Here is a 57,671-nt window from a genome sequence, read left to right as displayed (position 1 = left end):
CGGCTTGTTCTCTCAAAGTGGTGGCTATTCTATCAAATATTTTGCTAGACGCAAGCCCTTTTTCATTTTTTTTAGCTTTATTTTCATAAAAGCTGTCAAACACTTGATTGTATTGCTATTTTTCCTGATATGAAATTGCAGCTTTTTTCGAAGCTAAATTAACGAGACATCATTTAAAGCATAAACTGCCCGTCTTTATTGCATGGTTTTATAAAAATTGCATAGTTTTTTATGAAATCCATCATCTTTATAAGCGGGCAGCTGCTTTATTTCTTTAAGAATGCCGTTTAGTTTATAAAGATAGAACTCTTACATACTGCCTTTATTAAACAACCATAGCGCGAGGCCAATGATTAAAATAGCAATAAATACCCAGATAAACCAGCCACCACTCGGTTTTTTCTCAGCTTGTTCCGCATTGGCAGGATTATTAAGCGCTTGATCCATGGCATTATTACCTGATGTACCAAGGTCGCGCGGCTGACCCAAATTGGCCGTGCCCGAAAACTGGGCGGTAGCGGCTTGCTTAGCACGTAGGACATCGGGATCCGCCTCTTCTTGCAAGGTGGTCGTCGTAGTCTTATCATGCGCTGCCGCATCGGTGTCATATTGAGCCTGACGAACGGCGCTCGGTGCTGGTTCTTCTACAACCGGTGCGCTAGTTGTAGGTGAAGTTGATGGCTCGCTGGTATCAGCTGCGGATAATACTTCATCAATTCCGGTCTCTTTGTTTACTGTTTCTGTGTTTACCGTTTCTTTAATTGTTGGCTCTTTAACTATTGCTTCTTGAACAATGGGCTCATCAACCCTAGCTTCTTTAATAACTGGCTCTTCGACAACAGTCTTTTTAACATCAGCTTCTTTATCTAGTGCTTCGCTAACGACTGGCGCTACAACGGCAGGTTCGGCGGCGGCTGGTATCGATTCAGTAGACGTATCACTGTTTGCGCTTAATACTGGCTCATCCGACACAGCTGGAGCAGCTTGTTCATTATCCAAGGTCGCAGCAACAGGCGCAATTACCTGAAAGTTAAAGCTTGCAAAGCCTAGCGTATCATTGGCATTAAGGCGCTGAGATTTATTGCCCTCAATCCGCTGCTCATTGATAAAAGTACCATTCGATGACTCTAAGTCCTTAACGTATAGCTCACCATTTAATAGGCTCAAGACCGCGTGATTGCGCGACACTTGCTTGCTACCGAGCACCACGTCATTATCGCTACCGCGTCCAACAGACAGGCTGTCACTGACGCTCAAGGTCAGATCGCCTAGTGCTTCGGTCAGGGCATTAAGTTGCCAAGTTGCACCCTCTGTCGTCACAGGTGTATGTGCAGTTTCTGTATGGTTTGTCATGTTATCACTCCTTATTTTTATAAAATATTCAATGGCTATTTTTAACTAATAACTTTCTATAAATGGCTGTTCTTATACAATTATCTTCATACTGGCTAAAATTATTGTTGATATTATTTAGCTATAAAGCGAGGTTTTATAATACCGCCAAGCTTGTTGTAAGGAATACTCAGTACGGGCATTCCGTATGCGTAAGGGCCGATAGCATAATGTTGATAACGAATATCGATCCCTTTATCAGTCAAGGTTACGTTCTCACTTAAGGTAAATGGCCAGTTTTTTTCATAGCTTGCAGCATCTTCATCGACCGTTTTGACCCAGTCTTTATAAGCATCATAAGCTAAAGCTTTAAATTTTGATTTTTTGTTAGGCTGTAGCATATCTGTTAATTGGATTTGTTTTTTGCTTTGTTGATCAAATATCAGATACTCGCTATATGGCATGCCATGAGCGCCACCAGTGAAGACATAAGAGTTTATTTCAAACAGCTCAAAATCATTCACATGACCCAAGTATTCAGGCGTCACCATTAAGCTATAAACAAAAATACTGTCTTTGGGTAAATCAGCAAACTGCGCGCTAACAAAACCGTCGATGGCAGCTTTGACCTCGGCTGGGCTACTTTGCTTGGTGATGGGCGCGGACTCCGTTGGCTTACTATTTACCACTAAATTATCAATACGCGCATTGGCAAGCTTATTTATCCAAGTATGATTGGTCTTAAGGTATTTCACCTCAATATCTGGACAATTATCACGCGCTGTACATTTTTCCTGTATTTTTTTAGGCAACTCATAGTCCAAATACTCGCTATGACTAATCAAGCTACTCGCCTGAGCTGATAGGCTTAAAGCCCCAAGTAATAAGCCACTACTTAGCAACGTAAGCAGACGTCCCACGCTGCGTAGAGATGGGAGTGGTTGAGTAAATCTTGAGTTATTGTTATGAATGTCAGTTGTAGATTTCATATAGCCTCTTTCACGTACAAATAAGGTTTATTGATATTCTACCGTAACTATTGCGCCCTATTGTAGGCGCACTGTTTGTGTTTTTGAGTACTTAATGCGCTTGTACAAACTCATATTTGATTACAACCAAAAATTTTTTAATAAAAAAGACACGATAGCGTGTCTTTTAAAATGTAAGTATAAAGATTAAAGTTCCGATTTTAATGCTCGCGCGTATTGCTAAAAGTAATCTCAGGATAGCGGTCTTGCATCAGCTGCAAGTTCACCCGAGATGGCGCGAGATAAGTTAAATAACCGCCACCATCTATTGATAATTGGTCGTGGGCTTTTTTCTTAAATTTCGCCAGCGCCACTTCATCATCACAATGAATCCAGCGTACGGTCGCAATCGATACCGGCTCAAAGATACATTGCACTTTATATTCTTCTTTTAGACGGTGGGCGACCACTTCAAACTGTAGGACACCGACTGCACCTAAGATTAAATCGTTATTAATCTGCGGCATAAAGACCTGCGTTGCGCCCTCTTCGCTTAACTGCTGTAAACCTTTTTGCAGCGCTTTTGATTTAAGCGGGTCTTTTAGCACCACACGGCGGAACAATTCAGGAGCAAAGTGCGGAATACCAGTAAAGTTTAATTCTTCGCCTTCGGTAAAGCTGTCGCCAATCGAAATGGTTCCGTGGTTATGTAAGCCAATGATATCACCCGGGTAGGCTTCTTCTAGCGCTTCACGGTCACCTGCTAAAAACGTTAAAGCATCGGCAATACGCACGTCTTTACCCAAGCGCACGTGCTTCATTTTCATGCCTTTTTCGTACTTGCCAGAGCACACGCGCAAAAAAGCAATACGGTCACGGTGACGCGGATCCATATTGGCCTGAATCTTAAACACAAAACCGCTAAATTCGGTTTCGGTTGCGGCGACTTCGCGCTCATTGGTCGGATGCGATTTTGGCGGTGGTGCATATTTAATCAAGGTATCAAGTACCATGTTGACGCCAAAGTTACCCAGTGCCGTCCCGAACAATACAGGCGTCATCTCACCTTTTAAAAACGCATCGACCTCAAAGTCTTCGAGCGCCATTTGTACCAGCTCAAGCGACTCTTCAAAAGAATCAAACATCAGCTTGCCCAAGCGCTCACGGATATCAGGATAATCATAACCTTCGCGCGTCTCAGAGACGGTCATCTCGCCGCCATGACCTTTTTCATATAGGTAAGTTTTATTTTCGGTTAAATGATAAACCCCAACGAAATCTTGCCCCATACCAATCGGCCACGTGACCGGAATACATTTAATCTTTAATACTGCTTCAATTTCACTGAGTAGCTCAAGCGGCTCGCGAATCTGACGGTCAAGTTTATTGACGAATGAGATGATAGGCGTATCACGCATCCGGCAAACTTCCATCAGCTTGATGGTCCGTTCTTCGACACCTTTTGCGCCATCGACCATCATTAGCGCACTGTCTACCGCGGTCAGAGTACGATACGTATCTTCACTAAAGTCGGCGTGACCCGGGGTGTCTAGCAGGTTGACCATATGGTCTTTATAAGGAAACTGCATGACCGAGGTGGTGATAGAGATACCGCGCTCCTGCTCCATACTCATCCAATCAGATGTCGCATGACGGTCAGTTTTGCGGCCTTTTACTTCACCAACCACCTGAATCGCCTGCCCCCATAGCAGCAGCTTTTCGGTCATGGTGGTCTTACCCGCATCGGGATGCGAGATAATGGCAAAGGTGCGGCGTTTGGCGACTTCTTTGCTTAATTTCTTTGGATCTACGCTCATAATTTCGGCTTCAACGGTTGTGTGATTTAGAAATCACGCTAAATAAATAGGATAAATAATGGGCGTATTGTAGCGGATTTAGCGTTTGGTTGCAGAATTAGCGCATAAAAAACACTCTCTATTAACTAAGTAGAGAGTGCGGATATTTTTAAATTTTAAAAACCTTTAAGCGTTAGGCGCTCTTAGCTTTAATAATAACGCTTGATTTCTCGTTCTAAAAAGTCAGCGGCGACATCATTGACAATTGTGCAATCGACCACACCGCGAAAGCTGTTGGTATTTGGATTGCTGTTGCCTTCGGCGATATAATCGGCTTCATAAATATCTTTACTATATTCAACCCCGTTGTACTGATAAGCCGGTTGGTCTTTATACTCAAAAAACATCACTTGCGCCGCTTGTTGCTTGTTATCTACGCCATAACCAACCTTAGTAGTTCTAGGCTTTCTATCATCACTAAAACGCGCCTCGGCTGCTTCAATCCATTTATCAAGCGACGAGTATCCTGTTTTGTCTTTTTCGTTAAAAGCTAAAAATTTACGCTCGCTGCTGACGACGGGAATATAGCAAACCGAGCCTGCTGGAAAGGCTAAATTGGTTGGCAGTTTAGAATAGTGACTTAAGCCCGTCTTAATGCCGCGACTATTGCTTAGCGGAACGCCTGCACGGTAATCATCGGCTTTCACACCTGACAAGTCCAAGGTTTTATAAGTGGTTTGATAATTGAACTTGTTATTGCTGTTTTTTTCATAAATAGGCCGTTTGACCGTGCGGCCACTGACTTCAATATTTTTGTGTTCCAATCGTCCTTCGAACTTATCGGCTAGTACCGTTTTGTCTAAAGTATTTAAACTTTGATTGCTGTAGTTATTGACAAGATTTCTGGTTTTAATCTCATAATTACCGGTACGGTAGGTTTCATCGATGCGCGCAATCGCAGTCGCATTGGCTTTACTGTCATAGCTATCGGCAAATCTGCTCAGCGTTATATTATTGCTACTGCCTACGCCAAAAAACACGTCCTCTTCTTCGCAGCCGCTGAGCGCAAGTGCCATTAGAGAGACGATACTTGGTAATAAAATCCATTTATTTAGCGAGGCATTCATTAAACAATGTCCTTATGATTAAACGCTTTTTAGCTACTTTGGTTACTGTAATATGTTAGTAAAATACTTTTTGTGATTAGTTTACATTAATAGTATCGTTATTTATATATCAAAATCCTACTATTATGGTTTTAGAAAACTCCGATTAGACATTTTAGCAAGTTACCATTTCTAAACTTGCGCGATACGTTCAACGTTGCTCACTGTGCTAATCTAAGGAGTTACTATGTAAAATCGCTTTTTAAGTAAGATCACATGTAAGGAAGGTCACATAGTAGATAAATCATTTAATTATAAAAACCAACAACAAAGGATATGTTATGAAAACATTGTATTCTACACAAGCTACCGTTACTGGCGGCCGTACGGGTAATGCGAGCCTAAAAGATAGTGATTTGACCATTAACATGGTCGCACCGGGTTCTGGTAAAGACGGTAACAATCCAGAGCAGTTATTTGCTATGGGTTATGCTGCTTGTTTTGATGGCGCACTGGCAGCGGTCAAAGGTGAAGAAAAAGCAAAATTTGACTCGACTACCGAAGTATCAGTAGATTTAATGAAAGGCGAAGGTTTGGACTTTAAATTAGCCGTAAAGATTCACGTAATCGGTGAAAATACAGAACTATCGGCCGATGAATTTCAAAAACTGGTCGAAAAAGCCAATAAAGTCTGCCCATATTCGAAAGCCACCCATGGCAATATCGATAGTGAAGTGACGTCAGAAGTAAAATAACTCTTAGAAAGAATATTAATTAGTCAGAAGAAAACTGATAAAAGAACTCAGCTGGTCTGGGTTCTTTTTTTATTGGCTATCGTTTTGAGTCGTACACATCTTAACTCTTAAGCCATTCGGCACGCGACGCTTTTATCGTTATAATGGGTTATCTTTTTTCTCATTTTTGATTATACCTAATAAATAATAAGTGACTTTCTATGACCGACAACGATCACAACTCGCACTCGCCCATTAATCCCAATACGCTACCAAACTTTGCCACCATGCCCAATGTGGCAACGATGGATACCAGCCATGTGAACAAAGAGCAGCCGCCCTTTATCTTGGTCGACGGCTCTTATTATTTATTTCGCACCTATCATGCCTTGCCAAAGACTATGCAAAACTCTCAAGGGCTGGTCACTAACGCCATACGTGGGACGTTAAATGCGTTATTAAAGCTCATGCGTCGTTATCATCCAACCCATATGGCAGTCTGCTTTGACACCAAATCACCGACTTTTCGTCATGCCATGTCAGAAGAATATAAAGCCAATCGACCAAAAATGGATGTCGAGCTTGCCGAGCAGATTCCTTATATTCATAGTTTGGTGGTGGCGCTAGGGATTCCATTATTACGTATCGAAGGCGCGGAAGCCGACGATATTATTGGCACTCTAGCCCATCGCGCCGTTGCCGAAGGTCATCACGTCGTTATCTCGACCGGTGATAAAGATATGATGCAGCTGATTAATGACTGCGTGATATTAGAAGACAGCTTTACCGGTAAAGTCACTGATAGCGCAGGCGTAGTGGAAAAATTTGGCATTAATCCTGAGCAAATGATTGACTTTTTAACGCTGATGGGCGACTCCTCTGATGGCATTAAAGGCGTACCCGGTATCGGTAAAAAAACCGCCAAAGACCTGCTTAACGAATACGGCAACATTGATAACATGCTCAAAAACGTCGCCAATATCAAAGGACGCGCTGGCAAAAATCTGGTCGAATATGCCGACGACATTCCCTTTAATGCGCAATTAGCAACCATCGTCACTGATTTAGAAATTGGTCAAGATTGGCGAGATTTAAAAATCAATACCGACCCGTGCGCCCATATCGATGAGCTACGCGCACTCTATAGCGAGCTTGAATTTAGAAATGAGTTGGCATCACTCGACCATCCCAATCATCCCGCCAATGCTAATGGGAATGGCGCACAAAGCGTTGCCGACAGTCAAGCGGATGCCGAATCGCAAGCGCAAATCGCCAAATCTCTACAATCAAGTGTTATCGATAATATCAAAGATAGTAAAAGTCATGATAAAGCGTGGCACACGGTTTTAGATGCGCCTGCTTTTGATAGCTTGGTTACATTATTAGAATCTGCACCGCATTTTGTCATTGATACCGAAACCACCAGCGTTTATTGGCGTCAGGCTGAATTGGTTGGCTTGTCTTTTGCGGTAAAAGCTCACGAAGCTTATTACGTGCCGCTAGCTCATCTAGAAGGCGATGAGCTGATTACCAAACAGCTTGACCGCGATATGGTGTTGACGCGCTTAAAACCCATCTTAGAAAATCCAAACATTGGTAAAATCGGTCAACATTTAAAATATGATGCCCATATTCTTAGCTTTTATGATATCGATTTATTAGGCAGTATTCATGACAAACCTAATAATTGGGCGATGGATACCATGCTTGCCAGTTATGTAATTAACGCGGCCGCTACTCGCCACGGTATGGATGATTTGGCACGCCATTATTTGCATACGCAAACTATCAGCTTTGAAGACGTTGCTGGTAAAGGCGCTAAGCAAGTGTGTTTTGACCAAGTTACCATTGATTTGGCCAGCGATTATGCCTGTGAAGATGCCGACATTACCTATCAGCTGTTTGATTTATTTAGCGAAAAACTGGCGGCAGATAAAAACAATGCCAAGCTGCTACACGAGTTAGAGATTCCAACTGCGGAAATACTCTGCCAAATGGAAGCAAATGGCATTTTAATCAAGCGCCCATTCTTAAACGAGCTATCGCAACGTTTCGACGAAGAAATCATTGCACTTGAAAAACGCGCTTATGAAGTCGCTGGTGAAGCATTTAATCTTGGCTCACCAAAACAGCTCGGTGAGATGCTGTTTGAAAAGCTAGGCGTTGCGGGCGGTAAAAAAACCAAGTCAGGTCAATACTCGACTGGCGAAGCGGTATTGTCAAAGATTGACCACCCGTTGGTTGAAATCGTCCTTGAATATCGCGGTTTATCGAAGCTTAAAAGCACTTATACCGATGCCCTTGATAATGTCGCAGATGCCAAGACTGACCGCGTGCATACTAGCTACCATCAAGCACTGACCAGTACTGGGCGTTTATCTTCAACCGATCCTAACTTACAAAACATTCCTATTCGTACCGCGACCGGTCGCCTGATTCGCCAAGCGTTTATTGCCCCAGAAGGTCGCGTGATTTTAGCTGCGGATTATTCACAAATCGAGCTACGTCTGATGGCGCATTTCTCAGGCGATGTCAATTTAACGCGCGCCTTCAACGAAGGCTTAGATATTCACACGGCAACCGCTGCTGAAGTCTTAGGCAAAGCCGTTGAAGAGGTCAGCGCCACTGAGCGCCGCAATGCTAAAGCCATTAACTTTGGTCTGCTCTATGGTATGAGCGCTTTTGGTCTGGCCAAGCAGCTACAGATGAGCCGCGGCGAGGCGCAAGATTATATCGATATGTATTTTGAGCGTTATCCAAGCGTCAAAGACTATATGATTAATACCCGTGCCAGCGCTTATGAAAAAGGTTATGTTGAGACAATATTAGGCCGTAAGCTTTATACGCCTGATATCAATCATAGCAATCGTATGGTCAAGCAAGGCGCTGAACGGGCGGCGATTAACGCCCCACTGCAAGGCTCAGCGGCGGATTTAATCAAGCTTGCAATGATAGCGGTCGATAAAGTATTGCCAAAAGAGCACGCAAAAATGCTGCTGCAAGTCCATGATGAGCTGGTGTTTGAAGTCGATAGCGATAAGGTCGATAGCATTCGTCAGCTGATTACCGACGCTATGCAGGATGTGTTGACCACAACGGCTGTTGCAAAAGGCTGGCATGTGAACTTTGCCGTACCGTTATTGGTTGAAACCGATATTGGTAGTAATTGGGACGAAGCGCATTAATGACTTAAATAAAATAAAAGCTTAAACGATAGCGTTTATCATTACTCATAGCCGTAAGCTTTTCTTAGCAGTATAATAAGTCTACGTTAGACGGTTTTTTACCTGTTAATGCTTTAAATATTGGTTTTTACGCGGTAATTTACGATATAAAGTGAGCCTTCGCGCTCGCTTTTTTGTTTTTAAAGCTAGGAGCGTTCCATTTTACATTCAGATAGCATCATCGAAATCCCTGGTAATATTATCCTGTTAGTCTGTATGCTACGTTGCACGCAGTATGTGATACAAAGCCGCAGCAAACCAAGCAGCTACTTTTGGCTAGCCTCTGTGTTGGTGTTCTTTGAAGTGATTCGTCGTGAATTAAACTACTTACCAGAGCTCTTTATTCCTAGTGATTTCTCACTCCTCACCCATTCTTATGATTGGTGGGAAGATAACGTACTTGCCATTATTTTACTTGTCATCATTGGCTTGCTCGCCTATTCATGGCGTTACCTTTGGGCGGTATTAAAAGATATTAATATCAGCCTGTATATTGCAGTCGCTGTATTGGCGGTCTTACAATATATGGGCGAAAATGCCATTGTTATCCCCGAAAGTATCGGAGAAATGGTCGAAGAGGTTTCCGAGACGATCATTTATACGATTGCCTTGATTTACTTGTGGCGGTTTAAACTTGGCGATTTTGAAAATTATATTTTACATCAGCCAAATCAACACGAACCGTGCAATGCCAATTACTAGGTTAATTATTCTAAGTTAACTGTCTAAAATAGTTTTTAGAAAAATAATGAACGCTAAAACCTTTTTATGGCTGCCTACTTAACTCGTACTGGCAGCCATTCTTTATCTATCCTTACATTTTTTGCACATCCTGTGACACCTCACTACTATTAGTTGCAATTATAACGCGGCACACTGATAAGCATAATTTTGATAATTATAAACAACCCGTTTAATCGTAATTATAACTATAATGAGGACATAACCATGGACAATTCAAAAACCCCATTACCAGAAGAGATGGATCATATCGAAGGCGATAGCAGCATTGATGATAATGAAGACGGTAGCCAAGAGATTGATTTAAACAATCCTATGCTACATACGTTTGACGACGACGATGTCATCGATAATAGCGCAGGATTTAATAATTCTGAAGTCGGCACGGATGCCACCCAAGGACTGACCCCGATACATCGCCAAAATATCGATGAAGCTCGGATTGATGAGGTGTTGGTTGAAGACAATTTAGACGATAAAGATTATCCTGACATCGTCGATATTGCTGACAGAGATGCGGCTAAAGTTTCTAATGATGATAATTTTTAGACATTATGTACTGATAAAATGGAAATTCATTTAGAAAAAAATACCGAACATTATGTCCGGTATTTTTTTGACTTAAGAAAACCATTAAACCCAGCCATCGAGTGTACCAGCCCAGCCTTTAACCAACGGCAAACTGAGTGCTTCAAGCAAATCAATATGCGCCTCATCTAGGTTTAATGCTGGAATATAATGATACTCTTGCCCGCCTGCATTTAAGAAATTATCACGGTTTTCGATTGCCAATTCTTCCAGTGTTTCTAAGCAATCAGCAGAGAATGCCGGACTAATCACTTGTACCGAACGCACCCCAGATTTGCCCCAATCTTCTAATACCACATCGGTATACGGCTTGACCCATTCTTGCTTACCAAAGCGTGACTGAAAGCTGATAATCCACTCGTCATCTTGCAGACCAAGTTCGTGCGCCACTTGCGCAGCGGTACATTTACAGCGTTTTGGGTACGGATCGCCTTTATCAGCATAAGGCTGCGGAATCCCGTGAAAGCTAAACATCAGCTTTTCAGGCTTGCCATGCTCGGCTTGAAAGCGGCGAATCGAGTTGGCCAATGCTTGAATATACAGCGGATGCGCAAAGTAATCTTTGACAATGCTATAGTTTGGCAAGTTGCGCTGCTTTAGCGTCCATTTGGTCAAGGCATCATAGACTGCACCGCCAGACGAGGCAGAATACTGCGGAAATAACGGCAAGATAACAAAATGGTCAACCCCCTCGCTTTTTAGTGTATCCATCACGTCAGGCAAACCCGGATTGCCATAGCTCATCGCTGCATGTACAGAAACACGAAATGGCGCCACGCTATTTGCCAAGCGCGGCTCGAGCAGCTCAACTTGGCTGTTTAATATTTTGCGAATGGGCGAATCGCCTTCCCAAATACTGGCATAAGCCTTTGCTACACGTTTTGGGCGACTTGGTAGGACAAACAGATTTAAAATAATCGCCCACAAGAATTGAGGGATTTCAATCACGCGCGGGTCGGACAAAAACTGTTTTAGATAACGACGGACGGCGGGCGCGGTCGGCTCATCTGGCGTACCTAGGTTGACTAGTAAAACGGCAATACGGGGCGGCAATTGAGGTTTCATAAGGGCATTATCTATTCTTGGATTATGTTATTGTGAAGTTATAAGCTTTGATCAGCTAAAAGGAATTTCAAAACTCATATATTTTAGCCATTTATTTAGCAATAGGACTATTAAGCCTTAATTAATCACCCTTGGCAATTATCAAAATATACTAAGCAGACGATAGTCAATCACATACCAAATTATGGTTAAATAAAAAGGCTGATACTTATCATCAGTGTAGCATTTTATCCACCAAAAACGCAGGGCAAAACACATGCGGTTTAGGATTGCGACACCGTTAATACCTCAGCTACTGATACTTTGCCTGAAAGACTGCCTATCAAGGTTGTACTCCTAGGCGCATCGCCATACAATAGACAAGCTTATAATAAGAAAGTAGTTGGACCCCTTATTGTCGCGATTCTAGGTTTGTTTTATTTATAACCGTTTTTTATCCATAACCATTGTTTTATCCATAACTGTAACTGTTGTTTTGTGAGGTAGCTTTGAGCGCACGTTCTGATAGTACCAGTGAACATTCCACCAACCATTCTGCTAATGCGACCGATTCTATCGATTCGGTAGGCTCAGTTGGCCTCGTCACGCCGCAGACTTTTCATTTCGCTGAGCCATTGACCTTGGAGTGCAATCGCACCCTACCTTCATTCGATTTAATATTTGAAACTTATGGCACGCTCAATAGCGACAAATCAAACGCTATCCTTATATGCCACGCCCTATCAGGTAGCCATCATGCGGCAGGCTTCCATAGTGACGACGATAAAAAAGCGGGCTGGTGGGACAATATGATAGGCCCTAATAAAGCCATCGATACCAATCAGTTTTTTGTGGTTTGCGTCAATAATATCGGCAGCTGCTTTGGCTCTACTGGTCCGACCACCATCAATCCAGACAGTGTAAGCGATGAGGGTAAAGCGCAGGTTTATGGCCCCGACTTCCCCCTTGTCACTATCAAAGACTGGGTAAAAACCCAAGCCATGCTCTCAGACCGCTTGGGTATTGAGGTTTGGCATGCCATTGTCGGTGGCTCGATGGGCGGCATGCAGGCTATGCAATGGTCGGTCGATTATCCAGAACGCTTAAAACGCTGCGTGGTCATAGCCAGTACGCCAAAGCTTTCTGCGCAAAACATCGCCTTTAACGAAGTCGCGCGGCAATCCATTCTCTCTGACCCTGATTTTAAAGACGGGCGTTACTTACAGGCGGGTACTTATCCTCGGCGCGGGCTTATTCTTGCTCGCATGGTCGGTCATATCACCTACTTGACCGATGATGCGATGAAGGCAAAGTTTGGTCGTGATTTAAAGTCTGGCAAATTTATGTATGGCTATGATGTCGAATTTCAGGTCGAGAGCTATTTGCGCTATCAAGGCGAACGCTTTAGCGAAAACTTCGATGCCAATACTTATTTGCTGATGACCAAAGCATTAGATTATTTTGACCCGACGCGTGATTATCCGTCAGCGGTAGACTCATCAATACAATCATCGGCAGAGCTAGAAACCTCCCTCGCCGCAGCAGTAAAAGCCGATTCTACTGAGAAAGAGCTTGAGAAAACGGTAAACAGTAGCGCGGATATTGCTACTGCTGACAATGCTGATAACGTTAATGTAGCCAATGCAAAAGAGCTGAACGCGCTAAAAGCTGCCTTTGCTCATACAAAGTGCCAATATTTGGTGGTGTCATTTACCACCGACTGGCGTTTTGCGCCCGAGCGCTCACAAGAGATTGTCGACGCACTGATGGCAACTGGCAAACCAGTCAGCTATATCAATGTCGACGCCCCGCACGGTCATGATTCGTTTTTATTCGATATTCCACGTTATATGGGTGCGGTTAAAGGCTTTTTGACCGCGCCATTTATTGCCAATCGTTTGAAAGCCAAAGGAGCACGCTCATGAGAATGGATCATCAATTGGCTGAGCGTTGGATAGCGCCGCACTCGCATGTGCTGGATTTAGGCTGCGGTAACGGCGAGCTGCTCGCGCATTTACAGCAAAATCTAGGCGTCACCGGTTATGGACTTGAGATTGATGAAGATAAAATCAATGAAGCCATCACTAAAGGCTTATCCATCGTCGAGCAAGACCTCAATGATGGCTTGAATCGTTTTGCCGATAATAGCTTTGATACCGTGGTTATGGCGCGCGCCCTGCAAGCGGTAAAAGCGCCCGATATATTGCTGCTCGATATGCTACGCGTTGCCCGTGAAGCCGTGATTACCTTTCCTAACTTTGCCCATTGGCAAAACCGCCTGCATTTAGGCTTAAAGGGGCTGATGCCGGTTTCAGAAGCGCTCCCTTATGAGTGGTATAACACTCCAAACATTCACTTGTGTACCTTTAAAGACTTTGAGCAGCTGTGCGCGCAGCATGATATTCATATCATTAATCGCTTTGCGGTCAGTGACTCTGAAAAAGGCCATAAGCCGCTGATGACCGCATTAATCAGACAAGCACCCAATCTGCTCGCAGACGTCGCTATTTATCGGGTCACCAAACAAAAACCTGCTTAATAGTGAGGTTTACGCACGGGTTATTAACGAAAATTTAAATAAAAAAGTAATAATGTTAACCTTAATAGAATGTTAATTTATTCTTACGCTTAAGTAACTCTATGATTTTATTGAGGACCGCGAGGTATAAGTAGGCTTTAAATCGTGTAATTAGTATTTGAGTTTCGTAAGTTTGGGTGTTAAGCTAGCGAAATAGTGTCAGTCATACCCCATATACGACCGTTTATCGGATTTTTTAACCGTTTATCGGCTCTATTTGAGGTAACGACCACTAAATATATAAATGTTATTGCTAATGATTAGGTAAGAAGGTAGCGCAAAATTTCACCTAATTGTTATCGCCGCCTAACTGTCTCAAGCGAGACCATTTTAGCGGTGCAACTTTTTCTTTTGCTTATTAACTGCCTAATTTTGGAGCTGCTATGAAATTATTAAAAGCTGCGTTGTTTACTGCCTTGTTTTCTTGTGCGGGCCTTGCCAACGCTGAGTTAATATCAAACGTGCCACTTGATACCTCACGTTTCGAGCTAATGCCTATCAGTGAGCTGTCTGCCAGCGCTGCCCAAGGTAATAACCACGCCCAGTTTTACTTAGCCAAGCGTTTGCAAAAAGGTGAAGGCGTCGCCCAAAACACCCAGCAAGCTATCCAGTGGTATACCAAGGCCGCTCAGCAAGGCGTCGCCCCTGCTCAGTTGAATCTTGCTATCATGTACTTGCGCGGTGAAGGCGTTCAACCTAACTTGCAACAAGCGCGTCTATGGTTAGAAAAAGCCGCGATGCGCGGTGATAACCGTGCCAGCTATACGCTTGCCCTGCTCGATGAAAAGCAAAAAAATCTGGTCGATGCTTATAAATGGTACGACTTGGCTGCCCGTGATGGCATGCTGGATGAAAAAGTCCGCAATAAAGCACGCGGTAAAATCGGTCAATTGGCATTAAACTTATCAAGTGCTGATATCGCTAGCGCGCGTAGCAAAGCCGATACTTGGTTCCAAAGTAAGTAAGTTGTAATTTAGACTTTACACAGTAAATATAAAAAAGCTCAGTATCATACTGGGCTTTTTATTTGCCATTTTTATGATCTGTCATATTTCGATGAAATTATAGGAGGATAAAACCTCCAAAACCTTTTTAAAATTTGTTAAACTACGCCCGCATTAGCCAATTCCACAACCACGCTAGTGTTATGAATCTTACCAATTCATTTTAACAGTGAATTTTAAAAAGCACCTTAAGCCCAATGCACTAGGTTTGCGACCTAGCCAGCAGGAGAAACACATGAGTACCTCACAAACGACTGACGTACAAGCGTCAACTCACGCCAACGAATACGATAGCGTCACCAATAATATTGTCGTTGCCGCCCTCTATAAGTTCACCCGCTTTACCGATTTTGAGCAATATCGTGAGCCCATTTTAAATACCATGTTAGAGAATGACGTCAAAGGCACGTTATTAATCGCGAGCGAAGGTATTAACGGCACGATTTCTGGTAGCCGCCAAGGAATTGATAATGTCTTAGAATATCTGCGCAGTATCGAAGCCATCGGCAGCTTTACTTTTAAAGAGTCGTATACCGATGCCCAGCCTTTTTATCGCACCAAGGTGAAGCTCAAAAAAGAAATCGTCACCATGGGCGTGGAGAATATCGATCCATTACAGTCGGTCGGTCGCTACGTGAAGCCAAGTGAATGGAATGCGCTTATCTCAGACCCTGAGGTTATTTTGATTGATACACGTAACGATTATGAAGTTCAAATCGGTACTTTTCAAAACGCGGTTAATCCAAATACCGAAACCTTCCGCGAGTTCCCAGAGTATGTGGCAAAAGAGCTCGATCCTGCGAAACATAAAAAAGTCGCCATGTTCTGTACCGGCGGCATCCGCTGTGAGAAATCGACAGCCTTTATGCGTGAGCAAGGTTTTGAAGAGGTGTATCATTTAGAAGGTGGGATTTTAAAATATTTAGAAGAAATTCCAGCCAGCGAGTCCATGTGGCAAGGCGATTGCTTCGTCTTTGACAACCGTGTCTCGGTCAATCACAATTTAGAGAAAGGCAACTACGAGCAATGTTTTGCTTGCCGCATGCCAATTACTCAAGATGATATGCAAAGCGCTGCCTATATCAAAGGCGAATCGTGCCCGCACTGTATCGATAAAGCAACCGAAGAGCAAAAAGCGCGTTTTCGTGAGCGCGAGCACCAAATGCAGTTGGCAAAAAAACGTGGTGAAGCGCATATTGGTAGCGATGTGATCGATGTGATTGAAAAGCGCAAAGCAGCTAAGATTGAAGCTCGCCGTCAAGCGGAAACCGCCAATAAAGCCAAAGCTTAATAAGCTAAATCAACCAAAGCTTAACTGCATTAAGGTTTATTAAATAAGTCTTGTTAAATAAGAGCTATAAAAAAGAGGCCAACAGCGTCTCTTTTTTTTATAGCTCTTATTTATATTATACCGCTGGATAAATTACTTGGCCTTGACCCTTTAGCTCAGCCCCGGGTGTTGGCTTGGCAACATCCAAGCGACCAACGCCCATAATATGCTCTACCCTATGGCCTCGCAGCAGTAAATAGTCGGTAATGATACGCCGATGGCAACGCCACCATACTGCTTCAGAACACATAAGGGTAAGGCGCTGTTTTTTCCCGAGTTGAATAAGTTGATCGAGAGCGGCTTGAAAAGTATCACTTAACGCATAATCCGCGTAGTTATGAAAAGCCTGCACATGCCATAGATCATTAATGTGTTCATCGACCTGCTTTTGCTTCGGACGTCGCCCGCCAAGGTCGGCGCAGTGCTGATAACTGATGCCAACTTGACTGAGTGCTTTTGGAAAAGTATCGATATTAAAGACAGGATTGGTACGAGAACGCGGAAAGCTGCGCACATCGATGAGCAGTTCGATATCGGCTGCTTGAAGCATTTTAATCAGCTCTTCAAGACTACGGGTGGAATGTCCAATCGTATAAAATGTGGTGGTCATGGGTTAAGCCGTGATAAAGTTGTCGTTTTACAATTTATTGTTGTCGTCTTATTTTGCATGGTTTTGTCTTAAATGGTTCAATGGTTGTACTCATTCAATATTACCCAGCCTCAACCTGCTCACTCATTAGGACTTTTGTAGGACTATCGTGGTTGAAGGTCGCTAACGCAGCAAAATCAAGCAAAGCAAACCAAATCTCTACTACTTATAACGATACCCAACATAAAAAAATAGCAGACAACCACCAAGGTCATCTGCTATTTCATTTAACTTACTTTAAGACGTTAAACGTATCTTTATACCGTCAGTCTTAAGCGTTATGAATAATCTATTAAAATAAGATACGTACGCGAATGGTTTCTTCGACGTCTTTTAGCTGATCTAGAGCAGCACGTGAATCGTTATAATCCACATCCATCACCAGATAGCCAACGTCACCTTCGGTCATGAGGCTCTGCGCTAAAATATTGATATGCGCTTCAGCAAACAGACGGTTGATCTGTGACAATACGCCTGGGACGTTTTTGTGGATATGCAGCAGACGATGCGTGCCTTCTTTAAACGGTACAGAAACCTCTGGGAAGTTCACCGCAGTTGCGGTATCACCTTGGTCAGAGTAACGAACAAACTTATCGGCAACTTCAAGACCGATATTTGCTTGCGCTTCTTGGGTTGAACCACCGATATGCGGCGTCAAGATAACGTTATCGAATTTACGTAGTGGTGATTCAAACTCTTCATCAGCAGATTTTGGCTCTTTCGGGAACACGTCAATCGCTGCGCCCAAGATTTTACCTGACTCAAGGGCTGCTGCCAAATCATCAATCTCAACACAGGTGCCGCGAGCGGCGTTGATAAAGTAGCTACCATCTTTCATATGCGCAAACTGCTCAGCTTTCATCATGTAGCGCGTGCTTGGCACATCAGGTACATGCAAAGTGACGATATCAGCGGTTGATAATAGCTCTTCTAAGCTACCAACTTGTACAGCGTTACCCAGTGGCAATTTGGTCACAACATCGTGATAGATGACTTTCATACCAAAGCTTTCCGCCAATACCGACAATTGCGAGCCGATAGAGCCGTAACCCACGATACCGATGGTTTTGCCACGCACTTCATGCGAGTTGGTCGCAGACTTGCCCCAACCACCGCGATGGACGGTGGCATTTTTTTCAGGGATACCGCGATATAGCATGATGGCTTCGGCAAGTACCAGCTCAGCGACCGAGCGGGTGTTCGAATATGGCGCGTTAAAGACAGGAATACCCAAATCACGAGCGGCGTCCAAGTCGACTTGGTTGGTACCGATACAAAAACAGCCAATACCGATCAGCTTGTGGGCGTGCTCAAGCACTTCACGCGTCAGCTGCGTGCGCGAGCGAATACCGATAAAGTGAGCATCTTTAATCTTTTCGATCAGCTCATCTTGATCTAGGGCGTGACTGATATTCTCGATGTTATGGTAACCAGCCCCTTCCAATACTTTTAACGCATTGTCATGTAGACCTTCAAGCAATAAAAACCGGATCTTGTCTTTTTGTAGTGATAACGCCATGTGAGAACTGTCCTATAATTGTCTTATAAAAATCATCAGTGGGATAAGTCTGATGGATGAAACGAAAACAGTCTGGATATCTTACACAAAATTTGGCAGCGATGTTAGCAGATTAGATGAATTATTGCTTATCAAGCCTGAAAACTTTTTATGCTATAGTGAATCATGGTATATAAAACTTATAACCAAACCTTATTAAACTGTTTTTTAACGATTTAAGCGAGACAGATGGGCGTATGACAGCATCTCTATCTATCATTGCGCTACGCGCTCGCTTATACTTATCTAAACCTACTTATTTATATAAACACAGTTAGCACCGCTGGGTTATATCCATTTAGCGATATAATAATCCCTTTTATGCATAGCGCTTGCGTTTCTACCGAGATTTGACCATGACTTCTTTAGCTAGCCAAAGCAATACTACCACTCAAAATGATTCTCAAACCACTACCACTGCTATCCAAAATATCTTAAGCAGCTTGCTCGATGTCCATCAGTTTGACCCCAGCCAAATCAAAACTGATAGCGAGAGCCTCGAGCATTGGGGCAAAGACTGGACCAAGCATTTTGCGCCTGCTGCTGCTGCTATCGTCTTTCCGAAGACTACTGAGCAAGTACAAGCGATTGTCCTCCTTGCCAATGAGCACAATGTGGTCTTAACCCCAAGTGGCGGTCGTACCGGTTTGTCAGCTGGTGCCGTCGCCGCCAATGGCGAGATTGTCGTCAGTATGGATAAGATGAATCATATTGGACAGTTTTATCCTGCTGACCGCATGGTTGAGATTGAAGCGGGGGTGGTCACTGAGCAGCTGCAACAATTCGCCGAATCAAAAGAGCTTTACTACCCTGTCGATTTTGCCTCAGCAGGTTCCAGTCAAATTGGCGGTAATATCGGCACCAATGCTGGCGGTATTAAAGTGATTCGTTATGGCATGACCCGTCAATGGATTATGGGATTGACTGTCGTCACTGGAAAAGGTGATATCTTGCAGCTTAATCGCGGTATGGTAAAAAACGCCACCGGTTATGATTTACGCCAATTATTTATCGGTAGCGAAGGTACGCTTGGTCTAGTCACTCATGCCCAAATCAAGCTTGAGCGTCAGCCCCAAGACTTAAACGTCATGGTCTTAGGCATGGACAGCTTTACTGATGTGATGAATGTGCTATCGGCTTTTCAAGCGAAAATTGATTTGACGGCGTTTGAGTTCTTTGACGATGTCGCCATTGATAAGCTTATGGCGCATGGTCAAGTACAAGAGCCTTTTGAATCGCGCACCAAATTTTATACCCTGCTAGAGTTTGAAGCGCCGTATGAGCCTATCATGGACAAAGCCATGGCAATATTCGAGGAGTGCATGGAACAAGGTTGGGTCGTCGATGGGGTGATGAGTCAGAGTCTGGCGCAAGCAGAAGAGCTGTGGAAGCTGCGCGAATATATCTCTGAAACCATCTCAGTATTCACGCCTTATAAGAATGATGTCTCGGTACTTATCAGCTATGTACCTGAATTTATCGCCGAGATTGATCATATCGTCAGTAGCAACTACCCTGACTTTGAGGTCTGTTGGTTCGGTCATATCGGTGATGGTAACTTGCATCTTAATATCTTAAAGCCTGAAAACATGAGTAAAGATGACTTTTTTAGCGAATGTCAAATCGTCAATAAATACGTGTTTGAAACGGTGCAAAAATACGGTGGTTCAGTTTCTGCAGAACATGGCGTTGGTATGACCAAAAAGCCCTATCTGAATTATAGCCGTAGCGAGACTGAGATTGAATATTTACGCGAAGTCAAAAAAGTATTTGATCCCAATAATATTATGAACCGTGGTAAGATTTTTGATATGTAATTGCTTCAATTTATTATTATTGCAATAAGTTTGATGACATAAAAAGTGACGCTAAATATCAAATTTTAGCGTCATTTTTATATTATTGTTTAGCACCATAGCCCAGCTTATAAATATAGCAGCGCCAAACCGATGACCAACAGTACACTTAAAAACCCTTGCACCACTAAAAAAGCTTGATGCGGGGCGGCGATGTGGCGCACCATATTACCAAGCGCGTTATAGGTAATGCCGGCTGCTTTAATATGAGGCGGAGTGTCAAAGGTTTTGATAATTTGCAAAAACTGTTCGGTACGCTCAGCTGACCAACCGTGCGGCGCAAAGGGTAGATACGGCGACAATTGCGCTGCTTGTTTTTTGGTGGCAGGTGACCAAAGCCAACGCTCCAAAAACAGCAAACGCATGCGCCAGTCTGAAAAATCACGCTGTGTAATCACTTGTAATACGAGCACTTGCACGTCTTTATGGCGCTTATCGGCAAAAATGCGCTGCGTCAGCGCCGCCACTTTGGCTTTTTCACCCTCCATACATTGCAAAAAATGCCCATTGCCATAACATAACGTACCTGTGATACCGTGCTGCTCGTTATAATCACGCGCATGAGCTTCTACCTCATCAAATATTGCTGCATTTAACCGTGAAGCAAGCGTCAAGCTACTGACATACACCAACTGTATCAATGCAGTATCTGCTATTTCATCTAATTTGCTAAAGGCATTAGCATGAGTTAGGGGCATAATAAAAATCCTAAAAGGTCACCATTGAAGGCAACCGAAAAAATACGCCATCTAAAATGACGTGTAAAAAAATAAAAATATTACGGATAGTAAAGATGGTGCCTCACGAAAACTGAGCAATAAAATATGGTAATAAGACCTAGTAATAAAATCGGGCAACAAAAACCTAGCAAATAATTACGCCGCTTGTCTGTGATTGTTTATGGGAGTTGCTATCATAACCAGCGCAAAGAGAAACGTGATAATAAGCGTCATTTGCGCCATAAAGGGCTAGGGCATGTCCTCAATTCAATCGATAGTCCTCTAAATGGGCTAAAAATTAAGTTACCCGCAGAGAGTATTTAAAATAAAGACAAAACACAGTGGTAAAATGCACCCTTGCAAACTTGCTAAATCGCCTCATTAAAACAAATAATGACAAAGGCAGAATTTATAACTTTTGCGTATAACTCATTGTAAATGCAAAGATAAATGATTGTAACGTTTAAATAAGCCTATTGATATGCTTTTCTCGACATTATGGTCTAAAAAGTCGTAGAAAAATCTGGGCGCTGGCGTTTACTTTTAGCAATTGCATCTATGCGAAAACACCTTTTACGTGCTTTTCTTACGATTTTTAATAGCCAGTTTTTTATAAAAACCTTATTTATAGCTGCCCTTTTTAGCAAGATTTTTAGCAAAAAAATATTAATATCGATTTATTAAGACCGATTTACAGAGACGACAGACAGGAACATTATGAGCAAAATTGAAAAATTAGATGACTTTCACCTAACCATCGCTGAGATTAAGAAAAAAGACTACCCGCAGCTTAAAGCCTTGATGGATCGCGTTTATGTCAACTTGGGCGGAGCATGGTCAAAAAACACCATTCATGCTTTGATTGATGCCTTTCCCGAAGGGCAGATTGCGCTATTTGACCACGATGAGCTGATTGGCATCGTGCTCTCTATGCGCGTCGATTACAACAAGTTCTCTAACCCGCATACTTATGATGACTTAATCGGTCATAAAGAAATCATCAGAGACAACCCTGAAGGCGACGCGATTTATGGGCTAGATGCATTAATCGACCCTGAATATCGTGGTTACCGCTTAGGTCGTAGGCTCTATGATGCGCGTAAAGAGCTGTGCCGTCAGTTAAACTTCCGCGCTATTTTAGCCGGTGGTCGTATTCCCAATTATCATAATCATCAGGATTTGACCCCGGGCGAGTATATTGAGGCTGTAGAAGCGCGTGAGATTCATGACCCAGCACTGTCGTTTCAGTTATCCAATGGCTTTATTGTTAAACGTATTTTGACCGCGTATTTGCCAGATGATGCGCAGTCAAAAGGCTTTGCGACGTTGCTTGAATGGGCAAATATCTATTATGAGCCGCAAGATTATAAGCCGAATACCCGTAAATCTGAGGTGCGTATCGGCGGTATTCAGTGGCAAATGCGTGAAGTTGAGTCACCTGAAGAGCTGTTGCAACAAGTTGAGTTTTTCGTCGATATCATGGCCGACTACAACTCTGACTTTGCTTGTTTGCCAGAATTCTTTAACGCGCCATTGATGGGACTGTGTGAATCGACTGATCAAAACGTCGCGATTCGCTTTTTGGCCGGTTATACCGAATGGTTTAAAAACGAGATTTCGCATTTGGCAGTCAGTTATAACGTCAATGTCATCACCGGTTCCATGCCGTTTTTGGACGACGATGATACTTTATATAACGTCAGTTATTTGTGCCGCCGTGACGGTACGGTCGAAGAGCAGCGTAAAATCCACATTACCCCGCATGAGCGTAGCGCGTGGGTGATTGAAGGGGGCGATGAGGTCAAAGTATTTGACACTGATGCTGGTCGTATCGGTATCTTGGTTTGCTATGATATTGAGTTCCCAGAGCTTGCGCGTTTGATGGCGCTTGATGACATGGATATTTTGTTCGTCCCATTTTGGACAGATACCCAAAACGGCTACCTGCGCGTACGCCACTGTGCCCAAGCACGGGCGATCGAAAACGAATGTTATGTGATGATTTGCGGTTCGGTCGGTAACTTGCCGCAGGTTGAAAGCTTGGACATTCAATATGCGCAGTCGTCTATTTTCTCACCTTCGGATTTTGCGTTCCCGCATGATGCGATTATGGCAGAAACAACGGCCAATACTGAGATGGTATTTTTCTCTGACGTGAACTTAGACAAGCTTATTCACGTTCGTAATGAAGGCTCGGTACATAATTTACTTGACCGCCGTGATGATTTGTTTAGCTTAAAGTGGAAAAGAAAAGCCAAAGTGCCAGCGAGTAAATTATCAGATGCTGAGCGCCGTGAAAACTCAGGTAGCGTGCTTATCGGTGACCCATTGCAAGACCGCGCGAAAAAACCTTAAGCGCTTATATTAAAAGACAAGCATTAAACATAACAATCTAAAAATTATAATAAGACGGCTGACCATTCAGCCGTTTATTTTTATCTATTAACATTTAAGCGCAAAAAAGCAGCCATTATGACCACTGATTCTAATCTCAATATTACAAAAACCCCTGAGACGCCAAAAAAAACGCCCAAGCAAAAGCTATTGTCTGTTGCTAAAAATTTGCTTATATATGGTTTGGCATTTACGATCATTTATATGGCGATTAACTGGTGGCGCCAACCGGTCATGCCAGCCAATCCGCAATTGCAACTAACCGACTATCAAGGGCAAAGCGTTGATTTGGCAGCGATGAGTCGGGATAAGCCAACGCTGGTATACTTTTGGGGAACGTGGTGTCCGGTTTGTCGGGTAACCTCGCCAACGATAGATAAGCTTGCGGCGGCGAATAATTATCCTGTGGTAACGATTGCGATTAAATCCGGTTCTGACCAAGAGTTGCATAGCTACCTTGCCGAACACAATTACCGCTTTACCACTATCAATGACCAAGAAGGTGAGATATTTGCTGATTGGCAAGGCCAAGTAACGCCGTCTTATGTGGTTTTGAAAGATGGCGAGATGACGCAAGGCTTGACCGGTATTCAGCCGCTTTGGTCGCTCAAATTGCGTTTGTGGTTATCAGAAGTTTTTTAACCCTTGGTCAATAGTATAAAATCTAATAAATGGTCAATTAAGGGGTCTAGACCTATGCTTTAATAGATGGCGCATTGCTGCTATAAGTCATTGCTTTTGGCTAAAAATAGGACGATACCGGCCAGCTCTTTTTACCCTACTCATTTTGTCATATAATAGCTGCCGTACTCCTATTCCCTTTTCTAAGTATTCTGCTAAAAATATTTTTTGTTGCAATCGTCTGATTAGTATTTATGATGGACGTGTCCATTTAAAATCAAGTGATAAGCAACCTATTTTGCGCCATGTTTTTTAAGCAAATTTTTTCAAGTAATAAGTAAAAGACTAGCATCGATTATCCAATATTTAACCCCATATATCTTTAATCTTACGCCTGAATTTAAACACAACCTTTAACCATCATCTTATAAGACACCTTCTATGACTGATAAAAGTACCGACACCCCAAGCCACGATTATAAAGACACCCTAAACCTTGCCGATACGCCATTTGCGATGCGTGCCAACCTTGCCAAACGTGAGCCAGACTGGCTGGCGGCTTGGGAAGCCGACGACGTGTACGGCAAAATTCGTCAGGCGCGGACGGGCGCAACCAAATATATTTTGCATGATGGTCCTCCATACGCCAACGGTCAGATTCACTTAGGTCATGCGGTCAATAAAGTGTTAAAAGACATTATCGTCAAGTCAAAAACCTTGTCAGGCTTTGATGCGCCTTACGTGCCAGGTTGGGACTGTCACGGTTTGCCTATCGAGCAAAAAGTCGAAGCTAAAGTCGGTAAGGTCGGTCAAAAAGTCTCAGCAACTGAATTTCGTGGCCTATGCCGCGAATATGCAAGTACCCAGATTGAGCTACAAAAGGCTGACTTTAAACGTCTGGGCGTGTTTGGTGATTGGGACAATCCTTATTTGACGATGAACTTCCATCAAGAAGCTAATATCGTACGTGCGCTTGCTAAAATTTATGACAACGGCCACGTCACCCGCGGCATGAAGCCAGTCAACTGGTGCTTGGATTGTAGCTCTGCGCTAGCAGAAGCTGAAGTGGAATACCAAGATAAAGTCTCTGATGCTATTTATGTGAGCTTTGACGTCTTAGATACCGACAAGGTTGCAGCATTAAGCGGCATTGAAGGTAACATCGCCGCAATTATCTGGACGACAACCCCTTGGACGTTACCAGCAAACCAAGCCATCTCGGTACACCCTGAGCATGACTATAGCGTGGTCGCAACTGCCAAAGGTAACTTCTTATTAGCCACTGACTTGGTTGAAAGTGCATTAAGCGAGTTTAAACTGACTAACGATGGTATCTTAGCTACCGTTTCAGGACGCGAGCTTGAAGGTCTGCGCGCCCAGCATCCATTGATTAGCGAGCGTCAAGTGCCGCTAATCCTAGGTGAGCACGTAACCACGGATAGCGGTACTGGCCTCGTCCATACCGCACCGGGGCATGGTCTTGACGATTATATCGTTGGCCTGAAATATAACTTGCCGGTTGAAAACCCAGTCAGTGGAACGGGCGTTTATCTAGACAGCGCGGCGGTATTTGCCGGTGAGCATATCTATAAAGCCAATCCGCAAATCATTGCAGCACTGCATGATAACGGCCATTTAATCAACCATACCAAAATCGAGCACAGCTATCCGCATTGCTGGCGTCATAAGTCGCCGATTATTTTCCGCGCCACCCCGCAGTGGTTTATCAGTATGGAAACCAAAGGTCTGCGTGAGCGTGCGCTTGCTGATATTCCTTCTGTCAATTGGACGCCAGCTTGGGGACAAAACCGCATTGAAGCGATGATGACCGGTCGCCCAGATTGGTGTATCTCACGCCAGCGTACGTGGGGCGTGCCGATTACCTTTTTTACTCATAAAGAAACCGGCGAGCTGCATCCTAATACGCTAGAGCTGATGGAAGTGGCCGCGCAAAAAATCGCTGCAGGCGGCGTTGAAGCTTGGTTCGATGCCAGCTGTGAAGACTTTTTAGGGGCGGAAGAGGCAGACTATGATAAAGCAACCGATACGCTAGACGTTTGGTTTGACTCAGGAACGACGCATTTTGCCGTCCTTGAGCAGCGCGATGAGCTGACCAATCCTGCCGATATGTATCTCGAAGGTTCGGATCAGCATCGCGGTTGGTTCCAGACCTCATTACTCACGTCTGAGGCGATGTACCAGCGTCCACCATTTAAACAAGTATTGACCCATGGTTTTGTCGTCGATGAAAACGGGCGCAAGATGAGTAAGTCACTTGGCAACATCATCACGCCGCAAGACGAGATCAATAAAACCGGTGCGGATATGCTACGTTTGTGGATTGCCTCGAGCGACTATCGTTATGAGATGAGCGCGGGTAAAACGGTATTTAAAGGCGCCATCGACATGTATCGCCGTATCCGTAATACCCTACGCTTCTTGCTGGCCAACACCGACGACTTTAATCCTGCGACCAACAGCGTTGATATCAATGAGCTGGTTAGCCTTGATAAATTTATTATTGAGCGTGCGCAAACGGTACAAGCGCAAATCATCAGTGCTTATGATGCGATGGACTTTCACCAAGTCACCCAGCATATCACCGCGTTTTGCTCGCAAGACTTGGGTAGCTTTTATCTCGATATTATCAAAGACCGTCAGTACACTACCCAAACTGATGGACAGCCGCGTCGCTCTGCGCAAACGGCGATTTATCATATCGCTCATGCCTTAATTCGCTGGATTACGCCGATTTTATCATTTACTGCGCAAGAAGCTTGGGAAGTATTGCAAGGTAAAAACGGCACTGACGCAGGCTACGTATTTACCGAAGCATGGTATGAGTTCCCAGCATTTGAGCTTAGCGCCATCAGTAGCGACGACTGGCAACGTATCATGCAAGCAAAAGATATGGTCAATAAACATATCGAAACCGCACGCGGTGAAAAAATCATCAATGCCAACTTGTCTGCGGGCGTTGATTTATATGCTGACGGTGCGATGTATGACAGCTTAGCCAAGCTTGGCGAAGAGCTGCGTTTTGTCCTGATTACCAGTAGCGCAACGTTAAAACCAATGAGCACCGCGCCTGCTGATAAAGCCAGCGCAAAAGCCGATAACAATGAAAATGAAGATGCATCGGGTGATTTAGTGGTTGACGTTAGCGCGGCGACGGGCACCAAATGCGTACGCTGCTGGCACATCCGTGATGATATCGGTACAGACGCGGCGCATCCTGAACTATGCGCACGCTGCGTGACCAACGTCGCAGGCGACGGCGAGGTGCGCCATTATGCCTAACTCACCTAAAAATAAGCAGCCGCAGGTTGAGGCCGATAACTCGCCTACGCCTGCGCATGCGACTACAGGTAGCTCAACCACGCCTAAAGGTCGTCTGAAGAAGACGCCAAAAATGGTCGCTAATGGCAGTCGCGCCTTTATATGGTACTTGCTGGCGCTTGCTGTGCTTATCGTTGACCAGTGGACGAAGTGGTTGGCTGAAACCAATCTCAATTTCCTTGAGCCTGTGCCCGTGATTGAGCCGTTTTTAAATTGGACGCTTGCTTATAACTATGGCGCGGCGTTTAGTTTTTTAGCAGACCAAGCAGGTTGGCAAAAATGGTTTTTTGCCGGACTGGCACTCGTAATGTCGCTATTTTTAATCGTCTATCTCGTCAAAGCACCGCGTAAAGCCAAGCTGTTATCGTTTGGTTTGGCTCTGGTGCTTGGTGGCGCTCTTGGCAACCTGATTGACCGCTTGCTCCATGGTCACGTGATTGATTTTATTCACGTGCATTACGCCGACGTTTGGCATTATCCAATCTTTAATATTGCCGATATTGGTATTTGTATTGGTGTGGCGCTGATTGTTATTGATATGCTGTTTTTAGAAAAGAAACGTGATGCTTAAATGATATAAATACAATGACTTTGCAAATAGGCTACCAAATCGGTAGCCTATTTTTTTGCGCCTTTTTTGAGAGATAGTATATTAAAGATTATTGATAACGTAAGCGATATAGTCGAGTGACGCTAAAAACGCTAAAGTATATTAAGTTCAATATAAAAAGGGTGCTGCCATGTCTAATAACCAAAGGTCTAATAATCAAATAAAACCTATTGCTCAAAAGCAAATTTCTGCTGCTAATGAAAATAATAAGCACACTGTTACTTTGTCAGTGCTGCAAGCCGATATCACCACCTTAAATGTTGATGCGATTGTCAATGCGGCCAATTCAAGCTTGCTTGGTGGCGGCGGTGTCGATGGTGCAATTCATCGGGCAGCGGGACGTGAATTATTGGCGTATTGTCGTACTTTGAATGGTTGCCAGACAGGTGATGCTAAAATCAGTCCAGCGTTTAAGCTACCTTGCCAGTATGTGATTCATACGGTCGGCCCTGTTTGGCATGGTGGCAATCGTCACGAGCCAGAGCTACTCACCAGCTGTTATCGAAACTCGCTGGACTTAGCAGTTCAAAATAATCTAAGCAGCATTGCTTTTCCATCTATCAGTACCGGCGTGTATGGCTATCCAATCGAAAAAGCAGCGCAAATTGCTATGGGTACGGTAAAAGATTATCTACAAAATAGTTTAGGCGAAATGTCTGAGCTTTCAATTCGTGAAGTCATTTTTTGCTGTTTTTCAGCCAGCGATGCAGCGATTTATAAGCAAATGTTAGAGCAGTCTTAAAAGTAAAACATGCTTAGAACAATGCTTTTAATCCCGTTAAGTCGCCACCGTTTACCATAATAAATAACAACCCTGCCAAATTAATAATGACGGTCAAATAATAAACGATACGAAATTCCGGCTTTTGTGACTTATGACGTAAATAGGTTTGAGCGACCAGCGCACCGACCCAACCGCCAAGCGTACTCAACAGATGCAGCGTTGACTCAGGCGTACGCCAGTCGCCATTTTGGGCAGCGGCTTTGTCTTTGGCATACATGCCATAGGTAATGACGCCTAATATCACGTACCAAGCAACCACTAGCCAGCTTAGCTTATTCATGACCGCCAATAAAATTAAAACCCCATAAAATCCAACACCAAGGAACAAGCGTTTCTTTTGCCCTGTTTCAAATTCTGCTTGGGCGCTGCGTTTGTGATTACGCTGCCGGATTTGGTTGTTCTTTTGCGCCATTTTTTGTTGTACAAAGCTGAGTTCTTGTACATCCTTTGCTTGCAGGCGTCCCTGATTGTCTTGCCCTACTGTAAAAACCACTTGCTCGCCAATTTCGGGACGGCGCGGGGCTTTAAACGCGCTAACATGAAAAAACACCGACTCGCCCGCCGCAGTTTCGATAAAACCAAAACCTTTATCGTCTTGCCATTTTTTGATATGACCTTGTTTTCTTATATTTATCTGCTTAGTTTTCATAACTGTATACTTTTTGATTTTAATGATTATTAACGACCATTATATAACCTTCCCGCGCTCATAAAAAAAGCTAAGAGCATTACTCTTAGCTTTTTATTGACCATAAAATATCCTAACAAGACATTAAGGTATTAACGGCATTTTTTCTGTTCATACAAGTTAGTCAAATTGTTGCGGCGCTCTTTTGCAGCATTGATAGCTTCTTCAGTATTAGAATAGGTACCAATTAAGGCTGGCCAAAATAAAATTGCTGCTGCTACGTTCTTACCAGTCGCTTTACGCTCAGCGCGTGCCTTTTGTTCAAAGTCATCAGCTTCTGCTATTTCATTAAGAATTTGCTGACAAGACAAATTAACGTCACTTACTTTTTTAGTTTGTACAACATGTGGAGTTGCACACCCTTGAGCCAATAACGCGAACATTCCAATTACCAAAATAGCTTTTTTCATAATCATCTCAGAAGTTATTTAAATTACAATTATTAATATATATTTACGTTCCTTATATTAACTTTACATTTATATACAATATGAAAAATAATGTCAACTTAATTTCATCAATTAATCATCCCATATGGCAATCAATCTTATATCAGTTTATTAAACTCCTGTATTTATTACTTTTGATGAGATGCATTTAACGATTAATGATGTATCTCCATTATGGAAGTATTGATAAAATAATTCATGTCATACAGGCGACATGAACATGTACAGCAGACGGTTATGCTAAACTCTCTTTTATAATTAATCTTCTAAACCTTACTCTATAAAAGACACTTTGCTATGACCGACTCCCAATTTATCACCCCTAATGAAGACATTCGCATCACCCACGGCAGCCTTGTGAAGCTGCATTTTGAAGTATCGCTCGAAAACGGTACGGTGATTGATTCAACCTTTAACCGCGACGAGCCAGTGACGCTGACCGTTGGCGATGAGAGCTTTTTACCGGGTTTTGAGCAAGTGCTGATGAACCTACGTGCTGGCGATACGCGCACCGCCCACCTTGAGCCTGAGCAAGCGTTTGGCGAGTGGAACCCTGATAACATTCAGCATTTTAGCCGCACCCAATTTGCCTTAGTCGCTGACAATCCTGAAATCGGAATGTTGGTCGAGTTTGAAGATAAAGGCAAAAACACCCTGCCCGGTACCATTAGCGCCATCGATGACGACGAAGTTGAAGTCGACTTTAACCATCCACTTGCTGGTCAATCGGTACTGTTTAAAGTAAAAATATTCCAAGTCACCCCGCCGGGCGTCACAGGTATCAAGATTATGTAGTATGAAAAACGGCTTGAACATAAAACCTTATTGAGAATAAAAACAGGGATAAACAGATGCAATATCAAACACTGCCGCAACTGAATGAAAAAGTCTCAAAAATCTGCTTAGGAACGATGACATGGGGGCAGCAGAATAGCGAAAGCGACGCGCATGCCCAGATGGACATGGCCCTTAGTGCAGGCGTGAATTTTTGGGATACCGCCGAAATGTATCCGTCGCCGCCTGATAAAGACAAGCAAGGCGATACCGAACGCTTTATGGGCACGTGGTTTAATAAAACCAAACAGCGCGACAAGGTCATTCTTGCTAGCAAAATCTCACCGATGGATTTTTTACGCGATGGTCAGACGCGCTTTAATGCGGCGCATATTAGTAGCGCCATCGATAGCAATCTTGAGCGTTTGCAAACCGATTATATTGATATTTATCAGTTGCATTGGCCTGAACGGCAAGCGAACTTTTTTAGCCAGCGCGGTTATAGTGAAGAGATGGCAGCGCAGTCGCTGGATGATTTGACGCCTTTTTTAGAGACCATCCAAGCACTAAATGACGAGATCAAGAAAGGTCGTATTCGTGCTTATGGCTTATCGAACGATACCGCCTGGGGGCTGATGCGTTATCTGTGGGAAGCGGACAAAAATGGTTTAATCGCGCCTATCACGGTGCAAAATCCTTATAGTTTGCTCAATCGTCTATATGAAGTTGGCATGGCAGAGATTGCCCATCGTGAAAATGTTGGTTTACTTGCTTACTCGCCGCTCGGCTTTGGGGTTTTATCTGGCAAATACCTTGATGGTAAACGTCCTGCAGGCGCGCGTCTGACGATGTATGACCGCTTTGCTCGCTATACCAATGACGAAGCAAAAGCCGCCACCGCTCAATACGCCAAAATCGCTGCCGAAGCCGGTTTGGATATGGCGCAAATGGCATTGGCCTTTGTCAATTCGCGCTCGTTTGTCACTAGTAATATCGTTGGCGCAACCACCACTGAGCAGCTGCAATCAAATATCGATAGTATCAATGTCACCTTAAGCGCAGATGTGCTAAAAGCGATTGAGGCGGTACATACCCAGCACCCTAATCCGTCGCCATAACATTACGTGGTCATAGATTGATATTGTTTAGCTTTTAATAAGCTGACGTTCAAGTATTTGCATAGCAAAGAAAAAGGCACCAATCATTAGTATTTATGACTAAGATTGGCGCCTTTTTTATGACTACTTTTCTGCTACTAATTTTTCTATTAAAGCGGTTATCTTTCAAGCAGTTTTGTACTTGCTTAAGGTTTGCCAGCTTTCGTTAAAACCCGCGAATGCAGTTCAGCCAAGCCTTCTTGCATATGCGCTTGTAACAAATCGGTTAGCTGACTTTTGCTCAACCCTTTAGGATCTATCGGCTCAAGCGGTAAGACAAAAGCCGTCACGTCTTTACTATCGAGCACCTTTTTTAGGCTATCTTTCATCGTCATTTTGCCATAATAAGGCAGCGCCTCACTTAACGTGCCATCTTTATTGACATATGCAATCACTAGCGGGCGTACTGGGACGTCAGCATCTATCGCCGCTTGCAGCAAAGTGCCGTGGATACGTTTGATTTTTTTACCATCGGTGGTGGTCGCTTCTGGGAAAAAGATAACCGAAAAACCTTTGGTTAAAAAATTGGCAATTTGGGTGGCAACCGTGCCCGCATCACCGGAACCACGCTCGATAAATACCGTCCCTGCGGCATGCGCAAGCTTACCAAAGATTGGCCAATCGCCAATTTCTGCCTTTGATAAGAAAAAAGCAGGGCTTAGCGTCCCCACTACCGGAATATCCATCCACGATACATGGTTAGCCACCCATAAACCGTGATGCTGCTCTACGCGCTCGACTGCCACCACCTGCACGCCAAACGAGCCTGCCATTTTACGGCAAAACGCTTGAATATAGCGCGGTAGCTTTTCGCGCGGTGGCTGTTTAAAGGCACCGATACGCTGGGCGGCGCGCAATCCACCAGCGATGGTGGTGGTCATGCCAGCGATTTGTTTGCCGCGACCTAATTGCTGTTTGAGTGAAAAGCCTGACTTAGATTGGCTCATCTGTATCCCTCGTGATTAAAAACTTATGGGTTAAAAATGCTTTATTACATCTTAGTGTTAAAAAAGCTTAATGCTTAAAAGAGTGCTGCCTAAAAAACGTATGATTATATCTCGTAAACAAGGGCAATGAGTATAACAAAATTTATTTACTCAGTGATGACTTGTACACTGAATTATGAGTGGCTTTTGTTAATAGTCTCAGCTTAAAATTTTTATAGATAAAAATATCTCCCTATAAACGCTGTAACATAAAGACGTAGCTAATTGTGTACATACGCTTTAATATCAAATGATAAGACCACATATAGAGGGTCATATGAACGCTATATCGATACTCATTGAAGCGGTCATAGCGATTTATCTACTTTAATAATAGGTGATACTCTTTGGAATATTTTGAAAGACATGAAGGTGGCGAGCGCGCCATTATCGTCCATTTAGACATCCGCCAAATTCAAGATCCCGATGATCTAAATGAATTTGAGCTACTTGCAGATTCGGCAGGCGCTGATCGCTTGGCACTGGTTACAGGCTCGCGTGCGCGTCCTGATGCCAAGTATTTCGTTGGTAGCGGTAAAGCACAAGAAATAGCCGAATTGGTGCGCGAATACGACGCTGATATTGTGCTTTTCAATCATAATTTATCGCCATCGCAAGAGCGTAATATCGAAGCTTTGGTACAATGCCGCGTGCTTGACCGCACCGGCTTAATTTTGGATATTTTTGCCCAGCGCGCCCGTACTTACGAAGGTAAGCTACAGGTTGAGCTTGCGCAGTTAAACCACCTATCAACGCGATTGGTGCGTGGTTGGACGCATTTGGAGCGCCAAAAAGGGGGTATTGGTCTACGTGGACCCGGTGAAACTCAGCTAGAAACGGATCGCCGCTTATTACAAGTGCGTGTCAATCAGTTGAAAAATAAACTGGAAAAAGTACGCCAAACCCGTGCCCAAGGTCGAGCGCGTCGGCAAAAATCAGACGTCCCGACCATCTCGCTCGTCGGTTATACTAACGCTGGTAAATCTACCCTATTTAATCGCTTGGTCGATGAAAATATTTATGCCGCCGACCAATTATTTGCCACCCTTGACCCGACCTTGCGCCGTCTTGACTGGCAAGGAGTTGGCCGCGTGGTTTTGGTCGATACCGTGGGATTTGTCCGTCATTTGCCACATGAGTTGGTCGAGTCGTTTCATGCAACCTTAGAAGAGACGCTAGAAGCCGACTTACTACTACATGTCATTGATTCATCGAGCGAAGACATGCACGAGCAAATTCAAGCGGTAAAAAACGTCCTTGCTGAGATTGACAACGATGTGCCCGTGCTGAATGTTTATAATAAAATCGACTTAACCGATGAGCCGGCGCACATTGGCTATGCAAAAGAAGGTCAGCCAAATCGGGTATATGTTTCTTCGCGCCAAAACCTAGGCATGGAAGAGTTGTCGCTTGCTGTACAGCAATTATTGACGGGCAACTTAACTACCTTTGATTTGACCCTACCGTATAACGCCGGTCAATTTAAAAACACCTTGTATGAGCTTGGCGTGATTTTGGAAGAAAGCTATGACGATAACGGTCATGAGCGCCTAACCATTCGCTTGCCAAGCGATAGGCTCAAACAGCTATTGGGACAAGCCAATCTAAAGCCGTTAGATGTATTGCCGTTAGCGCAAGCAACATTGCTAATGCCGATACTTGAAGAGTTTGAGCAAAAAGATGAGAGTATTGATGCAGCTGCCTCTTTAACGGCAGAGGAAGAAGATGCTTTTGCTGAATTTGAAGCGTTAAACTCTGCTACAGAAGCATCTGATTCGCAAAGTTAAATAACGTCGTCAAAAGTTATTTAATCGGAATGAAGTTAAAAAGGACGCTATCAAATGATGGCATCCTTTTTTATATTTTTGGCATATAAGGGGTAATCGACATTTATTATATAGTCAAAATATCCTAAAAACGCGACGGTATTGCTGATATTAATTTTCTGTAGCCTCTGTCTGCGCAGCCACAGCAAGCAAGAAAAATTGATATCAGCAGTGCGTGATTTATTGATATGACTTTTCACTCACTATACGAGACATTTAACAACAGCTTAATAGCAGCAATTAGCGCTTAGGCTTTATTAGTATGGCTACTGCCTATATAATCAGCTTTTGCTAAAATGCTTTTATTGACATGCTTTTGTTAACACATTGGCATTAAACTCTCTTTTTTAGCATATTTCCCTTTTTATACCCGACTTGGCTAGGATTGCTTATGAGCTCTACCTCTACTTCTAACACGCCTTTGTGGATGGCGCTAATATTGACGCTGATTATGGTCGTGGTGGTTCGTGAGTTAGCAGTCGTTGTCTGCCAATGGGCGGGCATTGAAAAAGCAGCCAATATCGTCGGCCTGTTAACGATGTTTATTATTTTAATTGTTTGGCGAGTGATAAAAGGTTTACCGCATTGGTTAACCCAAGCAAGCAACACCTTACTGGTCGATAGTGGTTTTGCTTTTTTGCCCGTTTCTGCCGGTGCAGGTTTGCTGCTATTTGCGTTAGGTGATGAGTTTTGGGGCGTGATGCTGACTATGATTATCAGTACGCTTATCCCGCTTTGGGGATTGGCTATCCTTGCCAATCGCTCGCTTAATAATAGCGACAATACAGATGGCAGTCATGATGACAATATGAATATGACCAACAAGCACAAGGGACAGCATTAAGCTCTGTTAATAAGGCAACGTTATGAGTTTTGATAGTGTGTTTAGCGCAACCCTTGCTGCGATAGCATTAACCTTGGCCGCCCACGTTATTGCCCGTGTCCTTGCGCGCAAGCTGTCATGGTTGCCGATGGTTATCACCGCTTTGGTCTTAGTACTGCTGTTTTTGTTTATTTTACAATGGGATTACAATCATTATTACAGCGTGGCAAAACCGGTATTTGATCATTTATTAGGCTATGTGACAGTATTATTGGCCGTGCCATTGGCGGCGATGAACTTTAAAGGTTTACCAGTTAAAAAGCTAACCATGATTGTGGCACTGGCGAGCGTGGTTGGCGCCTTGCTCCCCATGTCATTGGCCTATTTATTTTCGCTTAGCCACGAGACCATTTTGGCATTTGCTACCCGCTCAGTGACCACACCAATTGGTCTGAGCGTCGCCGATTTGATTAAAGCACCGCTGGCATTAGCAAACTTAATAATTATCGTTTCAGGTCTAATCGGTGGAACCTTAGCGCGCTTTTTATTTCGCGGTATTGATGACGACCGCGCCAAAGGCCTCGCGCTAGGATTGGCAGCACATGCATTTGGCACCGTAGAAGCATGGCAAATCAGCCATACTGCCGGACGCTATGCCGCCTTTGGCTTAGCGGTCAATGGCTTAGTCACCGCTGTTTGGGTACCTATTTTTATCAGTGCCTTATCGGTTTAAAATGTTTTACCTTCTGTTCAAAACTCTTAAAGCCCATCCTACTTGCTGGGCTTTTTTCGCCTACATTAATTATATTTGCTAGCATTTTTAACGTTATCTATTAATCATTTTTATGACAAAAACAAAGTCTTAAACCTTGCTGCTATAAACTGCTTAACTACCCTCGCTTTATTACTATCTTGATTTTATTCAGCTTTTTTACAAAATAAATGGATTTTTGACGTCGCGTGCACACATTCAGATGTGGCAAAAACTTATTTTGTGTTATAGTAAGCAACTATTATTTTTTGTATCTATTGCAAGTGGTTTTGTTAGACGTGAATTCGTAGATAGCCTATTTGAGCGCTATAAGATCCTACAGACGCGATAACCGCTTTGATGCGCAACCTTACGCGCTTATAGGCAAAGCAATTTGCTCTTACTTAATAAAAAGTGATAAACCTATGATAACTATTGCCCCTTTACTGACGCGCTGCTTGTCACCCCTTTTACTCTCTGCCATTGCTTTATCTAGCTTGCCTATCGCCGCTCAAGCGGGAAACATGTATATTTATAAAGACAAGGGCGGACAAGTTCTGCTTACCAACGTCAATCCTAGCGGTAATTTTGATAAATTTAATAAAAAAGTAAAAACCACCTACTATAAAGACTCAAGCGCCTACAATGCGGGCAGCAGCTATAGCAATGATTACGGTAGCAGCACGGCGAGTAGTAGCGGCAGCCGTAACTCTTATGACAGTTATATCCGCGCCTCGGCTGCCCGTCATGGTATCGATCCTGGCCTTATGAAAGCCATGATGCATACGGAATCGGCGTTTAATCCCAATGCACGCTCACCTGTTGGCGCGCAAGGCTTGATGCAGCTGATGCCGGCAACGGCGCGCCGCTTTAATGTCAGTAATCCGTGGAATCCTGCTGATAATATCGAAGGCTCAGCGAAATATATCGCTTGGCTGATGAAACGTTTTAATAATAACGTTGAGTTTGCGGTGGCAGGTTATAATGCTGGTGAAGGGAACGTCGATAAATACAATGGCATACCCCCGTTTAAAGAAACGCGCAACTATGTCAAAAGCGTCATGAGCCGCTATCATAGCTTATATAAGAACGACTCAGCGCTAGCGGGTAATACCATGAATGCCAATAACGCTACGGGCACTACCAATGGCGGCGTGCAAAACGTCAGTTACGGTACCAGTAGTAATAGCAACAGCGCCAGCTATGCCAATTCCGCTTATTTAGCACTACGTTAATATTAACCTTTAAAATGCACAGACACAAAAAAGCCCGTTAGATGAATAACGGGCTTTTTGATATCTATACGATGTGCTTTTATGATGTAAAGCTTACTTGTTCGCCGCTTGCGTGGCAGCAACTTCAGCAGCAAAGTCTTCTTGCTTCTTCTCGATGCCTTCACCAACTTCTAAACGTTTGAAACCAAGGACTTTTACGCCTTCAGATTTTAATACGTCACCAACTTTTTTCTCATTGTCCATAACGTATGGTTGACGTAGTAAGGTTACTTCGTCTAGGTATTTGCGCAAACCACCTTCGATCATTTTTTCAACGATATTGTCAGGCTTGCCAGATTCTTTCGCTTTGGCTTCGATGATGTCTTTTTCGCGTGCTAGTACATCAGCATCTACGCTTTCGTCATCTACTGCAACTGGGTTGAAAGCTGCAATGTGCATGGCAAGGTTTTTACCAGTTTCTTCGCTGCCGCCTTCATAAGATACGACCACACCGATACGTAGGCCGTGACGGTATGCAGCAATGTTTGCGCCTTCTAGGACTTCAACGCGGCGAATTTGAATGTTTTCACCGATTTTTTGTACCAAAGATACACGCGCTTCTTCAACGGTTTGCTCATCGCTATAAGACAATTCAGAGATAGCAGCAACGTCAGTGACATTGTTTTCTAGGGCAAGATTGGCCACTTTTTCTGCAAATGCAGTGAAATTTTCATCTTTTGCAACGAAGTCAGTTTGGCAGTTTACTTCTAGCAAGAATGCTTTGTTGTCACCTTGAGCGATGATGATAGCACCGTCAGCTGCGATGTTACCTGCTTTTTTAGCCGCTTTCGCTTGACCAGATTTACGTAGGTTATCAATGGCAACTTCGACATCGCCGTTTGCTTCTTCTAACGCTTTTTTACATTCCATCATGCCAAGACCAGTACGGTCACGCAATTCTTTTACCATTTTGGCAGATATTTTTACTTCTGACATAAGAGTTACCTTTTATGATGTAGGTGAGTATTGTTATGTAAGGGAGTGCACGATATCTAAACGCGCTGACATTCTGGCAATAAGTCAGTGATGCTCGACGCGTTAATAATAAGGCATGACGAGTAAAACTACATCATGCCTATTATAGATTTCCATAAACTTTATGTGATTAATAACCTTATATGACTGCTAATAGCTAAACTATCAAGGCATCCTTACAAAGTTAAACCTTATCGCTTAGCCATTACTCTGCTGGAGTCGCTGCTTCTTCAGTTTTCGCATCAGCTGCAGCTTCAGTAGCAGGAGCTTGCTCAGCGTCTTGTGCTTGGTCAGCTTTACCGCCTGCTTGAGTTTGCGCATATTCTTTACCAGCGATAATCGCATCAGCAATAGAAGTTACATACAAAGTCACAGCACGGATAGCATCATCGTTAGCTGGAATGATGTAATCAACGTTATCTGGGTTTGAGTTGGTATCAACGATACCGATAACTGGGATACCTAGATTTTTAGCTTCTTTGATAGCGATTGCTTCATGGTCAACGTCGACGACGAAGATTGCGTCAGGTAGGCCGCCCATGTCTTTGATACCGCCCAATGAACGCTCAAGTTTTTCCATATCACGAGTACGCTCTAATGCTTCACGCTTAGTCAGCTTAGCAAAAGTACCGTCTTCAGACTGTTTTTCAAGCTCTTTTAGGCGATTGATTGACTGACGTAGGGTTTTCCAGTTAGTCAACATACCACCTAACCAGCGATGGTCAACGTATGGCATGCCAGCACGTTGTGCTTGCTCGCGGATAACGCCGCTTGCTGCGCGTTTAGTACCGACGAATAATACTTTGTTTTTCTTAGCAGCTAGGCCGTTTACGTAAGTCAATGCTTCGTTAAACGCTTTTACGGTGTGCTCTAAGTTGATAATGTGAATCTTGTTACGGGCGCCAAAGATGTATGGACCCATTTTTGGATTCCAAAAACGTGTTTGGTGACCAAAGTGAGCGCCGGCTTGTAATAAGTCGCGCATTTCGATTTTGGTTGGATTGTTTGAAGCCATGTGAAATTCCTATTGGTTGGGTTATGCCTCCACATCACAAAAACTGCCTATCTAGCGACACGCATTTGCTAACGGTTAATGTTTAACGTTTATTGAAACGGCACTAACTTTTTTGCAAATTAATCAAGTCGCCAAACACCCAGCAATTTTTTGCCATGATGTGTGTGTCATTGTTTGATGGGTTGATTTAAAAATAGAGCTATGATTTGAAAGTTCAGAATAATACTGAATGATAAAAATAGCTGGGCTGTATTTTACCATATAACGCTTAGCGACTGCTAGCGCTATTATGCATCGCTACCCTTCAATCACTCCGCAGTGTCCAAATCCAAATCACGGTCTATCTGCCAAATTAAATACGCCCCCAAACTCATGAGTACAAAGAGTGCAATACCAATTTTTAACACAGGATTAAGAGGGAATAAGTTTAATAATAAACCACCAAAAATACCGACCGAAAACATCAACGAGCCTTGCAAAGCACTGGCCATACCCGCACGGCGTTTTTGAAAAGCAAGGGCAATCGCCGAGGCGTTTGGCTGTGTCAGGCCCAAGCCCGCAATACAAAAGAAAATACAAGCTAAAACCAGCGGCAACCATGCATCCGTACCAAAAATAATACCGGTTACAAATAGCGCGGCGGCTGAGGTGACCTGCATCATTGCCCCAAATCGTAGAATACTTAAAATACGAAAACGATTAGTCAGCCATTGATTCAGCTGGGTCAAACCTACGAACCCTGCCGCATTCATCCCAAATAGCCAACCAAAATGCGTGGCCGAGACGCCATAGGTATCCATGATTAATTCAGAAGCTGAGCTGATATAGACAAACATCGCGCCCATTAATAAACCACCGCCTATCGCTGGATAGTTAAAGGTCGGGTCTTTTAATAAATCCCAATATTGACTGAGCACTTCTTTGGCAGGACGCACATTACGGTTTTCTTCAGTCAAGGTTTCAAAGAAGAAAAACTTGGTCAGTAATAAATTTAACGCCCCAAAAGCCGCCAAAAACCAAAAAATAGAATGCCAACTAAAGAACTTTAAAAATAAAGCACCAAGCGATGGTGCTAATATCGGCGCTAAGCCCATGACCAATATCATAATAGAAAAAGCTTTGGCGGTTTGTTTGGCAGTCAGGCGGTCACGTATTGCCGCACGCGTCACAACCGCTCCCACGCACGCGCCGAGCGCCTGAAAGGTTCGACCGATAAACAATACGTATTCATTATCGGTCGTCGCACAGACAATCGAGGCAATCACATATAAAATCATGCCCATATATAACGGTTTGACGCGACCGACGCGATCACTAAAGGGGCCATAAAACAGCTGACCAAATACTAAACCAAGAAAATAGGCTGGCACAGAGTTGGCCATAAAGGCGGTCGATACGCCAAAATCCTCTGCCATAGATGGCAATGCTGGCAAATACATATCAATCGATAATGGCCCGACTGCCACGATAAGCCCAAGCATCATAATCCATGCAACGGGCAAATCAGCAGAGCGCACTCGGTCAGCAGCATTGGGTTTATTGGGCAGGGAGGGTTTTGGAGCAGACATAATGAGACCATATGATAGAGGAAGGATTATTTTATTATTGATACGTGGTTTGTTGGGTAATTTTAATCGACTTTTATTGCAAAACAAGCCTTTTAAAAATACCGTCTATAAACAAGCAGCAACGCAAACACAGCAACGTAAACAGATAAAAAAACAGATAGTGCTATATTGCACTATCTGCTTGTAATTCAATAGATGCTTGATGTGAATAAAATAGACCTATCTCACTCAAATACAGTGGCCAAATATGGCTGATTTTTTAACGAAATTGACGTTTGCCAAAAGCGGTACTGGCTTGTTTGGCTTTTCTAAGCGCCAGTTTACGGTTGCGACCAAACATCATTTTTAACTGCCAAAATTTTTCTTTATATAGCGTTGTAGCTGGCTGCTGGAACATCGCATTGATAACGCGCTTGCTTGCCAGCACTGCATCGGGTGAGCGCTCAGCAAACTCGGTGGCAAGCTTTTGCGCCTGCTCAAGCGGCGTCTCACTACAATGGCTGACCAAGCCAAGTGCTTGGGCTTCCTCGGCATTGACGGTACGCGCGGTCATTGCCAGCTCCTTTAAGACATCAGCGCGTACGACGCCAAACCCTGATTGCGTTAAGCCCATGTCAGGTACGAGCCCCCACTTAGCTTCCATAATAGACAATTTACACTCAGGATGGCTGATACGCACATCACAAGCTAGCGCCAGTTGTAAGCCCGCGCCAATACAATAGCCTTCTAAAACAGCAATCACTGGTACAGGCACTTCACGCCAAACCAAGCAGACGCGTTGAAAGAGACTTTGCCAAGGTTTAACCAGCTCCCATAGCGCAAACGCTTGGTTTTTAGGATGGTTTAAATCGCCCAAATCGATACCAGCACAAAAAGTGCCTTCCGCGCCGTCAAGAATCACCGCGCGTACCGCTTTATCTTTACTGATGCGCCCTGCGACCGCAATCAACTCTTGCACCACTTTAAAACTCATAGCGTTCTTTTTTTCCGGTCGATTAATAGTCACCGTTATTATATTGTCGGTGGCGCTGACTTGTAATGTCTCATACTGGTAAGTGGCAATAGCGTGCATAGTCATCCTTAATAATAAATAAAACAACTGGAATGTTGGTACTCAGATTAATATTAACAGCCTTGCACTCGCCCTTCCTTATCAATAACTGACTACTAGGGTATCGTTTATACTCAGTGGTTTTATGATTATCAGCTTTAAATCATTTTCCACGTCATATCATTTTCACTTAGACGATGATAATTAAGCTGCGGATACGCCGATAAATCCAGTGTTTGTAGATTGTTTAACGCCGTCAATAACGCTTCATAATAAGGCTCTAACATCGCAAACTGAGCCGGCGTGGTATGTTGAATATTTAATAAGCATTTATCTTCTAAGTCTTGGCTGGCTTGACGTAGCTGCGGCACGCCGGTATAACGACTGCCACCTAAGATACGATGGGCAATTTGCGCCAGCGCGCTACGGTTACGAGTGTCCCATGCCTGCATCAATGCTTGCTTTTCATCATTGATGGTATCGAGCATCATAATGATGAGCTTGGCAGCCAAATCGGGTTTATTGGCTGAGCGCGTCAACGCATCTTGCCAATTTAAAATCTCCGAGGTATCAAGGGCATTTGCGCCCAAGTCCGTACTACTTTGCCCGTGTGCAGTATTTACTGCTTGCTCATCTTTAGCACGCTCTGGCATTTGATAAGGCAGATAAGATAAGGGTGCTTGCCCCTGCCCTTGATAATGCAGATTCTCATAGTGTGGCTTTTCATAGCGTGGTTTCTCGTAACGTGACTGGGTTTCGCGTCTATAATCTTCACGAGGCTGACTGTCACGCAAATAGTTATCGCGGATTTTCTTCAGTGATAAAGGACGGGTAATTTTTGCCGGACTCTTCACTTTATTATCAGAACTTGTATTGGCGATATGATTATCCTCGTTATCTTTGAGCAAAGGATAGGTTGGCATTGTCAAATCTGCGTAAGACGTCAAGGCGTTTTGATTTACCCCATTTTGTAAGTCAGCGCTGTACAAGTTATCGCTATGAATAGTGGTTAATGGCGGCACTGAATCGGTACGACCAAGCCATTTTTGCAGCACTTGTAGTAACTGTGGCTGGCTAATAGGCTTGCCGACATAATCATTGATGCCGCTCGCAATCAGCTTATCGCGCTCATCGGCTAAGCCATGGGCCGTTAAGGCGATAATCGGAATGTGATGATCAGGGGTTTCGATATTACGGATTTGCCGCGCTGCTTCATGCCCTGACATACGCGGCATTTGAATATCCATAAATATCAAATCGATACTGTTTTTATGTGCCGCATTGCCTTTATCATCCGTCGTAGCATCGTCAAGATGTAACGAGTTAACCGCCGATTTACTAGCATCATCACGCGCTTCGGCTTTAGATATCTGGGTCTTTTTCGACAGACTTTGACTGTCAGCTTTAGCAGTTTTGATATGCTTAGTTTGCTGTTTACTGATGATTTCTATCGCATCAAAACCGCTGCTGGCGGTAATGACATGGATACCAAGTTCACTTAGCAGCGCATCAAGCACCAACAAGTTTGGCAGATGGTCGTCGACAGCCAAGACGGTCACGCCCTTCCAGCGCGGCTCTTGAACGCCACTCGGGGCGCTGCGTTTCTGCGTATCAAGCATGGCATAGAGCTGTCTTTTATCCAATGGCTCATACAAAATATTGGCATGATAACGATTGAGCAGTGCTTGGTCGGCGGCAACTTGATAGCCAAATACCGCCAGCTTTCCTTGATAGTGCAGGCGAATCTGTTTGAGTAGCGCCATCATATCGTCTTGGGTATCGTCATCAACGATGACCCAATCCCAATAATTGCCGCGCTCTTTAAGCGACTCAAGCACACCCGGTAAAGAATTGGCTTGGGTTAGGGTGATCGGTAAGTGTTGTAAGCTGGCTTTGAGCACCTGAATCGACGCGGTATGATTGATCCAGACCAGCACATTAAACTCGTCTGTATCGCTGGCAAGTGGCGCGAGCACTGGCAATTCAATCGTTTGCCCAGTTGCCGCTTCCAAGACATCGACATGGGCTGGCATTCGAAACCAAAACGTCGCTCCTTGATTAGAGATGTTTTCTTGCACATTGTCATAAAAGCCAATGTCGCCGCCCATCAGTCGCGTTAATTGCTTGGAGATGACCAAACCCAAACCGGTACCGCCGTATTGCCGCGTAATCGACGGATCGCCTTGGCTAAAGCTTTGAAAGAGCATTTTTTGATCTGATAAAGAAATGCCTTTACCGCTGTCTTGCACACTAATCATCAAATAATTGTCGCGATGATCATCCAAGCTCACGCGTACAACCACATCGCCACTATCGGTAAATTTAATCGCATTACCGACGATATTGGTCAGTACTTGCTTAAGGCGCAACGCATCGCCGTTGATGCGCATCGGCACGTCGTTATAAAACAATACCGCCATGCGCAGACCTTTTTCAGCAGCGACCGGCGATAGCATATCGACCACGTCATAGATGGTGTCATAAAGGTCAAACTCATGACGATCAAGGACCAATTTACCCGCTTCAATTTTAGAGAAATCCAAGACATCGTTCACGAGCGCCAACAGATGCGCTGACGATTTACGGATGGTTTGCACGTACAAATCTTGTTCAGGGTTGAGCTCACCGTGCCGCGCCAGCAAATTAATAAAACCATCAATACTGTTTAACGGTGTACGTAATTCATGGCTGATATTGGCCAAAAATGCCGATTTTGCTTGGCTGGTTGAAATCGCCGCATCGCGCGCATTACGGATAGAGATATTCTGCATTTCCATCTCATCAAATGCCAAGCGCAAATCATCTTCGGTCTGCTCGGCATGATCTTTTAAATCTTGGAAGCTGGCATGTAGGCGGCGTAACGTCCTGACCAGATCTTGCTGCAATAAATTCAGCTCGCCATTTGATTCGACCGGAATAGGCTGATAAAGATTGTCGACATGGGTACGTTGTAATTGCAAACGCAGCTCGTAAATTGGCGCAATCCAACGTTTTGAGTAAATATTTAAGCTCAATAACAAAATTAAAATCGTAAATAAACCCGTAATCGCGAGCGCCATAGCGATACGATAACGGGCAATATAAAGTGGCTCATTATCCATATCAATCATAAGCCACAATTGCTGCCCGTCAAATTCTCCCAAGCTACTGCCGTAAGCGGTGCCAATGGGCGTTGGTTGTTGCGATAAAAAACGCTCTGCAGATTCTATCAGCGGCCAAGCTTCCTCAGTGCCATAACCGACGCTTGCCAGCACTTCATTATTTTGATTGATAATTGCAATACGCTGGACATGCTGCTCGGACTGCATACGTCCGAGCCTATCTTGAATATCTTCTAAGGCCGCTAGCGCCGCTTGCGGGTTGTCCGCTGCCTTATTTTTATCATCGCTATTGTCTTCCTGTTGCTCTAATAACTCAGGAACCAGCTCCGCAATCGTTGGCGTATAACGAATCAGTACCGCCTCTGCTAACGCCTCTTGTTCTGAATTACTGGCGCGCATGGTTTCGTAAAATACCAAAATGCCACCGACTGCTGCCAATAAACAAATCGGCAAAAACACCAATATAATCAGCTGACCATAAGCACTACTGGTATCAAAACGTTTTTTGTAAGCCATGCTGGGTTTATTCTCCACTGATTTTAGCGCTAAATATTATTACTGATGAATACTATTATTGATAAACACTGTACGGTGCGCTTAGGTATTCATTATTGATTAAGCATTAAAGATAAGCCATCAAAAATGACTTGCGATTATCTTAGCAGGATTCTAACGAGTGCGGTTAACCATTCCTTGGCAAACTTTTATTGCCTCACTTGCTCTTTCGCTTTTATTGTTCAAAGGCGATTACTAAAGGGTCAGCTTTTCGTATTTTGTTCATGCCTATTTGTTTATGCAGATAAGTACACTGCTTATCCTCAATAAAAATTTATGCATTAAGCGCAGGCGAAAACAAAATGATATAATGACGCAACTTTTTATTGACCACAATCAATCCCTAACGGTCATCAAGTACTGACCTGCTATTTAAACAGCGCCTATTAAAAAACTAATAATCGATAAGGATACCTTATGTCCGCTACGGCCCAGTCAAACGCCAATTTTATTACGCAAATCACTGACCTTGCCGATTGCGTGGGTAAGACGCCTTTGGTCAAATTAAATCGCCTGCCTGAGCAAGAGCAGATTGCCAATGGCGCGGTATTGCTCGCCAAACTCGAAGGCAATAATCCTGCTGGCTCGGTAAAAGACCGTCCGGCATTTAATATGATTTATCAAGCTGAGCAGCGCGGTGATATTAAACCTGGCGATATGCTCATTGAAGCGACCAGCGGCAATACGGGCATTGCTTTGGCGATGGTGGCGGCGATGCGTGGCTATCCAATCACCCTGTTTATGCCAACCAACTCGACTCAAGAGCGTAAAGATGCGATGGCCGCTTATGGTGCGACGCTTATCGAGGTCGACGAAGGCATAGAAGCTTCGCGTGATATGGCGCTACAAATGCAAGCCGACGGTAAAGGTATTGTACTCGATCAGTTTAACAATCCTGATAATAAACAAGCGCACTATTTGACCACCGGCCCTGAGCTGTGGGCGCAAACGGACGGTAAAATCACCCATTTTATCAGCTCGATGGGCACCACAGGTACTATCACTGGCGTTGCGCAATATCTTAAAGAGCAAAACCCTGACATTAAAGTCATCGGTCTACAACCTGACGAAGAAGCATCTATCGCTGGCATCCGCCGCTGGCCTGCCGCTTATATGCCTGGTATTTTTGAAGCAGATTTGGTTGATGAGATCATGGATGTTGATCAGCGGGTCGCTGAAGTTTATATGCGTAAATTGGCGAAAACTGAAGGCATTTTTGCTGGTGTGTCATCAGGTGCAGCGGCATGGGCCGCTACCGAAGTCGCAAAAGCAAATCCTGATGCCGTGATTGCTTTTATCGTTTGCGATCGCGGTGATCGTTATTTATCGACGGGCCTATATAATGTGAATGACGCTGACGACAGCACGGATAACGCCACCCCATAAGCTTATAAATAGGCAGGATTATTTATGTCAAACGCCCTTTCGTCCAGACCTATCTTGGTCTTTGATATTGAAACGGTTGCCGATACCGAGGCTGCCCGCCGTATCTATCCGCAGTTGGCTGAGCTAAATGATGCCGATGCTTTAAACGCATTGACAGCGCTGCGTGTCCAAGAAGCAAGTCACGATTTTATGCGTTTGCCCTTGCAGCGTATTGTCTGTATCTCTGCGCTCTATATTAAAGACGGCAAATTTTCCCTGTTTTCTTTGACCGCCGATAAGTTTAGCGAAAAAGACATACTGAGCAAGTTTTTTCGCGCGTTCAGTGACCTTGAAAAGCTGCCACAGCTGATTAGTTGGAACGGTTCAGGCTTTGATATCCCGGTGCTTATTTATCGCGCGATGCAGTATGACTTATCGGCGCCGTGGTTATTTGAAGAAGGCGAGCGTATCAAAAACATGCGCTTTGATAATTACGTTAATCGCTTCCACAGTCGTCATCTTGATTTGATGGACAGATTTAGCCAATACGGTGCCAGCCGCCGCGAAGCCATGGATATCGTCGCCAGTCTTTATGGCTTGCCCGGTAAAACCGATGTCGATGGCAGTATGGTTGGCGAGTTGGTGAGCAATGGTGATTGGCAAACGTTGTCAATATATTGCGAATCTGATGTGATGAATACTTGGCTGATTTATTTGCGCTGGCTGCGATTGACAGGGCAATTGTCCTCAGCAGATTTTGAGGCATGGCAGCAGCAAAGTCGTGATTATTTAGCAAGTTATACCCAAGCAGATGGCAGTCCTCGCCATCATGAGTTTATTGCTGATTGGTCCTCGGCGCCTGCGCCACACTAGACATCTTAACGACAACGGCTCCCTCATTTTTAGTTATTTACCCTTTATTGCTTATTATTTATTATTAAGGCAGGTTTATGCAGCCCACCGACCCAAAAGATTCTACCACTCTAAACGCCAACCAACAGCCTAACGAGACTCAGACCATTACTATGCCGCCAAGTAAGAAAAAATCCAAGCCTTCGTCAAAAACCCGTCGCCGTTTAAAAGATGCTGAGCCATTACCCTTTAAAATAGATGGCTTGTCGCATGATGGTCGCGGTGTTGCTATTTATGGCAATGGTTTCGGTGAAGCCGACGGTCATATCGAAGACAAACATGGCAAAAAGATTTTTGTCAGCTTTGCGCTACCCGGTGAAAGCGCCTTAGTCAAAATCACCAATAGCCGTAGCAGTTTTGAAGAAGGCGATGCGGTGAGCATTACTGCCAATCCAAACCCTGAGCGCGCAGTAGCGCCCTGCCCGCATTTCGGTGTTTGCGGTGGCTGTAGCTTGCAACATTGGCAGCCCGATGGTCAGATCAACTTTAAGCAATCTGTGCTTGCTGAATTGCTTATGCATCAAGCCAATGTCGAGCCCGATCACTGGCTCGCGCCCGTGGTTGGTGATCGCTTAGGTTACCGTACCAAAGCGCGACTCGGCGTGCGTTATGTCGCCAAAAAAGAAACCGCCTTGGTTGGTTTCCGTGAGCGCTCAAGTAACTTCTTAGCGGAATTAAATGAGTGCCATATCTTAGACCCACGTATTGGTTTTGAGATTGAGAATCTAAAAGCGCTTATCAGCACGCTTGAGAGTCGTGACAAGATTGCTCAGCTTGAATTAGCCATGGGCGAAGCGCTACCAGAGCTACCTGATGGTAATCAACCGGTTGCACTGATTGTACGTAATTTGGCACCATTATCAGATGCCGATATTGAAAAATTAAAAACCTTTTTCGCAGCGCGCAATTGGCAGCTCTATTTACAATCAAAAGGCGCCGATAGCATTCAGCGTATTGCCTTGAGTGACAATGACGATATGACTGAGCAGTTTGGGCGCTTGTATTATCAATTGCCTGAGTATGATTTGACCTTTGAATTTATTCCGACCGACTTTACTCAAGTTAATTTATCGGTCAATCGTCAAATGACCAAGCTTGCTTGTGATTTGTTAGACTTAAAAGCGGGCGAGCGGGTGCTCGATTTGTTCAGTGGTTTGGGTAACTTTAGCTTACCACTCGCGCGTTTGGTCGGCGAAACTGGCGCGGTGGTTGGTGTCGAAGGCAGTGAAGCCATGACCGCTCGCGCGGCCGATAATGCACGCCGTAACGGTATTACTAATACGGATTTTTATAGCCAAGATTTAACGCAAGATTGCACCGATAAACCTTGGGCCAATCAAGGCTTTGACGCGCTACTCATTGACCCACCGCGTTCGGGCGCTTGGGAGATTATGCAGTATCTGCCAAAGTTCAATGCCGAGCGTATTGTCTATGTCTCTTGTAACCCTGCTACCCTCGCCCGCGATACCAAAGCTTTGTTAGAGCAAGGCTATCGTTTGACGCATGCAGGCGTGATGGATATGTTCTGTCATACCGGTCACGTCGAATCTATTGCGCGCTTTGAGAAAGTTGCAGTTTAGCGTCAGCTGTAGTAGTGCTGATATTTTAAAACAAGAGGTTTAAAAAAATATATTTTAGCGCAGCGTATTTTAACACACGCTACGCTATAGTATGAAAACAACGTATGACAGGTATAAATAAGCACAACCTTTTTGACCCTATTACTTTAGATAAAGTGGCTTAAATGCCAGGGTTAAACAGGCGTTATGTTATCGAAAGCGACATTATCATTACAGAGCCTTGCTTGATTTGTCATTATGAAATGAGATAATAACAGCCAATATATTTAGACTTTCTTCAACAAGATATCGTGAGTATTCTTTATCCTTACTCAGCGCTTTATATATTATTTATGTCTGTCATTTATAGCTGCTAAAAATGGATTTTTTAGCGGCTGAATTGATTTATAGCTGACACTTTACCTATGGAAACCTAAAAGTGTGGTTGGTAAATGGGCTTTTAATCAATTTAGAATAGCTAAGAGGAGTGGGCTATGGTAAAAATTCGTGAAGGGCTACCGCTGGTAGATGGACAAACCACGCAAGCCGATAGCGCAACATTGGCCGCACAACTGGTCGCGAGCCAACGCTCTCATCAGTCTGCCAATAGCTATGCCCAAATTCCACACGATATCAAATATCAGCTGTCCACTCATAAACTGCATACCACCTTTGATCGCTCCGCGCAGTATGCTTATCACAGCCATGACCCCAACCTCGAAGATGAGTATTTAGATAATCAACTGCTGGATGATGCCAATGCGCTTTCGGCACAAGAACTAGAAGCCATTGATTTAGATCAGATAAATATCGACGTCCCTACTTGGCTGGATAATGTTGCCAAGCGTATCGGGCAAGAGTCTGTGCCCAATCTTGCTAGCGCTTGCGAGTTTATCCGCAGTCACATGAATACCAGCGAATCTGAGCGTTCAGGCGCTTACGTCACCGGTATTGCCATGACCGATATCTTGACTTACCTTTATCAAGATGAAAATGCGCTTGTCGCCGCGATGCTTTATCGTAGCGCCCGCAAATCGATTATTAGCCTCGCGGAAATTGAAAAAAAATTCGGTGCCGATATCTCAACCTTGGTTAAAGATACCTTGGCAATGGGAAAACTGTCGGAAATCATCGAAAGCAATAAGCGCTTAGAAGACCATTTCGTTAATAATCAGCGTGATCAGCTCTCCAACATTTATAGCATGCTCATCTCAGTCACCAACGATGTACGCGTGGTGCTGATTAAATTGGCTGAGCGTACCTTTGCCATGCGCGAACTGACTTTTTCTGGTGAAGAACGACAATATCGGGTCGCGCGTGAGGTTATGACCATTTATGCGCCATTGGCTCACAGACTGGGCATTGCCCAATTAAAATGGGAGCTAGAAGACTTAGCCTTTCGCTATCTGGCGCCAGAACGTTATAAAGAAATTGCCAAACTGTTATCAGAAAAACGCAGCGAACGTGAATCCTATATCCAGCGCGTCCAAGATAAGCTTAATGAAGCATTAGCGGAAGCGGGTATCGAAGGCGAGGTATCAGGCCGCGTCAAGCACATCTACTCTATTTACCGAAAAATGAAGCTCAAAGGTTTATCTTTTGATCAGCTGTATGACATTCGTGCGCTACGGGTCTTGGTCAATAATCCTTCAGATTGCTATCACGTGTTGGGCTTGGTACACGGTTTATGGCGCTATATCCCTGAGCAATTTGACGATTATATTACCAATCCAAAATCAAATGGTTATCGCTCGCTTCATACCGCCGTTATTGCCGAAAATAAATCGCTTGAAGTACAAATTCGCACCCAAGAAATGCACTTTGAAGCCGAGCTTGGCATGTGTGCGCATGTTAATTATAAAGAAGGGCTAAAAAATAAAAAGGACAATTACCTTAACCAAAGAATCAGCTCATTACGTCAGCTCTTATCGATTAATAACGAAACGCGCAATCAGCCGCGCTCAGCATTACTGACCGGCGAAGAATTAGAAGAAATCGAGTTCGACGATGATGAGCAGTTGGTTGATTTTGATGAGCTCGAGCGTATTTATATCTTTAGTCGTGATGGCGATATTACAGAATTACCAAAAGGTGCCACTGTACTGGACTTTGCTTATTATGTACACACGCAAGTCGGTAACCGAGCGCAAGCGGCGCGCGTCAATCAGCGCTATGTGCCGCTGACTTACCAGTTAAAAACGGGTGAACAAGTTGAGATTATCACCAAAGCCTCGCGTGAACCCAATCGCGATTGGCTAGTCGCCTCGCTCGGTTATATTCATACCAACCGCGCGCGCTCAAAACTGCGTCAATGGTTCAATAAGCAAGACCGCGATAAAAATATCGAGATAGGTCGCCAAATGCTCAGTAAAGAGCTTGAGCGCTTATCGGTGCACCCAAACAGTATTGATTTAAACGATTATATCCAGCATTTTAACGTCAATAATACCGATGATATCGTGGTTGGTTTGGTCACGGGTGATATCAGTCTTAATCAGTTGACCAGTCACATTTCTCGCCAGTTAGATTTAGAGCCTGAAAAACCTGAGGAAGATTTCACCCCAAGTATCGATACAAGAAATGCGGGGAAACTTGACGCTTATAAAATTCGTATCGATGGTTTGGATAATATCGAGATTAATTTAGCGGGCTGCTGCCATCCTGTCCACGGTGAACCTATCGCAGGCTACATTACTTTATCGCGCGGCGTCAGCGTGCATAACCGCGGTTGTCCCGAGTACCTACGCTTGATTGAACGGGATCCTGAGCGCGAAATTGAAGCCGCTTGGACAGTTAAAGCTGGTCGTTATCAGCCGGTAGATATCCATGTCGAAGCCTATGACCGGCGCGGGCTACTGCGTGATTTGACCCAAATTATTGATAAAGAAAACGTCAATATTCGTCAGGTTGAAACGCTCAGTAACGATGACAATATCGCCTTTTTAAAGTTTCATGTTGAAGTTTCAGGGCTGGCACATTTGTCTAAGTTACTGGCCAAGCTCGAGCAGCAACATGGTATCTTGCATGCTCGCCGTGCTGTTGTTTGATAGCTTAAACTTTAAAATTTTTGTAAATAACCTTTATATATAATAGAGTCTGATAAAAAATACTATGCCTGAGTTGCCGGAAGTAGAAACCACCAAAACCAGCCTGACACCTTTATTAGGTCAACAAGTGGTCGATGTCAAAGTTTTTCAACCAAAGCTACGCTGGTCGATGCCCGATGATTTAAACCAACTGGTTGATTATACTTTGGACAGTGTCGAGCGCCGAGCGAAGTATTTAATCCTAAATTTTATACCGCTCACTTCTGTTAATACCAACGCTTCTATTCAGCCAAATAGCTTAACACCGCGCCAACTTTTGATTCACCTTGGTATGTCGGGTAGCTTACAGCAACACAGCCATGGCACCGATAAACGTAAACATGACCATTTAGTGGTAACATTTAGCGGCGATGATAATAGCCAAACACAGCTACATTATTATGATCCGAGGCGATTTGGCTCAGTGCTATGGTTTAAAGATTACGGTTCTAAGCTTTTAGATCATTTGGGTCCCGAGCCATTATCAGCAGACTTTACCGCTGATTACTTATATCATTTAATTCAGCGCTTGGACAATCCAAACCAAACCTCGGATAACAACATAGCTCACAAAACCAATAGCAAGCAGCCTATCAAGCGCGCGATTAAATCAGTAATTATGGAGCAGCAAGTGGTTGTTGGCGTTGGTAATATTTATGCAACTGAAAGCCTTTATTTATCAGGTATTCATCCGGCAACACCAGCTAATGAAGTATCTCATGAGCAAATAGTTATCTTGGTTGAGCATATCAAAGCCATTTTAAAAAAGGCCATCACGCTAGGTGGTTCCACATTACGCGATTTTACCGTTGCCAGCGGTCAAACCGGCTACTTCCAGCAAACATTAAATGTTTATGGTAGACAGGGCGAAACCTGTCCGCATTGCGATACGCTATTAGAAAATATTAAGTTAAATGGGCGTGCCAGTGTCTTCTGTCCTAACTGTCAGCCTACCGAATGATGCATTTTCTAAATAGCTCCAAAATAAAGATTTAAAAAGTCTGTACAGTTCTGAAGCTATATACTCGAAATATTTTTTGCAGATAAAGATATTCTGCGCATTTTTGTTGCTTATTAACTTACATCTTGCTTTAATAGGGCTGATACTGTCTTTTATAGTGCAAGGTATTTGTATAAGCAAGATATTAAGAATACTTATTAATATCTATCGTTGTCGCATTATTTCTATATGAAAATAGCAGCAGCTATGAACCATATTTTTTATGAGTTTTAGGATATCATCATGAGCGCTCCAGCTAAAATGAAACGCACAGCTAAATATAAACTACTTACCATGATGGCAAGCATAAGCTTGATTTTTGCTGGCATGCAGCCCGCTCTAGCCGCGATAGAAATTGATGAAACGGATTTTGGCCCCTCTTATGAAACGATGGTCGTTGATACTATTGTCGGTAAACCATTACAGCTGGTGACCGCTGTGGCAGGCACTGCCGCTTATCTTGTCAGTCTGCCCTTCTCGCTTATCGGCGGTAACGCCGACCAAGCACAGCAGAAATTATTCGTTGAACCTTGGGATGCCATGGGACGCTGCCTAGGCTGTACAGTTGCCGAAGACAACTATTATAAGTCGCAAGTCGTTGACAATAATGTCGTCCGCATTGTAGTCGATGGTCCTTCAGAAATCTTGATTAATACCAATGACTATGTGGTAGTTAGGCCTTAGGTTATAAAATAATAAAATAATCATCGAATTTAACCGTTCTTAGATTAAAATAAAAAAAGCTAACTTCTTGTTAGCTTTTTTTATTACCGCAAGTAAATGACATAATCTTATTTTGAAATATTAGAGTTACCAAGTTTAGCGCTAATCTCACGCAGCAGCTGTACTTCTTCTGACGGTCCTTTCACCGCTTCTTCCACTTCATCTTTACGACGTAATCTATTTACCATTTTGACCATCATAAAGATGATAAACGCCAAAATTAGGAAGTTAATCAATACTGTGATAAAGCTACCATAAGCCAACACTGGTACACCTGCTGCCTTGAGTGCATCATAAGTCATGGCCACACCTTCAGGCGCATCACCTAATATAAAAAACATGTTTTTGAAATTAATTTCGCCGCCGGCAATAAAAGCAACGATAGGCATAATAATGTCTTCAACCAAAGAAGTCGTAATAGTCGCAAAAGCGCCACCAATGATGACTCCGACTGCTAGGTCCATTACGTTACCTTTTAAAGCAAATTCCTTAAACTCAGATACCATACTCATGATGTCACTCCTTGAAAGTTTAATTAATTATCATATAGATGATGAACCAAATTTTCCGATATTGATTTTTTAAACCTGTCTAAATAAATAACACTCATTGATTAGATCATTTTTATTATATATGAAAACCAAGCACAAAAAAAAGCAATATAAAGTGAACTTTACTCTGCTCACCTTATACTGCTAATTTTCAATATTAAAGCCAATCATGAACCATTAGCTTTGAGTGCTTTTTTAATATTGAAAATATAAATTACCAAGTAATTTACGTATCGATATTAAGCGTTTTTCTTGCGACCATGACGCTTACGTTCATTTTCAGTCAAATAACGCTTACGCAGACGTATGGCTTTTGGCGTTACTTCTACTAATTCGTCATCTTGAATGAATTCAAGCGCTTGCTCAAGGGTAAATTTAACCGCTGGCGTCAGCGTCAACGCTTCATCAGTACCACTGGCACGGACGTTGGTTAACTGTTTAGCAGTCGTTGGGTTCACAACCATATCATCATTACGAGAGTTCAAACCAACAATCATACCTTCGTAAACTTCAAGCTGTGGCTCAGCGAACAATTTACCACGTTTTTGTAGGTTAAATAGAGCGAAACCTAAGCAAACACCATTGGCCATAGAAACCAATACGCCGTTTGAACGACCACCAACATCACCAATCTTTTGTGGACCGTAATGTGAGAAGCTTGAAGTCATGATACCAGTGCCCGAGGTCAAGGTTAAAAACTCTGAACGGAAACCAATCAAACCACGTGCAGGCATAGTCGCTTCAATACGCATACGACCTTTACCATCAAGCTCCATATTGGTCATCTCGCCTTTACGCAAGCCGACTTGTTCCATAATTGGACCTTGATGCGCGTCTTCAATATCAAAAACAACGTTTTCATATGGTTCTTGTAGCTTGCCATCCACTTCTTTCACAATAACTTCTGGACCTGATACGCCAAGCTCAAAACCTTCGCGGCGCATGTTTTCGATCAATACTGATAAATGCAGCTCACCACGACCTGATACTTTAAATTTATCTGGAGACTCGGTATCTTCTACACGTAGTGCCACGTTGTGAATCAATTCACGCTCAAGACGCTCACGAATATTACGTGACGTCACAAATTTACCTTCACGGCCCGCAAATGGTGAGTTATTCACTTGGAAGTTCATCGATACCGTTGGCTCATCGACAGTCAATGCTGGCAATGCTTCAACATGGTTAGGGTCACAAATGGTGTCTGAAATATTTAGCGCATCAATACCGGTAATACAAACGATATCGCCCGCTTGCGCATCGTCTACTTCAATACGCTCAAGACCGTGATAACCCATGATTTTTAGGATACGACCGTTACGCGTTTTACCATTTTTATCAATGACAGTCACAGGCGTATTGGTTTTAACTTTACCGCGCTGAATACGGCCAATACCGATAACGCCAACGAAGCTGTTATAGTCAAGGCTAGAAATTTGCATGCGGAAAGGTGCATCTGCATCGACTTGCGGTGGCTGTACCACATCAACGATGGTTTTAAACAACGGCGTCATGTCATCCGCTAAATTATCTGCTTCCAAACCAGCAATACCGTTTAAGGCAGATGCATAAACCACTGGGAAATCTAATTGCTCGTCAGTAGCACCCAAATTATCAAATAGATCAAAGATTTGATCCATTACCCAATCAGGGCGTGAACCAGGACGGTCGATCTTATTAATAACCACAATCGGTTTTAGACCTTGCTCAAACGCCTTTTGAGTGACAAAACGCGTTTGTGGCATTGGACCATCAACACCGTCAACAACTAATAATACGCAGTCAACCATTGACATAACGCGTTCAACTTCGCCACCAAAGTCGGCGTGACCTGGGGTGTCGACGATATTAATACGGTATTCAGTACCATCAGTGTCATCTGTCCACCGGATGGCCGTATTTTTTGCCAAAATAGTAATACCACGTTCTTGCTCAATATCACCTGAATCCATTGCGCGTTCCGCAATGTTTGCACGGTCGCCAAAAGTACCAGATTGATGTAATAACTTATCAACCAAAGTGGTTTTACCGTGGTCAACGTGGGCAATAATTGCAATGTTACGCAGGTGTTTGATATCGTTCGCCATATAAAATGCTCGTTTCGTCTTAAAAAATGCAGTAGCAGTAAGCACCGCTGGATAAACTGTTGCCACCAGTCAGGTAGACATGATTACTTTATGATTAAATGATTGCGCGATAGGCAAATTAGTTAATATTAGTAAAATCAATTACCTACGCTGATAAATCCATCGTACAGATAGCTATGCTGATGTACACTTTGTCAATTTACAAAGTGTTTGGGTCGCTAGTATAACATTATTGCGCTATCAATTTATGCAATAACTTACTTTTCTGAGTGTATAAATAAAAAAAAGCCACCCAAAGGATTAATGCCAGTCAGTTAACGCTGACTGGTATTTTTTTTGGGATATTTTTGTGGTTTACCCTTAACTACCCTCGGGCAAGATCGCTTTCTACGTTCAGGAATGACAAACAATTTTCCTTCC

At 43.7% G+C, this 57,671-nt stretch carries 44 protein-coding genes and 1 tRNA gene (1 of these 45 running past the window's edge); 26 read left to right on the top strand and 19 right to left on the bottom strand.

The window, feature by feature from the left end; translation table 11 throughout:
- The 5 genes from A7325_RS01515 to A7325_RS01495 form a co-directional block, all read right to left on the bottom strand.
- Positions 1–4, bottom strand: a tRNA-Thr gene (locus A7325_RS01515) (it extends 72 nt beyond the left edge of the window).
- Positions 5–309: 305 nt separating this feature from the next.
- Positions 310–1,353 carry an FHA domain-containing protein gene (locus tag A7325_RS01510; RefSeq protein ID WP_068404020.1) on the bottom strand — a complete coding sequence of 348 codons (1,044 nt, stop codon included), beginning with the start codon at positions 1,351–1,353 and terminating at the stop codon, positions 310–312.
- Between the two features lie 113 nt (positions 1,354–1,466).
- Complete coding sequence (locus tag A7325_RS01505) at positions 1,467–2,321, bottom strand: RsiV family protein (protein WP_082894244.1); 855 nt, start codon at positions 2,319–2,321, stop codon at positions 1,467–1,469.
- Positions 2,322–2,521: 200 nt separating this feature from the next.
- Positions 2,522–4,117, bottom strand: coding sequence for a peptide chain release factor 3 (locus A7325_RS01500; RefSeq protein ID WP_068404019.1), 1,596 nt, complete (start codon positions 4,115–4,117; stop codon positions 2,522–2,524).
- 188 nt (positions 4,118–4,305) lie between these two features.
- Positions 4,306–5,223 carry a hypothetical protein gene (locus A7325_RS01495; protein ID WP_068404017.1) on the bottom strand — a complete coding sequence of 306 codons (918 nt, stop codon included), beginning with the start codon at positions 5,221–5,223 and terminating at the stop codon, positions 4,306–4,308.
- Positions 5,224–5,543: 320 nt separating this feature from the next.
- On the opposite strand from A7325_RS01495, the gene A7325_RS01490 reads away from it, so the two are divergent.
- From A7325_RS01490 to A7325_RS01475, 4 genes are all read left to right on the top strand, one after another.
- Positions 5,544–5,957: an organic hydroperoxide resistance protein gene (locus tag A7325_RS01490; RefSeq protein ID WP_068404016.1), complete on the top strand. Its 414-nt coding sequence runs from the start codon at positions 5,544–5,546 to the stop codon at positions 5,955–5,957.
- Positions 5,958–6,157: 200 nt separating this feature from the next.
- The gene (gene polA / locus A7325_RS01485; protein ID WP_068404015.1) at positions 6,158–9,121 is read left to right on the top strand and encodes a DNA polymerase I; all 2,964 of its coding nucleotides are present in this window, start codon (positions 6,158–6,160) and stop codon (positions 9,119–9,121) included.
- A gap of 276 nt (positions 9,122–9,397) precedes the next feature.
- On the top strand, positions 9,398–9,862 hold the full coding sequence (locus A7325_RS01480) for a hypothetical protein (protein ID WP_227514914.1): 465 nt from the start codon (positions 9,398–9,400) through the stop codon (positions 9,860–9,862).
- A 246-nt stretch (positions 9,863–10,108) separates the two neighbouring features.
- Positions 10,109–10,450 (top strand): hypothetical protein, encoded by a 342-nt coding sequence (locus A7325_RS01475; RefSeq protein ID WP_068404012.1) that lies wholly within the window; start codon positions 10,109–10,111, stop codon positions 10,448–10,450.
- A gap of 84 nt (positions 10,451–10,534) precedes the next feature.
- Here A7325_RS01475 and hemH read toward each other — a convergent pair whose 3' ends face one another.
- Complete coding sequence (gene hemH, locus A7325_RS01470) at positions 10,535–11,554, bottom strand: ferrochelatase (protein ID WP_068404010.1); 1,020 nt, start codon at positions 11,552–11,554, stop codon at positions 10,535–10,537.
- A 554-nt stretch (positions 11,555–12,108) separates the two neighbouring features.
- On the opposite strand from hemH, the gene metX reads away from it, so the two are divergent.
- From metX to A7325_RS01450, 4 genes are all read left to right on the top strand, one after another.
- On the top strand, positions 12,109–13,458 hold the full coding sequence (gene metX / locus A7325_RS01465; RefSeq protein WP_068404028.1) for a homoserine O-acetyltransferase MetX: 1,350 nt from the start codon (positions 12,109–12,111) through the stop codon (positions 13,456–13,458).
- Complete coding sequence (metW, locus tag A7325_RS01460) at positions 13,455–14,072, top strand: methionine biosynthesis protein MetW (RefSeq protein WP_068404008.1); 618 nt, start codon at positions 13,455–13,457, stop codon at positions 14,070–14,072. Before metX ends, metW begins: the two co-directional genes overlap by 4 nt.
- Positions 14,073–14,494: 422 nt before the next feature.
- The gene (locus tag A7325_RS01455; protein WP_068404007.1) at positions 14,495–15,076 is read left to right on the top strand and encodes a tetratricopeptide repeat protein; all 582 of its coding nucleotides are present in this window, start codon (positions 14,495–14,497) and stop codon (positions 15,074–15,076) included.
- 274 nt (positions 15,077–15,350) lie between these two features.
- Positions 15,351–16,406: a rhodanese-related sulfurtransferase gene (locus A7325_RS01450; protein ID WP_068404006.1), complete on the top strand. Its 1,056-nt coding sequence runs from the start codon at positions 15,351–15,353 to the stop codon at positions 16,404–16,406.
- Positions 16,407–16,521: 115 nt separating this feature from the next.
- On the opposite strand, the gene A7325_RS01445 is transcribed toward A7325_RS01450, so the two are convergent.
- Positions 16,522–17,055 (bottom strand): DUF488 family protein, encoded by a 534-nt coding sequence (locus A7325_RS01445; RefSeq protein WP_068404005.1) that lies wholly within the window; start codon positions 17,053–17,055, stop codon positions 16,522–16,524.
- A 331-nt stretch (positions 17,056–17,386) separates the two neighbouring features.
- Positions 17,387–18,613: a phosphoglycerate dehydrogenase gene (gene serA / locus A7325_RS01440; RefSeq protein WP_068404003.1), complete on the bottom strand. Its 1,227-nt coding sequence runs from the start codon at positions 18,611–18,613 to the stop codon at positions 17,387–17,389.
- 395 nt (positions 18,614–19,008) lie between these two features.
- On the opposite strand from serA, the gene A7325_RS01435 reads away from it, so the two are divergent.
- Positions 19,009–20,469: an FAD-binding oxidoreductase gene (locus tag A7325_RS01435; RefSeq protein ID WP_068404001.1), complete on the top strand. Its 1,461-nt coding sequence runs from the start codon at positions 19,009–19,011 to the stop codon at positions 20,467–20,469.
- Positions 20,470–20,576: 107 nt separating this feature from the next.
- Here A7325_RS01435 and A7325_RS01430 read toward each other — a convergent pair whose 3' ends face one another.
- A complete protein-coding gene (locus A7325_RS01430; protein WP_068404000.1) occupies positions 20,577–21,206 on the bottom strand; it encodes a BLUF domain-containing protein in 630 nt (209 codons plus the stop codon).
- Positions 21,207–21,944: 738 nt separating this feature from the next.
- On the opposite strand from A7325_RS01430, the gene A7325_RS01425 reads away from it, so the two are divergent.
- The 5 genes from A7325_RS01425 (at position 21,945) to A7325_RS01405 (ending at position 28,933) form a co-directional block, all read left to right on the top strand.
- Positions 21,945–23,582 carry a carbon-nitrogen hydrolase family protein gene (locus A7325_RS01425; RefSeq protein WP_068403999.1) on the top strand — a complete coding sequence of 546 codons (1,638 nt, stop codon included), beginning with the start codon at positions 21,945–21,947 and terminating at the stop codon, positions 23,580–23,582.
- Between the two features lie 117 nt (positions 23,583–23,699).
- Positions 23,700–24,263, top strand: coding sequence for a protein disulfide oxidoreductase (locus tag A7325_RS01420; RefSeq protein ID WP_068403998.1), 564 nt, complete (start codon positions 23,700–23,702; stop codon positions 24,261–24,263).
- Between the two features lie 420 nt (positions 24,264–24,683).
- A complete protein-coding gene (ileS, locus tag A7325_RS01415; RefSeq protein WP_068403996.1) occupies positions 24,684–27,542 on the top strand; it encodes an isoleucine--tRNA ligase in 2,859 nt (952 codons plus the stop codon).
- Complete coding sequence (lspA, locus tag A7325_RS01410; protein ID WP_082894243.1) at positions 27,535–28,152, top strand: signal peptidase II; 618 nt, start codon at positions 27,535–27,537, stop codon at positions 28,150–28,152. Before ileS ends, lspA begins: the two co-directional genes overlap by 8 nt.
- A 169-nt stretch (positions 28,153–28,321) precedes the next feature.
- Positions 28,322–28,933 carry an O-acetyl-ADP-ribose deacetylase gene (locus A7325_RS01405; protein ID WP_082894242.1) on the top strand — a complete coding sequence of 204 codons (612 nt, stop codon included), beginning with the start codon at positions 28,322–28,324 and terminating at the stop codon, positions 28,931–28,933.
- Between the two features lie 13 nt (positions 28,934–28,946).
- Here the strand turns inward: A7325_RS01405 and A7325_RS01400 are convergent, their stop codons facing one another.
- Entirely contained in the window at positions 28,947–29,624 is a 678-nt protein-coding gene (locus A7325_RS01400; protein ID WP_068403995.1) for a DUF1294 domain-containing protein, read from the bottom strand.
- A 131-nt stretch (positions 29,625–29,755) separates the two neighbouring features.
- Positions 29,756–30,073: a hypothetical protein gene (locus tag A7325_RS01395; RefSeq protein WP_068403993.1), complete on the bottom strand. Its 318-nt coding sequence runs from the start codon at positions 30,071–30,073 to the stop codon at positions 29,756–29,758.
- A 336-nt stretch (positions 30,074–30,409) separates the two neighbouring features.
- Between A7325_RS01395 and A7325_RS01390 the strand changes: the two genes are divergently transcribed.
- Both A7325_RS01390 and A7325_RS01385 read left to right on the top strand, forming a co-directional pair.
- Positions 30,410–30,907 carry an FKBP-type peptidyl-prolyl cis-trans isomerase gene (locus A7325_RS01390; RefSeq protein ID WP_068403991.1) on the top strand — a complete coding sequence of 166 codons (498 nt, stop codon included), beginning with the start codon at positions 30,410–30,412 and terminating at the stop codon, positions 30,905–30,907.
- Positions 30,908–30,963: 56 nt separating this feature from the next.
- Positions 30,964–32,004, top strand: coding sequence for an aldo/keto reductase (locus tag A7325_RS01385; protein ID WP_068403990.1), 1,041 nt, complete (start codon positions 30,964–30,966; stop codon positions 32,002–32,004).
- Positions 32,005–32,189: 185 nt separating this feature from the next.
- Here A7325_RS01385 and A7325_RS01380 read toward each other — a convergent pair whose 3' ends face one another.
- A complete protein-coding gene (locus A7325_RS01380; protein WP_068403989.1) occupies positions 32,190–32,990 on the bottom strand; it encodes a lysophospholipid acyltransferase family protein in 801 nt (266 codons plus the stop codon).
- A 386-nt stretch (positions 32,991–33,376) separates the two neighbouring features.
- On the opposite strand from A7325_RS01380, the gene hflX reads away from it, so the two are divergent.
- The 4 genes from hflX (at position 33,377) to A7325_RS01360 (ending at position 37,664) form a co-directional block, all read left to right on the top strand.
- Positions 33,377–34,816, top strand: coding sequence for a ribosome rescue GTPase HflX (gene hflX / locus A7325_RS01375; protein ID WP_068403987.1), 1,440 nt, complete (start codon positions 33,377–33,379; stop codon positions 34,814–34,816).
- 430 nt (positions 34,817–35,246) lie between these two features.
- Positions 35,247–35,699: a CidA/LrgA family protein gene (locus A7325_RS01370; RefSeq protein ID WP_068403985.1), complete on the top strand. Its 453-nt coding sequence runs from the start codon at positions 35,247–35,249 to the stop codon at positions 35,697–35,699.
- A 22-nt stretch (positions 35,700–35,721) separates the two neighbouring features.
- Positions 35,722–36,411, top strand: coding sequence for an LrgB family protein (locus tag A7325_RS01365; protein ID WP_068403983.1), 690 nt, complete (start codon positions 35,722–35,724; stop codon positions 36,409–36,411).
- Between the two features lie 443 nt (positions 36,412–36,854).
- Positions 36,855–37,664 carry a lytic transglycosylase domain-containing protein gene (locus A7325_RS01360; protein ID WP_068403981.1) on the top strand — a complete coding sequence of 270 codons (810 nt, stop codon included), beginning with the start codon at positions 36,855–36,857 and terminating at the stop codon, positions 37,662–37,664.
- Positions 37,665–37,757: 93 nt separating this feature from the next.
- Here the strand turns inward: A7325_RS01360 and tsf are convergent, their stop codons facing one another.
- The 5 genes from tsf to A7325_RS01330 all read right to left on the bottom strand — a co-directional run bounded on the left by tsf (position 37,758) and on the right by A7325_RS01330 (position 45,929).
- The gene (tsf, locus tag A7325_RS01355) at positions 37,758–38,639 is read right to left on the bottom strand and encodes a translation elongation factor Ts (protein WP_068403979.1); all 882 of its coding nucleotides are present in this window, start codon (positions 38,637–38,639) and stop codon (positions 37,758–37,760) included.
- A 244-nt stretch (positions 38,640–38,883) separates the two neighbouring features.
- On the bottom strand, positions 38,884–39,693 hold the full coding sequence (gene rpsB, locus A7325_RS01350) for a 30S ribosomal protein S2 (RefSeq protein WP_068403976.1): 810 nt from the start codon (positions 39,691–39,693) through the stop codon (positions 38,884–38,886).
- Between the two features lie 308 nt (positions 39,694–40,001).
- The gene (locus A7325_RS01345; RefSeq protein WP_068403974.1) at positions 40,002–41,261 is read right to left on the bottom strand and encodes a multidrug effflux MFS transporter; all 1,260 of its coding nucleotides are present in this window, start codon (positions 41,259–41,261) and stop codon (positions 40,002–40,004) included.
- Between the two features lie 259 nt (positions 41,262–41,520).
- Positions 41,521–42,333, bottom strand: coding sequence for a crotonase/enoyl-CoA hydratase family protein (locus A7325_RS01335; RefSeq protein ID WP_068403970.1), 813 nt, complete (start codon positions 42,331–42,333; stop codon positions 41,521–41,523).
- Positions 42,334–42,470: 137 nt separating this feature from the next.
- Entirely contained in the window at positions 42,471–45,929 is a 3,459-nt protein-coding gene (locus A7325_RS01330) for an ATP-binding protein (protein ID WP_068403968.1), read from the bottom strand.
- A gap of 456 nt (positions 45,930–46,385) precedes the next feature.
- Between A7325_RS01330 and cysM the strand changes: the two genes are divergently transcribed.
- The 6 genes from cysM to A7325_RS01300 all read left to right on the top strand — a co-directional run bounded on the left by cysM (position 46,386) and on the right by A7325_RS01300 (position 54,574).
- On the top strand, positions 46,386–47,354 hold the full coding sequence (gene cysM / locus A7325_RS01325; RefSeq protein ID WP_068403966.1) for a cysteine synthase CysM: 969 nt from the start codon (positions 46,386–46,388) through the stop codon (positions 47,352–47,354).
- 24 nt (positions 47,355–47,378) lie between these two features.
- Entirely contained in the window at positions 47,379–48,206 is an 828-nt protein-coding gene (locus A7325_RS01320; RefSeq protein WP_068403964.1) for a 3'-5' exonuclease, read from the top strand.
- Between the two features lie 77 nt (positions 48,207–48,283).
- The gene (rlmD, locus tag A7325_RS01315; RefSeq protein ID WP_068403962.1) at positions 48,284–49,825 is read left to right on the top strand and encodes a 23S rRNA (uracil(1939)-C(5))-methyltransferase RlmD; all 1,542 of its coding nucleotides are present in this window, start codon (positions 48,284–48,286) and stop codon (positions 49,823–49,825) included.
- A 473-nt stretch (positions 49,826–50,298) separates the two neighbouring features.
- Complete coding sequence (locus A7325_RS01310; protein ID WP_068403961.1) at positions 50,299–52,851, top strand: RelA/SpoT family protein; 2,553 nt, start codon at positions 50,299–50,301, stop codon at positions 52,849–52,851.
- Positions 52,852–52,915: 64 nt separating this feature from the next.
- Entirely contained in the window at positions 52,916–53,851 is a 936-nt protein-coding gene (gene mutM, locus A7325_RS01305) for a bifunctional DNA-formamidopyrimidine glycosylase/DNA-(apurinic or apyrimidinic site) lyase (protein WP_068403960.1), read from the top strand.
- 282 nt (positions 53,852–54,133) lie between these two features.
- Positions 54,134–54,574 carry a hypothetical protein gene (locus tag A7325_RS01300; protein ID WP_068403959.1) on the top strand — a complete coding sequence of 147 codons (441 nt, stop codon included), beginning with the start codon at positions 54,134–54,136 and terminating at the stop codon, positions 54,572–54,574.
- 107 nt (positions 54,575–54,681) lie between these two features.
- Here the strand turns inward: A7325_RS01300 and mscL are convergent, their stop codons facing one another.
- Both mscL and typA read right to left on the bottom strand, forming a co-directional pair.
- A complete protein-coding gene (mscL, locus tag A7325_RS01295; protein WP_068403957.1) occupies positions 54,682–55,125 on the bottom strand; it encodes a large conductance mechanosensitive channel protein MscL in 444 nt (147 codons plus the stop codon).
- A gap of 278 nt (positions 55,126–55,403) precedes the next feature.
- Complete coding sequence (gene typA, locus A7325_RS01290) at positions 55,404–57,251, bottom strand: translational GTPase TypA (RefSeq protein WP_068403956.1); 1,848 nt, start codon at positions 57,249–57,251, stop codon at positions 55,404–55,406.
- Between the last annotated feature and the right edge of the window lie 420 nt (positions 57,252–57,671).

Source organism: Psychrobacter sp. SHUES1, assembly GCF_001652315.1.
Taxonomy (GTDB): Bacteria; Pseudomonadota; Gammaproteobacteria; order Pseudomonadales; family Moraxellaceae; genus Psychrobacter; species Psychrobacter faecalis.
The sequence above is the reverse complement of the archived record's forward strand: the minus strand, read 5'-3'. Positions and strand labels throughout refer to the sequence as shown.

Coding starts and splice junctions, on each gene's coding strand:
- ileS (WP_068403996.1), top strand. CDS start 24,684: ATGACTGATAAAAGTACCGACACCCCAAGCCACGATTATAAAGACACC.
- A7325_RS01300 (WP_068403959.1), top strand. CDS start 54,134: ATGAGCGCTCCAGCTAAAATGAAACGCACAGCTAAATATAAACTACTT.
- A7325_RS01445 (WP_068404005.1), bottom strand. CDS start 17,055: ATGACCACCACATTTTATACGATTGGACATTCCACCCGTAGTCTTGAA.
- serA (WP_068404003.1), bottom strand. CDS start 18,613: ATGGCGTTATCACTACAAAAAGACAAGATCCGGTTTTTATTGCTTGAA.
- A7325_RS01455 (WP_068404007.1), top strand. CDS start 14,495: ATGAAATTATTAAAAGCTGCGTTGTTTACTGCCTTGTTTTCTTGTGCG.
- A7325_RS01365 (WP_068403983.1), top strand. CDS start 35,722: ATGAGTTTTGATAGTGTGTTTAGCGCAACCCTTGCTGCGATAGCATTA.
- polA (WP_068404015.1), top strand. CDS start 6,158: ATGACCGACAACGATCACAACTCGCACTCGCCCATTAATCCCAATACG.
- mutM (WP_068403960.1), top strand. CDS start 52,916: ATGCCTGAGTTGCCGGAAGTAGAAACCACCAAAACCAGCCTGACACCT.
- cysM (WP_068403966.1), top strand. CDS start 46,386: ATGTCCGCTACGGCCCAGTCAAACGCCAATTTTATTACGCAAATCACT.
- A7325_RS01380 (WP_068403989.1), bottom strand. CDS start 32,990: ATGAGCCAATCTAAGTCAGGCTTTTCACTCAAACAGCAATTAGGTCGC.
- typA (WP_068403956.1), bottom strand. CDS start 57,251: ATGGCGAACGATATCAAACACCTGCGTAACATTGCAATTATTGCCCAC.
- A7325_RS01435 (WP_068404001.1), top strand. CDS start 19,009: ATGACTTCTTTAGCTAGCCAAAGCAATACTACCACTCAAAATGATTCT.
- A7325_RS01430 (WP_068404000.1), bottom strand. CDS start 21,206: ATGCCCCTAACTCATGCTAATGCCTTTAGCAAATTAGATGAAATAGCA.
- A7325_RS01395 (WP_068403993.1), bottom strand. CDS start 30,073: ATGAAAAAAGCTATTTTGGTAATTGGAATGTTCGCGTTATTGGCTCAA.
- A7325_RS01370 (WP_068403985.1), top strand. CDS start 35,247: ATGAGCTCTACCTCTACTTCTAACACGCCTTTGTGGATGGCGCTAATA.
- metW (WP_068404008.1), top strand. CDS start 13,455: ATGAGAATGGATCATCAATTGGCTGAGCGTTGGATAGCGCCGCACTCG.
- A7325_RS01385 (WP_068403990.1), top strand. CDS start 30,964: ATGCAATATCAAACACTGCCGCAACTGAATGAAAAAGTCTCAAAAATC.
- rpsB (WP_068403976.1), bottom strand. CDS start 39,693: ATGGCTTCAAACAATCCAACCAAAATCGAAATGCGCGACTTATTACAA.
- tsf (WP_068403979.1), bottom strand. CDS start 38,639: ATGTCAGAAGTAAAAATATCTGCCAAAATGGTAAAAGAATTGCGTGAC.
- A7325_RS01505 (WP_082894244.1), bottom strand. CDS start 2,321: ATGAAATCTACAACTGACATTCATAACAATAACTCAAGATTTACTCAA.
- A7325_RS01345 (WP_068403974.1), bottom strand. CDS start 41,261: ATGTCTGCTCCAAAACCCTCCCTGCCCAATAAACCCAATGCTGCTGAC.
- A7325_RS01335 (WP_068403970.1), bottom strand. CDS start 42,333: ATGCACGCTATTGCCACTTACCAGTATGAGACATTACAAGTCAGCGCC.
- A7325_RS01475 (WP_068404012.1), top strand. CDS start 10,109: ATGGACAATTCAAAAACCCCATTACCAGAAGAGATGGATCATATCGAA.
- rlmD (WP_068403962.1), top strand. CDS start 48,284: ATGCAGCCCACCGACCCAAAAGATTCTACCACTCTAAACGCCAACCAA.
- A7325_RS01500 (WP_068404019.1), bottom strand. CDS start 4,117: ATGAGCGTAGATCCAAAGAAATTAAGCAAAGAAGTCGCCAAACGCCGC.
- A7325_RS01400 (WP_068403995.1), bottom strand. CDS start 29,624: ATGAAAACTAAGCAGATAAATATAAGAAAACAAGGTCATATCAAAAAA.
- lspA (WP_082894243.1), top strand. CDS start 27,535: ATGCCTAACTCACCTAAAAATAAGCAGCCGCAGGTTGAGGCCGATAAC.
- A7325_RS01490 (WP_068404016.1), top strand. CDS start 5,544: ATGAAAACATTGTATTCTACACAAGCTACCGTTACTGGCGGCCGTACG.
- A7325_RS01420 (WP_068403998.1), top strand. CDS start 23,700: ATGACCACTGATTCTAATCTCAATATTACAAAAACCCCTGAGACGCCA.
- A7325_RS01320 (WP_068403964.1), top strand. CDS start 47,379: ATGTCAAACGCCCTTTCGTCCAGACCTATCTTGGTCTTTGATATTGAA.
- hemH (WP_068404010.1), bottom strand. CDS start 11,554: ATGAAACCTCAATTGCCGCCCCGTATTGCCGTTTTACTAGTCAACCTA.
- A7325_RS01390 (WP_068403991.1), top strand. CDS start 30,410: ATGACCGACTCCCAATTTATCACCCCTAATGAAGACATTCGCATCACC.
- A7325_RS01330 (WP_068403968.1), bottom strand. CDS start 45,929: ATGGCTTACAAAAAACGTTTTGATACCAGTAGTGCTTATGGTCAGCTG.
- A7325_RS01360 (WP_068403981.1), top strand. CDS start 36,855: ATGATAACTATTGCCCCTTTACTGACGCGCTGCTTGTCACCCCTTTTA.
- A7325_RS01495 (WP_068404017.1), bottom strand. CDS start 5,223: ATGAATGCCTCGCTAAATAAATGGATTTTATTACCAAGTATCGTCTCT.
- A7325_RS01405 (WP_082894242.1), top strand. CDS start 28,322: ATGTCTAATAACCAAAGGTCTAATAATCAAATAAAACCTATTGCTCAA.
- mscL (WP_068403957.1), bottom strand. CDS start 55,125: ATGAGTATGGTATCTGAGTTTAAGGAATTTGCTTTAAAAGGTAACGTA.
- A7325_RS01450 (WP_068404006.1), top strand. CDS start 15,351: ATGAGTACCTCACAAACGACTGACGTACAAGCGTCAACTCACGCCAAC.
- A7325_RS01425 (WP_068403999.1), top strand. CDS start 21,945: ATGAGCAAAATTGAAAAATTAGATGACTTTCACCTAACCATCGCTGAG.
- A7325_RS01310 (WP_068403961.1), top strand. CDS start 50,299: ATGGTAAAAATTCGTGAAGGGCTACCGCTGGTAGATGGACAAACCACG.
- A7325_RS01510 (WP_068404020.1), bottom strand. CDS start 1,353: ATGACAAACCATACAGAAACTGCACATACACCTGTGACGACAGAGGGT.